This window comes from Marihabitans asiaticum (genome assembly GCF_007828725.1).
Lineage (GTDB): Bacteria > Actinomycetota > Actinomycetes > Actinomycetales > Dermatophilaceae > Marihabitans > Marihabitans asiaticum.
The window spans coordinates 113,278-169,077 of sequence record NZ_VIUW01000003.1 but is presented as its reverse complement, the minus strand read 5'-3'; the positions used below and the strand labels follow the sequence as shown (position 1 = coordinate 169,077).

Sequence of the window (55,800 nt, the reverse complement as noted above, 5' to 3'; positions counted from 1 at the left end):
GACCTTGCGCGTGCCGTAGAGCCGGCGGCACCGACCGACGACGTCGTGGCTGGTCCATCCCGCCGGCTTGTCGAGGACGACCAGCCCGTCACCGGCGAAGGGGCGGCGGCCCCCCTTCGCCGGGCGCTCGGGTCGTGCGGCCGCCTCGGTCACTCGGCGTCCGGACCGGCTGCCTCGTCCTTGGCGACCCGGTACGGGTCGGCCTCGCCGGCGTAGGTCGCCTGCGAGGACCGGGCCGCGAGCTGCTCGTCGCGCTCACGGGCGGCGCGCAGCACGTCGTCGAGGTGAGAGGCGTTCTCCGGCAGCGCGTCCGGGATGAGCTCGAGGGTCGGGGTCAGCCGGATGCCGAGCTGGCGCCCGACGAGAGAGCGCAGCTTGCCCCTGTTCTCCTCCAGGAGCCGGGTGCTCGTCGCGCGCTGGTCGTCGTCGCCGTAGACGGTGTAGAAGACCGAGGCGTGCTGCAGGTCGCCGGTGACCCGGACGTCGGTGATGGTGACGAAGCCGAGGTCGGGGTCCTTGACCACCTGCTCGAGGTTGGCTGCGATGACCTCCTTGATGCGGTCGGCGATCTTGCGGGCGCGGGCCGGGTCTGCCATGGGTTCCTCCAGGTCTGCTGTCTGCTGCCACGGTAGGCGATACGACAGGCGCCCCCGACCGCTGCGGTCGGGGGCGCCTGTGCGGGACGAATCAGGCGCCGACGTTGCTGTACATGTTGACGTCGATCACACCGGTCGCGACGAGGATCCAGTTGATGATGCCGGCGATGATGCCGACGACACCGAGGATCAGACCGATCTTGGGCAGCTGGTCCTTCTGTCCCTCCTCGGCGGCCTTCTTGCGGCCGAGGAACCCCAGGACCACCGCGACGATGCTGAAGATGAACCACCCGCAGCAGCACAGGCCGAGGACGCCGGAGACGATCGAGCCGATGCCGAAGAGCTGGGTCTGGTTCTGCCCGGACGGCTGCTGGCCGTAGCCCTGCTGCGGCGGGGGCGCCTGACCGTACTGGCCGGGCTGCTGTCCCGGGGGCGGGCCGTACTCGCCCGTGCCCTGCGACGAGGTCGGCGGGGCCTGGTCCGACCCGGTGCCGTAGGGCGAGGACTGCGGCGTGCCTTCGGAGGCCGGGCGCGGGGCGGGCTCACCGGAGCCGGAGCTCGGGTAGGAGGACGGGCCCGTCGGGTCGTAGGGGCTGCCGCCGCCGGGGGGAGGAGGAGGGGTGCTGCTCATGGCGATTTCCTTGTCTGCTCGGTGGTGCGAAGGGGGTTGGGTGGTCAGGCGTTGGCGCCGGCGACGACGGCGCCGATGATGATGATCGCCGCGAAGACGAGCCCGAGCACGATGAGCGCAGTGCCGATCATGCCGAGGATCCGTCCGATCTTGATGTTCTGCGCGTTGGCGTACCGGCCCGGGTTGGCCTCGACCTCCTTCATCGCGTTGTTGCCCATATACCAGGCGACCGGCGCGAGGATGCTGCAGACGACGAGTCCGAGGATCCCCAGCACGAGGATGGTCGTGCCCTGGGGGTGATCGATCGGTCCCTGTCCCCCGGCCATCGCGCTCGCGCCGCCGGGCGCGGACGGGTAGCTCCCATAGGGACCGGAGGTCGGGGCGCTGCTGTGCGGGTCGTAGCCGCCGTCGCTCGGCGGAGGTGGCGTGCTCATGTCTGACTTCCCCTGTCTTCTCTGTCGATCTCGGCTGTCGTGCGCGAGTGTAGGAGACGACCGCCATACCTGGCGGGAGGACCTGCCGATCGGCCCGATCACCGTCCCCTCCAGGATGGGGCCGCTGCGCTGCCACCGACGACGGGGCGATACCGTCTGGGGCATGAGGATCGGCACCGCCCCGGCGCTGCGCCTGCTGCGCAGCCTGGTGCTCGTGCTGACCTCCATCGGCGCGGGGCTGATCGCCCACGACCATGCGGGCGGTGCATCCCCGAGCGGAGCCACCCTCACCGGCGTCGCCGTGCTGCTGCTCATCCCGGTCCTGCGGCTCAGCCGCCAGGCCGTCTCACCGGCAGCAGCCATGGCCGTCCTCGTTCTCGGCCAGCTCGGCGTGCACCTCAGCGCGCTCACCGGGGGTCATCACCTCGACGCGGCCGGCGGCGCACACGCGCACTCGATGCCGGCGCCCCTCGCGGTCTCGCCGCACGACCTCGGCCTCAGCCCGCAGATGCTGCTCGGTCACGTCGCCGTCGCCGCCGCACTCGCGGCCCTGTGGTCGCGGGGCGAGCAGATCCTCTTCGCGCTCCTCGAGCGGCTCGGCCCGCCCGAGATCCCGGTCTGGACGGTCGCGAGCACGCCGCCGGCGACCTGGCACGTCCAGGTGGCGGCGACGCTCGAGCCGGCGCGGCTGGCGCAGGCCCGCGCCCCTCCCGCCTGAGTGAGCTGACCCCCTTCGCGCCGCCGGCATCCGCCGGCGGCGCCATGACCGCGTCTGCCCAGACGCACCCCACTCACTCACAGGAAGAACGACATGCGAGCTACCCGAATCACCCTGGCCACCCTCGGCGCCGTGAGCGCAGCCGCCCTCCTCGCCGGCTGCGGCGGGGAGGACGCCAGCACCACCGCCTCCGCCACCGACCCGACCACCTCCAGCAGCTCAGCCGAGCAGGCCACCTCTCCCCTGACCATCAGCGACGGCTGGGTCAAGGCCACCGACGAGGGCATGACCGGCGCCTTCGGCACGCTGCGGAACTCCGGCGAGCAGGACATCGTCATCACCGGCGGCAGCAGCGACATCGCCGGCATGGTCGAGGCCCACGTCATGACCACCGACGACAGTGGTCAGATGGTCATGACGGAGGCGAAGGACGGCCACACCGTCCCCGCCGGTGGTGAGCTGGTCCTCGAGCCCGGCGGCCCGCACCTCATGCTCATGCAGCTCGAGGAGCCCGTCGTGGCCGGGACGGACTACGTCATCACCGTGACGACGAAGGGCGGGGAGTCGGTCGACCTCACCGTCGCCGGGCGCGAGTTCAGCGGCGCCGAGGAGGACTACGACGGCGGGGAGGACGATCACTCCGACGACGAGCACGAGCACGAGCACTCCGAAGAGAGCTCCAGCTGATGACCGCCCCGATGCGCACGAGCCACTCGTGGCCGGCCGAGCCCGGTCCCGGGCGACGGGCCCTCCTGGGGTCGGGCGTCGGGGCAACCCTGGCCGGTGGGGCCGCGGTGGCGAACGCCGCGGCCCCCCGGGCGGCCTCCTCCGATGACGGGGAATCGCCGGCCGGCGCCGGCCGCGGGGACGACGGCGCCGAGGTGATGCCCTTCTTCGGCCCCCGCCAGGCCGGCGTCGCCACGCCGCCCCCGGCCCACACGAGGTGGGTCGCTCTGGACCTCGCGAAGGGGGCGAGCCTGGACGACCTGCGCCGGATCCTGCGGATCTGGACCGAGGACATGGGCCGACTCACCCAGGGACGGCCCATGCTCGCCGACCACGCGCCCGAGCTCTCCCAGGATCCCCGCTTCCTCACGGTCTCGGTTGCTCTCGGTCGGAGTGCCTTCGAGCGCGTCGGTCGCGACGACCTCGCCCCGGCGTGGCTGGGCGACCTGCCCCCCTTCGCCACCGACGCCCTGCAGGACCGGTGGAGCGGCGGCGACATCGTGCTGCAGATCGGCTCGCAGTCACCGACCACCTGCGCGCACGCCCACCGCAGTCTCGTCACCGGCGCCGGCGCGGCCGTCCGGCCACGCTGGGTGCAGGCGGGCTACCGCCGACCGAGCGAGCGCCCACGGTGGACCGCCGAGCGCAACGCGATGGGCCAGGTCGACGGCACGGTCCAACCCGTCCTCGACGGCCCCGACGACCACCTGATCTGGCGGGGCGCCGAGGATGGCATCTGGTCCGGCGCGAGCACCCTCGTCCTGCGCCGGATCGCGATGAACCTCGACACCTGGGAGAGCCTGGACCCCGCGGCGAAGGAGAACGCCATCGGTCGCCGGCTGAGCGACGGGGCACCGCTGACCGGCGGCGGGGAGCACACCCCTCCCGACCTCACCGCGACGACCGGGAGCGGCCTGCCGGTCATCGACCCGGGCTCGCACATGCGGCGGGCGATGCCACGCGCGGCGCACGAGCGCTTCCTGCGCCGCCCCTACTCCTACGAGGAGACCCACGACCTGAGCGGCGGGCCGCTTGAGGCCAAGGACACCCACCGGTCACCGCACGGGCTGCTCTTCGCGGCCTACTGCGCGGACGCGGAGCGCCAGTTCGTCCCGGTGCAGCGCCGGCTGGCCGAGCAGGACCTGCTCAACATCTGGACCCGGGCGGTCGGGTCCTGCGTCGCCGCGGTCCTGCCGGGCGTCGAGCCGGGCGAGCACCTCGGCGAGAGCGTGCTGGCCTGACCTGGTCTGACCCGGGCACACGGCGAAGGGGGTGAGCCGGCCACGATCGGCCGACTCACCCCCTTCGTCATGGGGCTCTCACGAGGTCACTCGCGAGGCTTCTCCCGCATCTCGTAGGTGGCGATGATGTCACCCTCCTGCAGGTCGTTGAAGCTGCCGAGGTTGATACCGCACTCGAAGCCCTCACGAACCTCGGTGACGTCGTCCTTGAAGCGGCGCAGGCCGGCGACCTCGATGCCCTCGGTGATGACGACACCGTCCCGGGTGATCCGGGCCTTGGCGCCACGCCTGATCTCGCCGCTGCGCACGATCGAGCCGGCGATGTTGCCGAACTTGCTGCTGCGGAAGATCTCGCGGATCTCCGCGGTGCCGAGCTCGACCTCCTCGTACTCCGGCTTGAGCATGCCCTTCAGCGCGCTCTCGATGTCCTCGATCGCCTGGTAGATGACCGAGTAGTAGCGGATCTCGACGCCCTCACGGTCGGCGACGTCGGCGTTCTGCCCCTCGGCTCGCACGTTGTAGCCGAGGATGATCGCGTCGGACGCGGCCGCGAGGTTGACGTTGTTCAGCGTGATCGCGCCGACACCGCGGTCGATGATCCGCAGGTCGACCTCGTCGCCGACGTCGATCTGCAGCAGCGCGTCCTCGAGCGCCTCGACCGAACCCGAGACGTCACCCTTGAGGATGAGGTTGAGGGTGTCGATCTTGCCGGCCGCGATGACCTTGTCGAGGTCCTCGAGGCTGATCCGCTTGCGGGCCTTGGCCAGGGAGGCCTGACGGTCGGCCGCCTCGCGCTTCTCGGCGATCTGCCGAGCGGTGCGGTCGTCCGGCGCGACGACGAAGGTGTCGCCGGCGCGCGGCACGCTGGACAGGCCCAGCACCTGGACGGGGCGGCCAGGGCTGGCCTCGTCGAGGTTGGTGCCGTGCTCGTCGAGCAGCGCGCGCACGCGGCCGTGAGCGCTGCCGGTGACGATCGCGTCGCCGACCCGCAGGGTGCCCGCCTGTACCAGCACGGTCGCGGTAGCACCGCGGCCCTTGTCCAGGTTGGCCTCGATCGCGACACCGCGGGCGTCCCGGTCGGGGTTGGCCCGCATGTCCAGCGCCGCGTCCGCGGTGAGCAGCACGGCCTCGAGCAGGTCGTCGATGTTCTGACCCTGCCGGGCGGAGACGTCGACGAACATCGTGTCGCCGCCGTACTCCTCGGCGATGAGGTTGTACTCGGTGAGCTGGCCGCGGATCTTCGCCGGGTCGGCGCCGTCGACGTCGATCTTGTTGACCGCGACGACGATCGGAACGTCCGCCGCCTGGGCGTGGTTGAGCGCCTCGATCGTCTGCGGCATGACGCCGTCGTCGGCGGCGACCACGAGGATCGCGATGTCGGTGACCTTGGCACCACGGGCACGCATGGCGGTGAACGCCTCGTGACCCGGGGTGTCGATGAAGGTCAGCGCCCGGTCGACACCCTCGTGCTCCTTGTGGATCTGGTACGCACCGATGTGCTGGGTGATCCCGCCGGCCTCGGCGGCCTGCACGTCGGCGTCCCGGATCGCGTCGAGGAGCCGGGTCTTGCCGTGGTCGACGTGACCCATGACGGTGATGACCGGCGGGCGTGCCTGCAGGTCCTCCTCGTCCTCGGCATCGACCCCGGTCTCGAGGTTGATGTCGAAGGAGTCGTAGAGAGCGCGCTCCTCCTCCTCGGGGCTGACGATCTGGATGTCGTAGCCGAGCTCGGCGCCGAGGAGCTGGAAGGTCTCCTCGTCCAGGCTCTGGGTCGCGGTCGCCATCTCCCCGAGGTTGAAGAGAACGGTGACCAGCGAGGCCGGGTTGGCGTCGATCTTGTCCGCGAAGTCGGTCAGGGACGCACCCTGGCGCACCCGCACGACCGTCGAGCCGTCGCCGCGGGGGACGATGACACCGCCGACCGACGGCGCCTGCATCTCCTCGAACTCGCGACGCTTCGCGCGCTTGGACTTGCGCTGCTTCTTCTTGCCGCCACCCCGGCCGAAGGCACCCTGGGTGCCGCCACGACCGCCGGGGCCGCCGCGGTAACCACCGGGACCGCCACCGGGTCCGCGGCCGCCGCCGGGTCCACGACCTGCGGGGCCACGGCCACCGGGACCGCCACGGGGGCGCTCACCGGGTCGGGCGACCGAGGAGCTGGCCGGCATCATCCCGGGCGTCGGGGCGCCGGGCCGAGGGGCACGAGCGGCCGGGCGCGGGCCACCGGCACCGGCGGCGCCGCCCGGACGGGGCGGACGCTGACCCGGACGGGGCATGCCCTGGCTCGAGGCGAAGGGGTTGTTGCCGGGGCGCGGACCACCGGACCCGGCCTGTCCATCGCGGCCTTCGCGGCCCTCGCGGCGGGTCCCCATGCCCTGGCTGGAGGCGAAGGGGTTGTTGCCCGGTCGGGGCCCAGACGGGCGGGCGCCAGGCCTCGGCGCGTCCGGCGTCGCCGGGGCGGGGCCGGGGGTGGGCCCGGGAGTCGGACCGGGCGTGGGGGTCGCGGGGCGTGCCTGCGGCTCGGCCGGGGCCTGGTCGGATGCCTCGGCGGCGGGGGCCTGCACGGACTCCCCGGACTCCGCGGACTCCGCGCGCTCGCCGGACTGCGAATCGGCCGGACCGGCCGGGCCGGGGGTCGGCGCGGGAGCAGCGCTCGGAGCCGACGGCGTCGGCCCAGGGGTCGGCGCGGCGGGGCCAGGCTTGGGAGCCGGCGCGGCCTGTCCCGACTCGTCTGCGGAGCCCGGGGTCTGCTCGTCGGAGGATGCCTTCGCCGGGCTCGCGGTCTTCTTCGCCGCCGACTTCTTGGCGGGCTTCTTGGCGCTGGTCTCCGGGGCGGGGGGGTTCTCCTGGACCCGCCGCACGACCGGCGCCTCGATGGTCGAGCTCGCCGACTTGACGAACTCCCCCATCTCCTTCAGGTGCGCGAGCAGCGTCTTGCTCGACACGTCGAGCTCTTTTGCGAGCTCGTGGACACGGACCTTAGCCACGTTTCTCCTTCTCTGGCCCGCGATTCGAGAAGGCGCGGACCGTCGTCAGTACAGGGGGATGCTCATCGCTGAGTACTCATCGGGTGCTCATCAGCGTCAAACCCGCTCTCGGTTCATCGGGACGGACAACGTCTGCGACATCTCCTCGACCCAGGACCGGACGTCGTCGAGACCGGCGCGCGCGGCGGTACGCAGCGCGCGGGGCAGGGCCCGTCGACGGACGGCGAGGTCGAGGCAACGGGTGCTGGGGTGCAGCCATGCTCCACGCCCGGGCAACCGCCGTCGAGGATCGGGGCGAAGGACGACAGCGCCGTCCTCTCTCGTCTCCGCGACAACTCGCAGCAGCGTCGACCGGCTATCCGTCTGCCGACACCCGACGCAGGTCCGCTGAGGATCTGCACCAGGGGTCCGCGGCCGGAGTCCAGTCCGGTCGACCCCCGACAGTCTAGCGTCTTCGGCGGTGCGGTCAGGCACTGCCTGCCTCGGGGCTGGACACGCTCTCGCTCGCAGGGTCGGCTACGGCACCGGCCCGGGGGTCGGTGTCGGGACGGATGTCGATCCGCCACCCGGTGAGCTTGGCCGCCAGGCGGGCGTTCTGACCCTCCTTGCCGATCGCCAGGCTCAGCTGGTAGTCGGGGACGATCGCCCGAGCGGCGCGCAGCGTGGGATCGACGACCTCGACCGTCTGAACCTTGGCCGGGGAGAGCGCCGCCGCGATGAACTGGTCGGGCTCGTCGGAGTGGTCGATGATGTCGATCTTCTCGCCCTGGAGGTGGTCCATCACGGCCCGCACCCGCTGGCCCATCGGGCCGATGCACGCGCCCTTGGGGTTGAGCCCGGCGACCTTGGAGCGCACCGCGATCTTCGTCCGGTGCCCCGCCTCACGGGCGAGGGAGGTGATCTCGACCGATCCGTCAGCGATCTCGGGCACCTCGAGCGCGAAGAGCTTGCGCACGAGGTTCGGGTGGGTACGCGAGAGGGTGATCTCGGGACCGCGCAGCCCGCGGCGGGCGCTGACGACGTAGACCCGAATCCGCTCGCCGTGCCGGTAGCTCTCCCCCGGCACCTGCTCGGAGACGGGCAGGATGCCCTCCACGGTCCCGAAGTCCACGGTGACGTGGCGCGGGTTGGGGCTCTGCTGGATCACCCCGGCGACGATCTCGCCCTCTCGGCCACGGAAGTCGCCGAGCACGGACTCGTCCTCGAGGTCACGCATCCGCTGAACGATGACCTGGCGTGCGGTCGCCGCCGCGACGCGGCCGAAGTTCGTCGGGGTGTGGTCGAACTCGGGACCGAGCTCCTTGCGCATCGGACGGGGGCGCTCGCGCGCGCCTTCACCGCCGCTGCTGTCCTCGTCGCCGCCGCTGACCTCGTCGCCGCCGCTGCCGCCGCTGCCGTCGCTCTCGGCGGCGTCGTCGCGCGTCTCGTCGACGGCGGCTCCGGCTGCGGTTCCGCTTGTAGCTGCGGCCGCCGCCGCCTCTGCCTCCAGGTCGGGGACGAGGTGCTCCTCGCGCGCCCAGACGACGACGTGCCCCTCCTTGCGGTCCAGCTCGACGCGGGCGTTCTTGTACGAGCCCTCGGTGCGGTGGTACGCGCCGAGGAGGGCGGCCTCGATGGCGTCGACGAGGACGGCGAAGGGGATCTCCCGCTCCCGCTCGACCGCCTTGAGCGCCTGGATGTCGATGTCCATGTCAGCGTCCTTCCTCGTCCGTGCGGTTGAACTCCACCTGGACCGTGCCGCGACGGACCTCGGCGAAGGGGATCTCGACCACGGTGGCGGGCTTCTTGCGCTCTGCACGGGTCTCGAGCTCGACCCGGTCGGCCGTGACGCGCACGACCCGCCCGGTGACCGGCGCGTCGCCGTCCAGGCGCTCGACCTCGACCATCCGGGAGACGTTGCGCCGGAAGTGCTCCGGTGTCGTGAGCGGGCGACCGATCCCCGGGGTGGTGACCTCGAGGGTGTAGGGCTGCTGTCCGAGCAGGTCGGTGCCGTCGAGCACCTCGCTGACGGCTCGGGTCGCCTCGGACACCTCGTCCAGGGACAGCGGCGGGACCGGGTCGGAGCCCTCGGCCCCGGGGAGGGGCCGGTCGACGGTGACCCGCACCACGCGGCGGCGTCCGGCCGGGGTCACCGTGACCTCCTCGACGGTGACCGAGCCGCCGAGGGCGTCGGCGACGTGCGTCTCGAGGTCGTGCTCCAGGCTCATCGAGGCGCCCTTCCTGTGTGCAGCTGTCAGGTGTCACTCACCGCTCGTCCGGTGGACACGCCACTCTAGCCGCAGACGCCGAGGTGGGACCATGGGCGGCGTGCACCCACCAGCCCCGACCCGTCGCGCGGCCCTCCTGACGGTCGGCGCCGCGCTTCTCACCGCAACCGGCTGCGGCGTGCGCCTCGAGGAGGACGCGCCGAACCTCCCCTTCGTCCCGACCCGACAGCCGGTCGACGGAGAGGCCGCCCTCCTCACCGTGCTCGCCGCGACCACCCACCAGCAGGACGCGGGAGCGGGTGAGCGAGCCGACCTGCTGGCGGAAGCGCTGGCCGAGCTGCGAGTGCCGGAGGCCTCGATCACGGCCGCTCGCAGGCGTCCCACCCCCACGGTCGGCGAGGACATCGCCGCCCACGAGGCGGCGCTGCGCACCTGCCCCTCACCCCTGCTCCCCCAGGTCGGCCGGCTGTGCGTCTCGCGGCTGCGCCACGGCCAGCGCGAGCTGTGGACCGCGGACGACGACGAACGGACCTGGGTCGCCGCTCCGGCCGCCGCCCAGGCGGCCTCTGCGACGCGCGCGGCCATCTGGGGCCTGACCGTGGCGGGGGCGAAGGGGGACGAGCGGCTGCGTGGGGAGGTCGAGCAGGACGTCGAGCTGCTCGACCGGCTGCGGACCCGCCAGGTGAGCGCGGGTGAGGACGGCGGCGAGGACGCCCCCCTCGGCTACCAGCTCGACGAGCAGGTCGGCACCGCCGGCGAGGCACGCGCGCTCTCCGGTGCGCTCCTCGCCCGACTGGCCCGCTCGTACCTGGGCCTCTTCGCGGAGCTCGCCGACGACCGCAGCGCCGCGCACGAGGTCGTGAGCTGGACGGTCGACGTCCTCGACCGTGGGGCGGACCGTGACCTGTCCGTACCCGAGCTCCACCTCGACCTGGGATGACGTGGTGGCGATGGGTGACCTCGTCCCGACCGACTTCGACCGTCAAATCCGCGCCCTGCCCGCCGAGGGTGGGCCGAGCGGCGCCGAGTGGGCCGACCGGCTGCCGCGCCTGCTGCGCGAGCTGCTCGGCGAGTGGGGTCTCGTCCCGAGCGGCCCGACCCGTCACGGCCGATACGCCGTCGTCGTCCCGGTCACCGGTGAGGACCTGCCGGCCCGCGGCGCGGCGCTCAAGATCGGCTGGCCGCACCACGAGTCGGCCACCGAGCACCTAGCCCTGAGGCACTGGGGTGGCGCCGGCGCGGTCACCCTCCTGCGGGCCGACCCGGCCCGAGGGGCGTTGCTCCTGGAGCGGCTCACCGACGAGGACCTCACGCAGGCCTGGGACGAGCAGGCGTGCGAGATCGTCGGCGGACTCTTCGGACAGCTGCACGTCACCCCCTTCGCCCAGGCCCCCCGACTCTCCTCCTGGGCGCGCCGACAGGCAGAGGTGATCGGCGACGCCGCTCTGCCACCCCGGATGGCGAGCCGGGCCGGCTCGCTCGTCCGCGACCTCATCAGCGATCCTTCGTGCGACGCGACGCTGCTGCACGGCGACCTGCACTACGAGAACGTCCTCTCCGACGGCACCGACTGGGTGGCGATCGACCCCAAGCCGATGGCCGGCCATCCCGCCTTCGAGATCGCGCCGATGCTGTGGAACCGGGCCGAGGAGATGGGCACCGGGTCCTCCTTCCGCTACCTCGTGCGGCGGCGGGCCGAGATCCTCTGCGAGGTCGGCGAGATCTCGTGGGAGGCGATGCGGGGCTGGACCGTCGTGCGCGAGGTGGTGAACGCGATGTGGGCGACTCGCGACGACGACGCCGCCCGCGTGAGCCTTGCCGTGACGATCATCAAGGCCCTCGACGACTGAGTGGTCAGTCCTCCTTCGCCCGTAACCAGGGGATGAGCCCGCCCGCTCGGACCATCTCCACCTGCCGGGTCGAGAGGCGGTGCCGCACCCGGTACTCCGTCCCCTGGGTGTCGTTCCGGACGGTCAGCTCGTGGCCGGCCGCCAGCGCCTCGCCCACGTCCTCGACGACGAGGACGTCACCGAGCTCGACGGCGTCGCGGTCGGCGGGATCGGTCAGCTCGAGGGCGAGGATCCCGAAGTTCGCGAGGTTCTGCCAGTGGATCCGCGCGAAGGAGACCGCCAGGACCAGGCGCATCCCGAGGTGGCGTGGCGCGATGGCGGCGTGCTCGCGCGAGGACCCCTGCCCGTAGTTCGCGCCGCCGACGATGGCGTGCCCGCCCTCGTCACGCCGGGCGGCGGCCCGCTGGGCGTACTCGGGATCGATGCCCGAGAAGGTGAACTCGGCGAGCTTGGGGATGTTGCTGCGGTACGGCAGCACCTTTGCCCCGGCGGGCAGGATGCCGTCGGTCGAGATGTTGTCACCGACGACCAGCTCGACGGCGAGCTCGAGACGGTCGGGCAGGGGGTCCAGCTCGGGCATCGTCGAGATGTTGTCGCCCTTGACCAGCTCGACCTGCTGCGCCTCCTCCTCGGGCAGCGGCGGCACGAGCATCTCGGTGTTGACGCTCGAGAGCGTCGGCAGGGACAGGACGGGGTGGCTCAGCCCGATCAGGTCGGGCAGGTCGCGCGGGTCGGTGATGACGCCGCGCAGGGCCGACGCGGCCGCGGTCTCCGGCGAGCAGAGGAAGACCTGGTCGTCGGCGGTCCCGGACCGTCCGGGGAAGTTGCGGGGCATGGTGCGCAGGCTGTTGCCGCCGCTCGAGGGGGCCTGGCCCATCCCGATGCAGCCCATGCAGCCGGACTGGTGCAGGCGCGCACCGGCGGCGACGAGGTCGAACGCACTGCCCATCTTCATCAGGTCCTGCAGGCCCTGCCGCGAGGTCGGGTTGACGTCGAACGAGACGTGGTCGGCCACCTGCCGTCCCTTGACGATCGCCGCCGCGACGGCGAAGTCGCGCAGACCGGGGTTGGCGGAGGAGCCGATGACGACCTGCTCGACGTCCTTGCCGGCGACCTCGCGGACGGGCACGACGTTGCCCGGAGAGCTCGGCAGGGCGATGAGCGGCTCGACGGCAGCGAGGTCGATCTCCTCGTGGACGTTGTACTCCGCGCCCTCGTCGGCCACCAGCTCGACGTAGTCGCTCTCGCGCCCCTCACCGGCGAGGAACTCGCGCACCCGCTCGTCGGAGGGGAAGACGGTCGTGGTCGCCCCCAGCTCGGCTCCCATGTTGGCGATGACGTGCCGGTCCATCGCCGTGAGGGTCTCCAGCCCGGGACCGTAGTACTCGATGATCCGGTTGGTGCCGCCGTTGACGCCGTGACGACGCAGCATCTCGAGGATGACGTCCTTGGCGCTCACCCAGTCGGACAGCTCGTTGGTCAGGCGCACGCCCCAGACCTCCGGCATCGAGATCATCAACGGCTCACCGGCGATCGCTCTGGCCACCTCGATGCCCCCGACGCCGATCGCGAGCATGCCGAGGGACCCGGCAGCAGGCGTGTGGCTGTCGGATCCGACCATGGTCTTGCCCGGGATGCCGAAGCGCTGCATGTGGGTGGGGTGCGACACGCCGTTGCCGGGCCCGGAGAACCACAGCCCGAACCGCTCGCACGCCGATCGGAGGAAGGCGTGGTCCTCGGCGTTGAGCTCGTCGGTCTGCAGCAGGTTGTGGTCGACGTACTGGACCGAGACCTCCGCCTGGGTCCGGTGCAGCCCGAGCGCCTCGAGCTCGAGCATGACCAGGGTGCCGGTGGCGTCCTGGGTCAGGGTCTGATCGATCCGCAGACCGATCTCCTCCCCTGGCGTCATCTCGCCCGAGACGAGGTGGTCGGCGAGGAGCTTCTGTGCGACGGTGCGAGCTGTCATGAGAGAGCCTCCTGCCTCTCACCGTAGTGATCCACCTGGGAGGATCGGGAGATGCCGACCACCCCCGTCCCGCCCGAGCGGCGCGAGATGCTCGCTGCACGCGTGCGTCGGTGGCAGCCCGACCTGCGAGCCGGACTGGTCACGCTCTACGGCGATGCCGCGGACTCCCTGACCGCCCGGCTCGTCACGCTGGCCGAGCGCGCCTACGCCGAGCGCAGCGACGAGCTGCACCGACTCGACCTGGAGCGGATGCTGCGACCGGACTGGTTGCAGGACCCGACGATGATCGGCTACGCCTGCTACGTCGACCGCTTCGCCGGCGATCTGCGAGGCGTCGCCGACCGGGTCGACCACCTGAGCAGCCTCGGGGTGCGGTACCTGCACCTCATGCCCTTCATGGCAACCCGCGACGGCGCCGACGACGGTGGCTATGCCATCTCCGACTACACCCGAGTCCGCGAGGACCTGGGCACCATGGACGACCTGGCGGCGCTCACCGCGACGTTTCGCGGGCAGGGCATCAGCCTGGTCGCCGACCTCGTGCTCAACCACGTCGCGAGGGAGCACGAGTGGGCGCGCCGGGCACGGTCCGGTGAGCAGCAGTACCGGCAGTACTTCCACGTCTTCCCCGACCGGACAATGCCGGACGCCTACGAGGAGACGTTGATCGAGGTCTTCCCTGACTTCGCTCCGGGGTCCTTCACCTGGGACGACGAGCTCGACGGCTGGGTGTGGACGACCTTCAACTCCTGGCAGTGGGACCTCAACTGGTCCAACCCCGAGGTGCTCCTCGAGCTGGCCGAGGTCGTCCTCGAGCTGGCCAACCATGGCGTCGAGGTCCTACGGCTCGACGCGATCGCCTTCATGTGGAAGCGCATGGGCACCACCTGCCAGGGTGAGCCCGAGGTGCACACCATCACCCAGGTGCTCCGGGCGCTGGCCCGTATCGTCTGCCCTGCCGTGGCCTTCAAGGCCGAGGCGATCGTCGCGCCGAGCCAGCTGCTCCCCTACCTCGGGCAGGGTGCGCACAGCGGGCGGGTGAGCGAGCTGGCCTACCACAACACGCTCATGGTCCAGGTCTGGTCGATGCTCGCAGCGCAGGACGTCCGCCTCGCCGCGCACACGCTCAGCTCGCTGCCGCCCAAGCCGGCCGCCGCGACCTGGATCACCTACCTGCGCTGCCACGACGACATCGGCTGGGCGATCGAGGACGACCTCGCCGGCGCGGTCGGCGTCACCGGCCCGGGGCACCGCCACTTCCTCGCGGACTGGTACACCGGCGCTTTCCCCGGATCGGCGGCGGAGGGGCTGACCTTCCAGGAGAACCTCGAGACCGGTGACCGGCGCACCTCGGGGACGGCGGCCTCGCTCATCGGGGTGGCCCGGGCCGAGCGCGAAGGGGGGAGCGCACCCGTCGCCGCGCTCCGGCTGGCGCACGCGGTGGTCCTCGGCTACGGCGGGATCCCGGTGATCTGGTCCGGTGACGAGATCGCCCAGCCCAACGACGAGCAGTGGGCGCAGGACCCCCGCCACGCCGCGGACAACCGCTGGGCGGGGCGGCCCGCACTCGATGATGCTCGGCTCGCCCGCGCGGCCGACCCGACCACCGTGCCGGGGCAGGTCATGGCGGACCTGAGTCACCTCGTCGCGACCCGAGCCGGCCTGCCGCACCTGCACGCCAGCGTCGAGACCCAGGTCCAGCCGGTTGACAACCCCGGCGTCCTCGTCCTCGCCAGAGAGCACCCCCTCGGCCGAATGGTCCAGGTCTACAACGTCACCGGGGGCTGGCGACCGTGGCCCGGCCACCGGGTGCGCGACCTCGGCGTGGCAGACGCGGTAGACGAGATCACCGGCGACCCGATCCCCTGGGGTGGGGACGACCAGGTGTGGCTGCCCCCCTTCGCCGCGCTGTGGCTGCTCGCCGCTCAGCCCCAGAGCCCGAGGAGCTGACCACCGATCCGGATGATGAAGGCGGCGACCACGACGACGAAGACGCCGCGGACGAAGCCGCTGCCGAATCGCACCGCGGTGCGCGCGCCGAGGTACCCGCCGACGAGGTTGGCGGCCCCGAGCACCAGACCCACTTGGTAGACCACGTGCCCGCCCGGGGCGAAGACGGCGAGCGCGCCGAGGTTGGTCGCCACGTTGGTGATCTTGGCCTTGGCGCTCGCCTCGAGGAAGGCGTAGCCCATGAGCCCGACGAGGGCGAAGACGAGGAATGACCCGGTGCCCGGCCCGAGCGCTCCGTCGTAGACGCCGATGGAGAAGCCGGTGAGCATCGCCACGCCGGTGTGCCGGCGGCCGTCGAACCGCAGCGCAGTGCTCGTGCCGAGCGACGGCTTGAGCAGCGTCCACGCGCCGACGGCGACGAGGAGGACGAGGATGATCGGGTTGAACGCCTCCTTGGGGATGTGCAGCGCGATGAGTGCGCCGAGCGCCGAGCCGACGAAGGCCACCGCGGCCATCGGCAGCGCGGTGCGCAGGTCGGGGCGCACCCGGCGGTAGTACGTGATCGAGCTCGTCGTCGTCCCGAAGATCGAGCCGAACTTGTTCGTCGCGAGAAGCTGCGCCGGGGTCGCGTTCGGCAGCCCGAGGAGCAGGGCCGGCAGCTGGATCAGTCCCCCGCCTCCGACGACCGCGTCGACCCAGCCGGCCGTGAGGCCGGCGAGCCCGACCCAGAGCAGGGTCTCGAGAGCGATGTCCACTCGGGCGCTCAGCCCAGCCAGCCGCGCACCACGGCCTCGATCTCGCGCAGCTCGTCGACGACGGCGTCGGGGGTGACGTCGAGGGCCACCTGCTGCTCACGAGGGATGTCGCTGTGCGGCACCCAGATCGCCCGCATCCCGACCTCCTGCGGGCCGAGCACGTCCTCGAAGAGGCGGTCGCCGACGTAGACGGCCCGGGTGGGGTGGACACCCAGCGCGGAGCACACCGCGCCGAACGCCTCCGCGTGCGGCTTGGTCACGGCGATCTCGCTGGAGTAGACATCGGCGTCGAGCAGGTCGAGCACCCCGTCGCGCTCGAAGACCCCCCGGTGGTACTCGCGGCTCCAGATGGTGTTCGAGAGCACCCCGACGCGCAGCCCCAGCGCCTTGAGCGCCTCCCACAGCGGGCGGACCTGCGGGTCGGTGAAGGTGTGCGGCTCCCAGAAGCGGCGGTACGCCGCCAGCGCTAGGTGGTGCCGGTCGTGCCGCGGGTCGACCCCGGCCTCGCGGAGGATGTCGTCGAGGTGTGCGCTGGAGCTCTCCCCCTTCGTGCGCTGCCAGGCATCGGCCTCGACGGCGGCGATCCGCTCGGCCAGCTCGTGCGCCCGGGCAAGGTCCTCCTCGGGGACGTCCGCGGAGTCGACCGGGATCCCGTGCACCTCGCGGGCGAAGACCCGCCACTGCTCACCGAGGTCGATCGTGTGCCAGGGGGTGAGCGTGCCGCCCCAGTCGAAGACGACCGCCTCGACCGGACCCGGCTCGGGTCGGTCCGCCGAGACGGTGCGGGCTCGGTCCTCCTCGCGGCTCATCCGCCCCGGACCTCGCGCGCGACCTCCTCGACTGCGGACTCCAGGGCCACCTCGCGGCTCGTGCCGCTGCGGCGGTCCTTGATCTCGACGACCCCGTCAGCCAGGCCCTTGCCGACGACGAGGATCGTCGGCACGCCGAGCAGCTCGGCGTCCTTGAACTTCACCCCGGGGCTGACCTTGCCGGCGCGGTCGTCGTAGAGGACCTCCACCCCCTTCGCCTCGAGGGAGGCGCAGAGCTCGGCCGCGGTGGTGAAGAGCTCCTCGCCCTTGCCGGCGGCGACGACGTGGACATCGAAGGGGGCGACCTCGCGCGGCCAGATCAGGCCCCGTTCGTCGAGGTTGTCCTCGGCGATGACGCCGACGGCGCGGGTGACCCCGACGCCGTAGGAGCCCATGTGCACCGTGACGAGCTTGCCGCCCGCATCCAGGACCTGCAGGCCGAGGGCCTCGGCGTACTTCGTGCCGAGCTGGAAGATGTGGCCCATCTCGATGCCGCGGGCCAGGGTGAGCCCGGTGCCGTTGGGGCCGAGGTCGCCCTCGCGGATCACCGCGGCCTGGATGGTGCCGTCGGCGGTGAAGTCGCGCCCGTGGACGAGGTCGATGACGTGCTTGCCGTGCTCGTCGGCACCGGTCACCCAGGCGCTGCCCTCCGCCACGCTGGGGTCGAGGAGGTAGCGGATGCCACTCGGCTTGTCCTCGCCGAGCACCCCGGGGCCGATGTACCCCTTCGCCAGGGCAGGGTAGGCCGCGAAGTCCTTCTCCTCGAAGGCGACGACCTCGGCCGGGGCGACCTTGACCTCGAGCCGCTTGGGGTCGACCTCGCGGTCGCCGGGCAGCCCGATCGCCAGCGGCTCGCGTCGGCCCTGCGGGTGCTCGGGATCACCCGCGTCGGCCGGGTGCTTGAGCATGACGAGCACGTTCTTCAGCGTGTCGGCCGCGGTCCAGTCGCGGCCGTCCTCGCGCGGGTGGTCGCGGTTGAGCGCGGCGACGAGGGTCTCGATGGTCGGGGTGTCGGGGGTGTCCTCGACGTGGGCCGGGCCTGCGGTGACCTCGACGGGCGGGGCCTGCGGGATGTCGACGGCCTCGACGTTGGCCGCGTAGCCCTGGTCGTCGCGCACGAAGGTGTCCTCGCCGCCGTCGTTGACCGCGAGGAACTCCTCGCTCGCCGAGCCTCCCATCGCCCCGGAGTCGGCCTGGACGATGACGTACTCGAAGCCGAGCCGGTCGAAGATCTTGATGTAGGCGTCGCGGTGGGCGTCGTAGGCCTTGCTCAGGCCGGCCTCGTCGACGTCGAAGGAGTAGCTGTCCTTCATGATGAACTCGCGACCGCGCAGCACCCCGGCGCGCGGCCGCGCCTCGTCGCGGTACTTCGTCTGGATCTGGTACAGGCTCAGCGGCAGGTCCTTGTACGAGGTGCAGACGTCCTTGACCGCGAGGGTGAACATCTCCTCGTGGGTGGGGCCGAGCAGCATGTCGGCGCCCTTGCGGTCCTGGAGGCGGAAGAGGTTGGGCCCGTACTCGGTCCACCGGTTGGTCGCCTCGTAGGGCTCCTTGGGCAGCAGCGCGGGGAAGCTCAGCTCCTGGCTGATCTGGTCCATCTCCTCGCGCACGATGCCCTCGATCTTGCGCAGCACTCGCATGCCCAGCGGCATCCAGGAGTAGATGCCCGGGGCGGCGCGGCGGATGTACCCGGCCCGCACGAGCAGCTTGTGCCCCGGCAGCTCGGCGTCCACCGGGTCCTCGCGGAGGGTGCGGAGGAAGAGGTTGGACATGCGCATGACCACGGCGGGGTGCTCCTTGGGTGTCAGGGGGCGAAGGGGGTGAGACGCCGCCCGCCACGATATCCGCCCCCGCCCGTTGCAGCTCCCCGGGGAACCTCAGACGAACGGCTCCTCCACCCCTTCGCAGCTCCCCGGGGAACCTCAGACGAACGGCTCCCCCACCCCTTCGCAGATCCCGGGGAACATCAGACGAACGGTCGACCGAGCCTCGTCGCGTCCGGTCAGCCAGACCGGACCCGCTCCACCAGGGTCGGAAGCACCCGGGCGGCGGTGTCTCGCACGTGGAGGTGGCACATGTCCGAGACGTCGGTCTCCTGCGGGTTGACCTCGACCACGGTCGCCCCTGCGGACAGCGCGACCGCAGGCAGGCCCGCTGCGGGGTAGACGATGCCGGAGGTGCCGACGACAAGGCACACGTCCCCCGGCCCGAGCGCCTCGAGCGCGGCGACAGCGTCGTCGAAGGCGGCCCGCGGCAGCTCTTCGCCGAACCAGACGACACCGGGGCGGATGTCCCCTTGGCACTCCGGACAGGTCGGCGGGTCGAGCCGCTCAACCGGCTCGGTCGGGACCTCGATCTCGCCGTCGTACGGTGCGCCGCAGTCCATGCAGCGGAAGTCGAGCAGCGACCCGTGCACGTGTGCGAGCACCGTCGACCCCGCCCGCTCGTGCAGGTCGTCGATGTTCTGGGTGACCACGGCGACCTCGCGCAGGTCCGCGAGCTCGGCGAGCGCACAGTGGCCCGGGTTGGGCTGGACGGACCGGACGAGACCGACCCGCCAGGCGTACCAGGCCCAGACGAAGGGGGGATCGGCTCGCCACGCCTCCGGCGTCGCGAGCTGGCTGGGGTCGAACTGCTCCCACAGCCCGCTCTGGGCGTCGCGGAAGGTCGGCACGCCGGACTCGGCACTCATCCCGGCACCGGTCAGCGCGACGACCCGGGACGCTCCGCGCAGGGCCTCGAGGACCTCCTCGCTGACCTCGACCGCTGGTCCCTCGGCCTGGCTCATCCGGCCACCTCCTCGTATCGAGCTCTCGTCCCGTAGGTGGTGAACCCGAGCCGCTCGTAGAGCACACGTGCAGGGTTCTGCGACCCGACGCACAACCAGGCCGAGGGCTGCCCCCTTCGCCTGATCGAGGCCAGGCTGCGCACGACGAGGTGGGCGCCCAGGCCACGGCCGCGCCACTCGGGCACGACCCCGACCTCCTCGATCCACCGACCGCTGACGGTGACGAAGCCGGCGACGTGACCCGCCTGGTCGACCGCGACCCGGGACTCCTCCGGCAAGAACCCCTCCTGCTCACGCATCTGCGCCCCCCAGGCCCGGTGGTGATCCTCCCGATAGCCCGGCTGGTCGGCGAAGGAGCGGTCGTACGCGTGCTCGAAGGCCGTCGAGGTGTCGTCGGTGAAGGGCAGGCTGACCACTCCGTGCGGCAGCCGGACGAAGGGGATGTGGCGCAGGTCGTGTCGCATCACCGTCTCGGCGAAGACCCGGTGCAGGCCAACGGCGGCGAAGAGCTCCTCGGTATCGGGTCCGACGGTCTCGGCGATGACTCGCAGCGGCCGGCCGGCAGCCTCGGTCCGCGCCCAGTCGACAAGAGCCCCGCCGATACCTTGGCGCCGCGCGCCCGGGTCGACCAGGCCGGCGACGCTGAGCTTCCCCGCCTCCCACCCGAGGGCGGCTGCGGCGACGACCTCGCCCGCGGCGTCGCGACCGACGATGCCGCGCTCGGTGAGCAGCAGCGAGCGGAGGCGCTCGGGGTCAGCCAGGTCGGGCAGTCCTCCGTCGGCCGCAAGGCAGGCGCCGGCCACCTGGGCTACTGCGGGCAGGTCGGCCTCGGTGAGCGGCGACCACTCGAGCTGGCTCACGGCTCACCGCCGACCGGCGGCCCTCAGCGCGGTGCGGATCATCGGCCACTGCAGGGGCAGCCGGGCGATCGTCCCGGCGAAGGCTGCGCGCGCCCCCGGTGTGGCCTTGCGTCGCGCCCGGGCGCCGTGGTCGAGGCTCATCTGGATGTTGGCGGGGAGGACCGCGACGAGCAGCGCGGCGCTGGCCAGGCCGGCCGCCGGGCGAGTCCGCGGGTGCAGCAGGCCGAGCCCGCAGCCGATCTCGGCCACGCCGGAGGCGTAGACCAGCTCGCGCTGGTACCCCTTCAACGGTCGCGGGACGATCGCCTCGAAGACCTCGGGGCGCACCATGTGCAGGGTTCCCGAGGTGAGGAAGAGACCGGCCAGGCCGAGGATGGGCTTGTCCAGCGGTGCGCTCATGGGCCCAATCTACGCAGCCGCCGGCAGCGGCTAGAAGAGGACCGTCGCGAAGGTGCCGATCTGCTCCATGCCCACCCGCCGGTACGTCGCGAGCGCGGCCGCGTTGAAGTCGTTGACGTAGAGGGTGACGAAGGGGGCGTGCTCGGCCATCGTCTGCTCGATCACCGACGCCATCATCGGCGCGGCGGCCCGCTGCCCGCGCAGCCGCGGGTGCAGCCAGACCCCCTGGATCTGGGCGCAGCCGAGGGCCACGGACCCGACGTCGGCCTTGAAGATCACCTCGCCGTGCTCGATGACGACGTAGGTGCGACGGCGGCGGAGCAGGGTCCGCAGGCTGTCGAGGTAGAAGGTCGGTGAGCCTTGGTAGGGCGGGTAGCCGATCTCCTCGGTGAACATGTCGGTCGCGGCGGGCAGTACGAGCTCGGCCTCGGCCTCGACCCCCGGACGGACCCGGTGGTCCAGGGGGACGCCGAGCGCCGACGGCGGGACGCGCGTGCCGAGCAGTGGCTGGGTGGCGCGCACCGCGCGCGGTGAGGGGTAGTCGGCCGAGGCCACTCCCCACAGGCCCATGACCTGGTCTTGCGGACCGAGGAAGGAGGCGCAGCGTCGGCGCACCTTGCGCACCCGGTCGGCCAGCGCGGCACGCGCCCGCTCGTCGGTCTCGACCGGCACGACGTTGGCGACGGTCCAGACCATCGAGCGCAGGCGGGCGTCCTCGAAGTAGCCGGTCACGGCGGTGCTGCCGAAACCCATCGCGCCGTCGAGGATCCGGCTCGCGACGTAGACGTTGGCCGCCGGGTCCTGGGCGCACAGCTCCAGGGCCGCGTCACGGTCCTCGACCGTGAGCATCCTGACCGGAGATCGGGTGCGCAGCACCCTGGCAGCCTAGGCCGCTAGCCGACGGTCACGGTGGGCTTAGCCACCCCTTCGCCGTCTCCCTCGCCGTCGACCGGCTCGCCCATCTCCTCGGCGATCCGCATCGCCTCCTCGATGAGGCTCTCGACGATCTGGGACTCGGGCACGGTCTTGATCACCTCGCCCTTGACGAAGATCTGCCCCTTGCCGTTGCCGGAGGCGACGCCGAGGTCGGCCTCGCGGGCCTCACCGGGGCCGTTGACGACGCACCCCATGACGGCGACGCGCAGGGGGACCTCCATCCCTTCGAGTCCGGCGGTCACCTCGTCGGCGAGCTTGTAGACGTCGACCTGAGCCCGGCCGCAGCTGGGGCAGGAGACGATCTCGAGCTTGCGGGGGCGCAGTCCCAGGGACTGGAGGATGTGGGTGCCGACCTTGACCTCTTCGACCGGCGGCGCCGAGAGCGAGACACGAATGGTGTCGCCGATGCCTCGGGAGAGGAGGGCGCCGAAGGCGGTGGCGGACTTGACCGTGCCCTGCAGCGCGGGTCCGGCCTCGGTGACCCCCAGGTGCAGCGGCCAGTCGCCGCGCTCGGCGAGCAGCTCGTAGGCGCGCACCATCGTCACCGGGTCGTTGTGCTTGACCGAGATCTTGAAGTCGCGGAAGCCGTGCTCCTCGAAGAGGCTGGCCTCCCACACGGCGGACTCGACCATGGCCTCGGGGGTGGCCTTGCCGTACTTCTCGAGCAGCCGCTTGTCCAGGGAGCCGGCGTTGACACCGATCCGGATCGAGACCCCGGCCGCCTCGGCCCGCCGCGAGATCTCGGCGATCTGGTCGTCGAACTTCCGGATGTTGCCGGGGTTGACCCGCACGGCGGCGCAGCCGGCGTCGATCGCGGCGTAGACGTACTTGGGCTGGAAGTGGATGTCGGCGATCACCGGGATCGGCGACTTCGCGGCGATCGCGGGCAGCGCGTCGGCGTCGTCCTGGCTCGGGCAGGCGACCCGGACGATGTCGCAGCCCGCGGCGGTCAGCTCGGCGATCTGCTGCAGGGTGGAGTTGATGTCAGTCGTCGGGGTGGTCGTCATCGACTGCACCGAGATCGGCGACTCGCTGCCGACGCCGACCGCGCCGACCTTGATCTGTCGCGTCTGCCGTCGCGGCGAGAGGACGGGGTCCGGGGCCTTCGGCATGCCGAGCGAGACAGTCATGCCCACCATTATCCATCCCAGCCTGACCAGCTGCTGAGCCGCGCTAGTCAGAGCAGGCGGATCGGCTTGACCACGTCGGCGTAGATGAGCAGGCCGGTCATGACGATGAAGGCCATCGCCACGGTGTAGGCGAGGGGCAGGGCCTTCGCGACGTCGACCGGTGCCGGCTCGGGCAGGCCCCGCACGCGCGCCCAGGTCTTCTTCAGGCCCTCCCAGGCGGCGCCCGCGACGTGCCCGCCATCCAGCGGCAGCAGGGGCAGCATGTTGAAGGCGAAGAGCATGAGGTTGAGCGAGGCGAGGAGGCTGACGATCATCATGAGCTTCTCGGTCGGGGTGCCGAACTCCTCCGAGCTCGCCACCTCGCCGGCGACCCGGCCGACCCCGACGACCGACATCGGCCCCTCCGGGTCGCGCTCCTGCCCCCCGAAGGCGGCCTGGTACACCCCGACCATCTTCTGCGGGATCTCCAGCACCACCCCGAAGGTCCGGGCCAGCATGTCGCCGAAGAGCCCGGGGACCGCCGTGACCGGCTGGGTGACCCGCTCGGCGGTCGGCGAGGCGCCGAGGAAGCCGACCTCTTCGGTGACGTACTCGCCGGTCGCGGTGCGCTCGTAGCCGCCGACGTCGTCGAGCACGGGCTGCTGGAGGCGGATCGGGGTCGCCGTGAGGGTCTCCGACCGCCCGGCACGCTCGACGACCATGGTCATCTCACGCCCGGCGCTGTCGCGGATCGCCGCCCGGATCTCTTCCCACGAGCTCATCGGCGTGCCGTTGATCGCGGTGATGGTGTCCCCAGGCCGTAGGCCGGCCTCGTTGGCCGGTGCGGCCGGCATGTCAGGGGTGCACTCCTGCGCGGCGGTCTGCCCGACCCGGGTCGTGTCGACGCACTCGCTGACTCCGGAGATCGTCGACGTGGCCTGCATCGTGCCGTAGAGGGTGAAGATCCCGGTGAAGAGGACGAAGGCGATGAGCAGGTTCATCAGCGGCCCGCCCATCATCACCGTGATCTTCTTCGGCACGGACAGCCGGTAGAAGAGGCGGTGCTCGTCCCCCGGCCGCAGCTCCTCGAAGGACTGGGCGCGGGCCTCGTCGGCGAGCTGGCTGAAGCGACCCGTGCTCGACGTCCGCACCTGGCCGGGCTCGTCACCCGCCTTGGGCGGGAACATCCCGATCATCCGGATGTATCCGCCGAGCGGGATCGCCTTGACGCCGTACTCGGTCTCGCCCCGCCGCCGCGACCACACCGTGGGGCCGAAGCCGACCATGTACTGCGGCACGCGCACTCCGAAGCGCTTCGCGGGCACGAGATGACCGATCTCGTGCAGGGCGATGGACAGCGCGATGCCCACGAAGACGATGATCACCCCTGCGACGTACAGCATGGCGCCCATCGTCTCACCCCGAGACGATCTTCGCCGCCGTCTCTCGCGCCCACGCGTCGGCGGCCATGACCCCGTCGACCGAGTGCGCGTCGAAGCGGGCGTCGTCATGCCGCTCGACCACGGCAGCCACGGTGTCGACGATGCCGACGAAGGAGAGCGCGCCGTCGTGGAAGGCGTCGACCGCGACCTCGTTGGCCGCGTTGTAGACCGCCGGGTGGGTCCCGCCGGCCGCACCGACCTGGCGCGCCAGCCGGACCGCGGGGAATGCCTCGTCGTCGATCGGCGCGAAGTCCCAACTCTGCACCTGGGTCCAGTCGCACGGCTCGTCGACGTCCTCGAGCCGCTCCGGCCAGGACAGCCCGAGGGCGATCGGCACGAGCATCCGCGGCGGGCCCATCTGCGCGATCGTCGAGCCGTCGTGGAACTCGACCATCGAGTGGATCTGCTGCTGCGGGTGCACCACGGTGTCGATCCGCTCGAAGGGGATGTCGAAGAGCAGGTGCGCCTCGATCACCTCGAGCCCTTTGTTGACCAGGGTGGCGGAGTTCGTCGTGATGACCCGGCCCATGGCGAAGTTGGGGTGAGCCAGGGCCTCGCTCGGCGTCACCTCGGCCAGCTGGTCACGGGAACGACCACGGAAGGGGCCGCCGCTGGCGGTGACGACGAGTCGGCGCACCTCCCCGGACCGCCCGCCGCGCAGGCACTGGGCGATGGCGGAGTGCTCGGAGTCGACCGGCACGATCTGGTCCGGGCCGGCTAGGTCGTGCACGAGCGGGCCGCCGATGATGAGCGACTCCTTGTTCGCCAGCGCGAGGGTGGCGCCCGCGCGCAGCGCGGCCAGTGTGGGGCGCAGCCCGATCGCCCCGGTGATCCCGTTGAGGACGACGTCGACGTCGCGCCCGGCGACCTCGGTCGCCGCCTCCGGCCCGACGATCACCTCGGGCTCGTACCCGGTCGCCCCGGTCGCCCCCGTCGCCTCGAGCGCCGACCGGACCGCCGCGCGCAGCTCGTCAGCCGACCCGCTGGCCGCTGCGACGACACCGGGGCGGAACCGCGCGGCCTGCTCCGCGAGCAGCGCGATGTTGCCGCCGCCGGCAAGCGCGCTGACCTCGAACCGGTCGGGGTGGGCGGCGATCACCTCGAGCCCCTGCGTGCCGATGGAGCCGGTCGACCCGAGCAGGGTGACGCGGCGGCGGCTCACGGCTCGCCCCCTTCGCCGCTCTCGTCGCGCGAGGCCCGGATCGCCTCCCGGCGGGCGAGACGGTGGCGCCGGCGGATCTGCGCCTCGCGGAAGCGCCGCTGGTCCTCCTCGCTCTCCAGCTCCAGCTCGGGGACCGGGCGCGGCGAGCCGTCCTCGTCGACCGCGACGAAGACGAGGTAGGCGGTCGCGACGTGCGTGCGCTCGCTCACCTCGTCCCACCGGTCGACCTCGGCCCGGACCCCGACCTCGACCGAGCTGTGCCCGGCCCAGTTGACCCGCGCGTCGACGTGGAGGATGTCGCCCACGCGCACCGGGACGAGGAAGGTCATCTCGTCCATCGCCGCGGTGACCGCCGGCCCCTTCGCGAAGCGGTTGGCGACCGACCCGGCAGCGTCGTCGACCGCCTTCATGATGTTGCCGCCGTGGATGGTCCCGAGGAGGTTGGCCTCCGTCGCGTTCATCACCTGGCTCAGGGTCACCTGGGTCTGGCTCGGAGTCGTCACCGAGCCATCATGACGCACCGGCTCGCGCGTGCCCCGCCGGCACCGAGACCGCGACGGTGAGGCCTTCGCTCTCCAGCTCGACGTCCCCGAGGACGCCCATGAGACCACGATCCTGCTCGCCGCCAGGGGTCGGCCGCCACAGCAGCGTCCACGCTCCGACATGCCGCGAGGCGACGTCGAGCAGGCAGTCGTAGAGGGCGTCGAGGTTGTGCCCGAAGTGCTCCGGCAGGTCGAAGGTCTCGACGAAAGCGTCGTAGGTGCTGTCCCGGTCGAATCCGCCGTCGACGACGTGCAGGTGGACCCGGCCGTACATCGCCTCGAGCAGCAGCTGGTCCACCCCGTCGGGCTCGAGCCGGATCATCGCTCCTCCTGGACCGCCGCGAAGCTGGAGTAGTGGTCGTCGGTGTAGTAGACCTCGCCGGCCTCCCCCACGACGAGGCGTCTCGCGCCCCGGTCATCCTCGCCCGGGGTCGGCACCGTGTACTCGGCGTAGTAGCCGCGAGGCTGGTGGGGCAGCAGACGCTCGCGGTTGAAGAACGTCGCGCCGTCCCGGTCGTACGGGAAGGGGCCGCCGGTACGGATCAGGGCGAGGGTCTCCCGCCCCTCGGGCGGGAGCTCGGACTCGGTGATCGTCCTGCGGCCGGTGGCGGCTCCCCCTTCGCCCGAGGTGGTCGAGGACGACGAAGGGGGGACCCCGCCCCCTTCGCTCGGCCGGCCGGCGTCACTGGTGCCACTGGTGCCACTGGTGCCGCTCCAGACGATCCAGGCCGCGAGGACGATCAGGGCCAGCCCGGCGATCAGCTGCAGCCGGGTCCTCCAGGTGCGACTCATGGGGTCAGTCTGACCCGTGATGGCCAGTGACACACTGCATGGATGAGCTCGACGACACCGGACGCCCTCGACCTCTTCGCCGGCGAGCAGGTCATCACCTGCCGCGACGACGCGACCGGACTGCGGGCCGTCATCGCTATCGACGACACCACGCTCGGGCCCGGCTTCGGCGGGGTGCGGTGGCGCCCCTACCCGAGCCAGGCCGCGGCTGTCGCCGAGGCGCAGCGGCTGGCTGCCGCGATGACGCTCAAGCACGCGCTGGCGGACCTGCCGTACGGCGGGGCGAAGTCGGTGGTCATCGCCGACGGGCCGCTGCCCCTGGACGGCTCGCCCGAGCGGGTCCGGCTGATGGAGGCCTACAGCAGGTTCATCGCTCGCACCGGGGGAACGTACATCCCCGGGGTCGACATGGGCACGACGATGAGCGACATGCAGACGATCCGTGACGCCGGCGCCCGGGCGTTCTGCGACGAGGTCGATCCCGGGCCGTACACCGCGGCCGGTGCGTATGCCGCGATGCGCGCCGGGGTGCGCCACCGGCTCGGCAGCGGCATGGACGGGGTCCGGGTGCTCGTCCAGGGTGCCGGGCACGTCGGGGCGGCGCTCGCTGCGCTGGCCGCCGCCGATGGTGCACAAGTGACGGTCTCCGACATCGACCCCCCGCGCGCGGCGGCTGTCGCCGAGTCGGTCGGGGGGACGACCGTCGCCCCTGATGAGGTCATCGCCGCCGACTGCGACGTCCTCGCGCCGTGCGCGGTCGCCCGGGTGATCACCAGCGACAACGTCGCCGACCTCAAGGCCTCGGTCGTCGCCGGCGCCGCGAACGACACCCTCGACACCCCCGAGGTCGCCCAGCAGCTGGCGGCCGCCGGCGTGACCTTCGTCCCGGACTTCATGGCCAACGCAGGCGGCGTCATCCAGGTGCACGCCGGTCAGGTCGGGTGGAGCGAGGAGGAGCTGCGAGACCGGCTCGAGCGCATCGGCGACCGGGTCGAGCAGGTGCTCGTCGGCGCAGACGAGCGGGACGTGACGCCGGTCCGGGCGGCGCTGGACCTGGCCGCCGCGCACATCGAGAGCCACCGGCGATGAGCGCGGACCTGACGGCCACGACCCTGCGCTACTACGCCATGGTCGACGCCGGAGACGTCGACGGCGTCATCGACTGGTTCGCCCCGGAGGCGACGTACTGGCGGCCCGGGTACCCGCCGATGGTCGGGCGCGAGGCGCTGCGGGAGTTCTACGGCGGCGAGCGGGTCATCGAGTACGGCGCCCATACCGTCGAGGACCTACTCGTCGACGGCGACCGGGTCGCGGTGCGGGGGCGCTTCGAGGGCGAGCTCAAGGACGGCTCGACGGCACGGCTCGGCTTCGCCGACTTCCTGCGCTACGACGGCGATGGCCGGGTGGTCGAGCGGCGGTCCTACTTCGATACGCCCGCGGTCTGAGGCTCCGTCGAGCCCCCACGACGGCCGGCTCCCGCTGGGCCTTCGGACGCACCCCAGATTCGACCGAGGAGAGAGCTGTCTCCGGTGACTTCTAGCCCGCGGTCGCGCGCCTCAGCCAGGGTGTGCCGGCCGTTGATCAGGGCGACAAGGGTGTCCGGCGGACCGGTCATCTGAGCATCAGGGGTGACGCTCGCGTCCGCGATCGACACGCTGAGGTCGCCGGCACAGACGAGAACGTCGAGGCCGTCCTCTGCCGTGCCCACCCGCAGGCACTTCCGTGGTCCGTTCGGATCGTGGTCGCGCAGGTAGGCCATGACCGGCATGTGCAGCCAGTGGTGGCGGAAGTGCTCACCCTCGTCGTACCGACGGGCCAGCGGGGCGCCGAACGAGGCCAGCGACGTCAGGACCGAGCGCAGCTCTCGACCGCGGTCGGTGAGCGAGTAGAGCACCGTCGAGGCAGGAGCGGGTGGCGGCGCTGACACGCGCACGAGCACCTCACCTCTCTCGAGGTCCTGCAGCCGGGTCGTCAGCAGATTGGTCGCGATGCCCGGCAGCCCGCCACGCAGATCGGTGAATCGGCTCGGGCCCCGGTACCAGAGCTCTCGAACGATGAGGAGGGACCATCGGTCACCGACGACATCGAGCGCCTTGGCGATGGCGCAGTACTGCCCGTAGGAGCGCATGCCAGCAAGCATAGGTCGCAACCACTTGTCATTCGCGTCTCCGTACTTTATTTTTTCAAGTTCACGCAGTTCGTGTGTCCTCTTCCATCAAGGAGCCACCGATGAGCACCCCCAGCCCCCTCCCCTCGCTGAAGCACGCGACGCACGTCACCGCCCAGATCGTCTCGGTGATCACCCCTGCGCAGCAGCGCCGGTCGACGCCGTGCGCGCCGTGGGACGTCGAAGCACTTTCGCAGCACCTTTGCGACTCGTTCGAGAGGTACACCGCCGCATTCGGCGCCCCGACCTCCGGGGCCGAGTCCTTCGAGACCCTGGCCGGCCGATTGCTGGACACCTTGGACGCCGAGGGCGCACTCGCTGGCACGGTCGACGTACCTGTCGGCACGGTCCCGTCGGTCGTTGCCGTCCAGCTCGCCGCGGTGGAGGCGGCGGTCCACGGCTGGGACCTTGCTCAGGCGATCGGCCAGCCGGGCCCGTTCGTGGACGAGCTCATCGCCCCGTTGGTGCCATTCTCACGACAGGCGCTCGCGATGGTCCCGGCCGAGCGCTCCCCCTTCGCGCCCCCTCAGTCGGCGCCGCAGGACGCACCCGCGATCGACCAGCTCGCAGCGCTGCTGGGCCGGAGGGTCACGAAGCGGTAGCTCGCCCCGGACTGCGAGGTGCGCGGGCCGGCGACTGAGCACCGCCTTCTTGGGTCAGAGGGCGAGGCCGATGTACTTCGTCTCGAGGTACTCCTCGATCCCCTCGAAGCCGCCCTCGCGGCCGTAGCCGGAGTGCTTGACCCCGCCGAAGGGGGCGGCCGGGTTGGAGACGACGCCCTGGTTGACGCCGACCATGCCGTACTCGAGGGCCTCCGCGACGCGGATCGTGCGGGCGTTGTCGCGGGTGTAGACGTAGCCGACGAGCCCGAACTCGGTGTCGTTGGCCAAGGTGACCGCCTCGTCCTCGGTGGCGAAGGTCGTGATCGGCGCGACCGGGCCGAAGATCTCCTCGCGCATGAGGCGCGCGTTCTTCGGCACGTCGACGAGGACGGTCGGCGGGTAGAAGTGGCCCTTGCCGGACGGCACCTCACCGCCGAGGAGGCAGCGGGCGCCCTTGCCGACCGCGTCCTCGACGAGCTCAGACACCCCGTCGCGCGCCTTCTCGGTGATGAGCGGGCCGACGTCGACCCCCTTCGCCGTGCCCTTGCCGACGGTCAGCGCCTTCATCCTCTTGGCGAACTTCTCGGCGAACTCCTCCGCCACGCTCTCGTGGACGATGAAGCGGTTCGCCGCCGTGCACGCCTCGCCGATGTTGCGCATCTTGGCCAGCATCGCGCCCTCGACCGCGGCGTCGATGTCGGCGTCGTCGAAGACGAGGAAGGGCGCGTTGCCGCCGAGCTCCATCGAGAGGCGGAGCAGCTGCTCCGAGGACTGCTCGACGAGCTTCTTGCCCACGCCGGTCGAGCCGGTGAAGGTCAGCTTGCGCAGCCGCGGGTCGCGGATGATCGGCTCGGAGACATCACTGGAGTGGCTCGTCGTCACGACGTTGAGCACGCCCGCAGGCAGTCCGACCTCCTCGAAGACCTTGGCCAGCGCCAGCATCGTCAGCGGGGTCTCGCTCGCCGGCTTGACCACGATCGTGCACCCCGCAGCGAGCGCCGGGCCGATCTTGCGGGTGCCCATCGCGAGCGGGAAGTTCCACGGCGTGATCGCGAAGACCGGACCGACCGGCTGCTTCGTCGTCATCACCCGGGTACCGCCGGCAGGAGCGACGGCGTAGCGGCCGTGGATCCGAACGGCTTCCTCGGCGAACCAACGGAAGAACTCGTTGCCGTACGCGACCTCGCCGCGGGACTCGGCAAGCGGCTTGCCCATCTCGAGGGTCATGAGCATCGCGAACGTCTCGGTGAGCTCGGCCACCCGCTCGTACGCCGCGCGCAAGATCTCGCTGCGCTCCCGCGGGGGCGTCGCGGCCCAGTCAGCCTGCGCGGCGACCGCGGCGTCGAGCGCGGCAGCCCCGTCGGCGGTCGTGCCGTCCGCGACCTCGGTCAGGGTGCGACCGGTGGCGGGGTCATGCACCTCGAACGCCTGGCCGCTGGCGCCGTCGCGCCACTCCCCACCGATGTAGAACTGGGTCGGGGCGTACTCGAGGGCGGACTTCTGCGTGACTGCTGGCATGTCCCGATGCTATGCCCGAGCGCATTGTCATGATGGGCCGGTGGCATCCGAATTCTGGCGGGACCGGCTGGTCGAGATCCTCGGTCGCCGCGACACCGAGAGCGCGGTGCGCGACGAGCTGGAGCAGGTACGGGCCTACGAGGCGATGCTCCAGGGGTTCCTGCCCGGCGTGCAGACCGCCGGGCCTGACCAGATCGAGCTGAGCCACCCCGTCCTCGGTGTCGACGGCTGCCGCGCCGGGTGGGTCGGTGCGCTCCTCAGCCCGGCCGCGCCGAGGCCGAGGGTGCTCGTCGCCGCTCAGCTCGACTCCCTCGTGGAGATGGCGCGGGAGGCACTCACCCCTGCCGTGGTCGGCATCGACATACCGATCGGTCTGCCGGACAGCACCACCCGGCTCGCCGACCAGCAGGCGCGCACCGCCCTGCCGGGCCGAAGCAGCTGCGTCTTCGCCGCACCGTCCCGGGCGGCGATCGGGAGGGAGACCTACGACGAGGCCAATGCGGCCCATCGCTCGGCCACCGGGCACGGGTTGTCCCGCCAGGCCTGGGCGCTCGCGCCGAAGATCCGGGAGGCCGAGAGCCTCGTGCACGCCCACCCCGGTCTGCGGGTGGTCGAGGTCCACCCCGAGGTCGCGTTCGCGCAGATGACGGGCGCACCGATCCGCGCGCGTAAGAAGGAGGACGAAGGGGTGTCCGCTCGCCTCGACGCCCTGGCATCGGTCGGCCTGGCCGCACCGTCGGTCCTGTCCGGGTCGGGCTACGGTCCGGACGACGTCCTCGACGCCTGCGCTGCCGCGTGGACGGCGCTGCGGGTCGCGCAGGGGTCGGCGCACTCGCTCCCCGATCCGCCGGAGGTCTTCTCCGACGGTCTGCCCGCCGCGATCTGGGTGTGACGGCGCGGGGCTTGCGCGCTCAGGCGCTGCCGGGATCGAGCAGGGAGGCGAGGTCCTCGGCGGTGACCCCGGCGGTCAGCGGGTCGTCGTCGACAACCCGGGCGACGAGGTCACGCTTGCGGTCCTGCAGGGCGACCACCTTGTCCTCGATGGTGTCGGCGGCGACCATCCGGTAGACCATGACCGGCTTGTCCTGACCGATGCGGTGCGCGCGGTCGATGGCCTGGGTCTCGGCGGCGGGGTTCCACCACGGGTCGAGCACGAAGACGTAGTCGGCCTCGGTGAGCGTCAGGCCGGTCCCGCCGGCCTTGAGGCTGATGAGGAAGACCGGGTCGTCACCGGTCCGGAAGTCCTCGACCACCCGCTGGCGAGCGGTGGTCGACCCGTCGAGGTAGGAGTACCCGATCTGCTCACGCTCCAGCCGGGCTCGGACGAGCCCGAGGAAGCTGGTGAACTGGCTGAAGACCAGTGCCCGGTGCCCCTCCCCCGCGAGCTCGCGGAGGTGGTCGACGAGCACGTCGATCTTGGCCGAGTCCCTCCCGGGCTGGCCACCTGCTGCTCCGGCCCCCTCGGTGTCGGAGATCAGCCGCGGGTCCAGCGCGAGCTGGCGGAGCCGGGTAAGCGAGGCGAGGATCGCCACCCGGTTGGCCTCGGGATCGCGCAGCAGTCCGAGCATGCGCTGGCGCTCGCGCTGCAGCTGCCGGTCGTAGGTCCGTCGGTGCGCGGGGTCGAGCACCACCTCGAGCAGCTGGACGGTCTTCGGCGGCAGGTCGATCGCCACCTCGTCCTTGGTGCGGCGCAGCATCAGGGGCCGCACCCGGCGGTGCAGCACGGCGAGACGCTCACCGTCGCCGCGCTCGATCGGGCGGCGCCACTGGGTGGAGAAGCGGTCGGGGCGTGGGTAGAGACCTGGGGCGACGAGGGAGAGCAGGGCCCACAGGTCCATCAGCGAGTTCTCCACCGGCGTGCCGGTCACCGCGAGGGTGACCTCCCGCGGCAGCGCCCGCACCGCTCGGTAGGTCTTGGACTGGTGGTTCTTCACCGTGTGCGCCTCGTCGAGGACGAGCGCCCGCCAGCGGTGCTCTGCGAAGGCCTCGGCGTCGATCCGGGCGACGGCGTAGGTCGTGACGACGACGTCCGCCCGGTCGAGGACGTCGGCGATCGGCTCGGCAGACTTCGCCGTGGTGCGTGGTCGGGCGACAACCCGCAGGCGGGGCGCGAAGCGGGCCGCCTCGGCCACCCAGGTGCCGACGACCGAGGTGGGCGCCACGACGAGCACCGGACCGTCGAGGTCGCCGCGCTCCTGCGCCCGGGAGAGGGTGGCGAGGACCTGGATGGTCTTGCCCAAACCCATGTCGTCGGCCAGGATCCCGCCGAGCCCGGCGTCCCAGAGGGCACTCAGCCACTGGTAGCCGTCGAGCTGGTAGGGGCGAAGGGTGGCGCTCAGCTGGTCGGGCAGCGGCGGCGCCGGGTCGATCTGCACGCTGCGCAGGCGCTCGACCTGCCGCGCCCACCCCTTAGCCTGCCGCTCGACGACGCCGAGCTCGACCAGCTCGTCGAAGTACCCCACGTGGTAACGGCTGACCCGCAGCGCGCCGCTCTCGGGGTCCCTGAGGTCCTGCGCCTCCTCGAGCAGGTCGCGCAGCTGCGCCAGCTCGGGCCGGTCGAGGCGGAACCATGTGCCGCTCGGCAGGAGCATCACCCCTTCGCCACGACTCAACGCGTCGAGGAGGTTGACCAGCGGCACCTGCTCGCCGTCGATGCTCACCTCGACGCTCAGGTCGAACCAGTCGGTCCCCTCCGTCTCGTCGATGCTCACGTGCACGACCGCGTCGTCCTCGGCCTCGCGGTAGAGCGGGAGGGTCCCGAGCCGCTCGACGCGCACACCTGGGTCGTCCTCGAGGAGTGGGAGGACGATCTCGCCGACGGTGACCGCGTCCGCCCCGTCGAAGGTGGACCGGGTGGGCAGGCGCACCGACTGACCCGACTGGTGGCCCGGCAGCTCGGTCAACGCCTCGACCTCGGCCAGCCGCTCGCGCTGCTCGGGGCGCAGCACGACCGGGACCGGGACGACGGCGGCCACCTGCTCGTCCCCACCCCGACGCGCCGGCGGGCTCACCTGCTCGAAGCCCCACTCGACCTCGAGCCGGGTGTGCTCGGGAGAGTGCACCCGGGCGACGAGGCGGGTCCAGGGCAGGGCGCTGAGATCGACCGCGCCGTCGGGGCTCTCCAGCCGGGTGTGCCGGCGCAGCACCGGCAGGTAGGTGGCGAGGAGGTCGGCGACGTCGTCGGCCTCGACCCGGATCGGACCGACCCCGACGAGCGCCAGCAGGTCAGCAGGCGTCTGACCCAGCGGGCGGACCAGCCGAGACCCGTCGGCGTGCAGCACGGCCATGCTGACCGGGTCGCCGGCGAGCGTCACGACAGCTCCCGCCTCGTCGCGTCCGTCGACCCGCACCTCAAGCTCAACACCCCCTTCGTCAGCGCCGGTCAGGGAGGCGACGAGCGCGACCGGGTCCGGGTCGACTCGCACGCTCTCCTGCCCCGGTACCTCGACGAAGCTCACCCCGGCGTCCATCGCTCGGCGGACCCAGTCCCACCCCTTCGCTCCGAGGTCACCGAGGTCGACCGCGTCGGCCGATCCGTAGGAGCGGTAGTGGTACCGGCCGCGGCCGTCCAGGGCGAGCAGCTCCTCGGCGAGCGCCGCGTGCTCCTCTCGCACCATCGGCTGGCGGGCACGCCCGGCGTAGGCGTTGTAGCCCTTGCCCTCGATGACGGCACTCCAGCTGAGGTTGCGCACGGCCCGACCGGTCTTGCCGATCCGGCTGCCACGCAGCCGCACCATCGTGACCGGCGCACGGCCCCAGCCATACCGGACCTCGTCGATCTCGACGAGGACGACGAGGTCGGGAGCCGGCGCCGCCCGCTGCCTCTCGGCCCGCTCCTCGGCGCGGTCGTCCTGCGCCGCGACAGAGTCCAGCAGCTCGCGCCACGGCGGCAGGGCGGGCTGCTCGGGAGCGTTTTCAGAGCGCAGGCGCAGCAGGACGGCAGCGATGTGCTTGCAGTGGCGGGCGACCGGGCAGCTGCACCGGGTGGAGAGCTCGAGGTCGGTGACGTCGCCGGAGACGGTGACGAGGACCTGGTAGGGGCGGGGGCGCGTGCCCTGGACCTCGGCAAGGACGACCGAGCCGCCGTCACCGACGGTGATACCGCCGACCGCGACCTCGGCGTAGACCCGGGCCCGCTCCAGCGTCCCCTCGTCGAAGAGGTGGGCCAGGACGACATCGCTCAGGCCGGCCGCCCACCCCACCGCATCGCGCTTGCTCTCCTGCACCTGGTCGACCGTAGCCGGGTCCGGTGACACCGCTGCGCGGTCATCCACAGGCCCGACCAACCGGCGGCTGTCAAGGCGCCCGCCGATCCCTGGCAGCACGCAGATCATCCGTCGAACGAGCCTGCTTGCAGGACGATCTACGGCGCTGGCACCCTAGGCGACGTACGTCTTCTCTCATCGAAAGGTGCCGCCCGTGCGCGACTTCGCGACCGTCCTCGTCGACCAGGCCCACAGCAGCGCATGGTCCATCGACCGCGAGCGCGCGGCCGCGATGAACCCCGCCAACCCGGCCGATGCCTCGCTCGCCCAGGCCGTCCAGGCCCTTGCCGAGCGTGGCCTCGAGGTGCGCGCGCACGCCGTCGGCGAGCTCGACGAGCGTGCCCTCGCCGACGCCGACGTCCTCGTCATCGCCCACCCGGCGGCCGCCAGCAGCGAGCGGGTCAGCGGCGACCTGCCGCCTGTCTACTCCCCCGCCGAGATCACGGCGATCACCGGGCACGTCGAGCGCGGTGGTGGCCTGGTCGTCCTCGGCGAGTGCGACCACGACGCCCACGGCAACAACCTCGACGAGGTCCTCGCCCCCTTCGGCCTGGCGATGTCCTCGACCCTGGTGCACGAGTCGGCCGACTCCGGCCGCCGCCACCAGGGCAACGCGACCTGGGTCCTGCCCGAGCTCGCGACCGGTCACGCCGGGGGGCAGGGGGTGCTGGCCGGTGTCGGCGAGCTGTGCTTCTACCGGGCCGGCGCGATCGAGACGACCCAGGCGAAGGGGGCCCGCGTCCTCGCCCGGTCGGGCGCGACCGCTCACCCGTCCGGCGCCGCCCTCGCGGTGACGGTCGCCCATGGCGACGGCCGGGTCGTCGTCCTCGCCGACTCCGACCTCGTCGGTGACGACTCCATCGCAGACCTGGACCACCGTCGCTTCTGGACCAACCTCGTCACCTGGGCGGCCGTCCCGTCGGCCGGCCGCACCGAGGAGGCCGCGGCCGACGGCGAAGGGGGGTCCGCCCCTTCGCCTGACGGCCTCACCCCCACCGTCGAGACCCCCGAGTGGGCGGCCCTCAAGGCGGCCGTCGAGGAGCTGCGCCAGCTCCAGACCAAGGACGGGAGCATCGACCGCGAGGCCCACGGCGGCGACCTCGACGCCGTCCTCGCCCGCGCCGGCGAGCTCGTCGGGACCATCCGTACGCAGGTCGCCGCGCTCGCCCCGCGCTACCCCTACGACGCCGACTACCTCACCGCGCTCGACGCCGATCTCGCCCGCTGGGTCGACGAGGGATTCGGGGTACCGGACTTCCTCGACAGCCTCGTGCTCTTCCGGCCCGAGACCCACCGGCAGGACGGCACCGAGCACCTCGTCGTCTTCCCGATGTACACGCAGAACGGCAACCTCGACCGCGTGTTCGAGGCCGTGCTGCTCGACGTCATCTGGCCGGAGTGGCTCGCCGAGGTCGAGGCCGCCTACCCCAACGGCGCCTTCCTGCCGGTGACCTTCACCGACTTCACCCCCGGCTACGACACGAACTCGGCCGTCCTCTTCCCCGAGACCGTCGCCGTGCGCGAGGTGCCGCGCTTCACCTGGGGGGCGATCTTCTGCGACCGCGAGGCTGCTCGCTTCCGCGCGGTGACCGCCGCGGCGGCCGAGACCCTCGGGCTGCAGATGCCGCCGGAGGGCGAGCAGCTCGTCGCCAGCCAGAGCCTCGCGCAGTCGACCTTCGCGATGTGGGACCTCATCCACGACCGCACGCACAGCCACGGTGACCTGCCCTTCGATCCCTTCATGATCAAGCAGCGGATGCCGTTCTGGATGTACGCGCTCGAGGAGCTGCGCTGCGACCTCAACACCTTCCGTGTCGCGGTGCAGCTGGACGCCGAGGGACACCCCTACGCGCGGCCGGTGCAGCTGGCGATCCTCTTCGACCGGCTCTTCCGCTTCCCGATCACCGGCGACCGGGTGCGCAACTACGACGGCCTCGGCGGTCAGCTGCTCTTCGCCTGGCTGCACCAGCAAGGCGTGCTGCGCTGGACCGACAACACGCTGTCCTTCGACTGGGCGCGCGTGCCCGAGGCGGTCGTCGCGCTCTCCGACGCCGTCGAGGAGCTCTACCGCTCCGGGATCGACCGCAGCCGGGTCGGCCACTGGCGCGCGGCCTACGAGTTCGTCTCGACGTACGTGGCGCCGCACCCGGGGTCGACCTGGGCGAAGGGGTTGACCGACCCCTCGGTGCTGCCGCTGGACGGCCCTCCGAAGGGGATGACCGACCTCGTCCTGCCCGACGAGTTCCCGCTCAACGTCTTCTACGAGGCGCTGAGCAAGAAGCTCGCCGGGACGATCGAGGAGACGAAGGGGATCACCGGGTCGGCTCGCCGCGAGCCGCAACCCGCCTGAGTTCCCCCTTCGACTGGCTGTCAACGCCCTCGGTGCATCCCACTCTGGGATGCACCGACGTAGAGTACCGGTATGACAACCCAGATCGCCGTCCGCCTGCCCGATGCAGTCGTCGAGTATCTCGACAGGTCTGTGGCCGAAGGGGTGGGGCCGAGCCGCGCCGCCCTCGTCACCTCGGCCCTCGAGCGCGACATGAGACGGGCGGCTGCCCTCCGAGATGCCGCGATACTCCGCGAGAGGGGCACGGCGGACGACCTTGACGGCCTCGTCGCGTGGAGTTCTGCCGATCCCCAGGACGTGGACTGAGGTGCGCGAGATCCGGCTGGCGCGCCTGGACAAGACCCGACCTGTGCTCGTCCTTACCCGCGAGGAGGCTCGAGCGGCGATGACGAAGGTGACCGTCGCACCCATCACGACGACGGCGAAGGGGCTGTCCAGCGAGCTCCCCGTCGGCCCGGCGAACGGCCTGGACAGGGCCGGCGCCGTGAGCATGGACAACGTCACCACCGTCGCCGTCTCGTCCCTCGGGCGCGTCGTCGGCCACCTGCTCCCTCATCAAGAGGCCGACCTCGCCCGAGCGATCGTCCTCGCCTACGACCTCGACGTGCCCCTGCTAGGGAGCCGCTGAACAGCCTGGAAGGATGACCGGGTGACCGAGAGCCTCCCTTCGCCCCTGCACGACCGCGAGACCCGCGGCTTCGCCAGCGACAACTACGCCGGGATCCACCCCGAGGTGCTCGCCGCGATCGCCGCGGCGAACGGCGGCCACCAGGTCGCCTACGGCGAGGACGTCTACACCGCCCGGCTGCAGGAGGTGCTGCGCGAGCAGCTCGGCGAGCACATCGAGGTCTTCCCGGTCTTCAACGGCACCGGCGCCAACGTCACCGCGCTGCAGGCGGCGACCGACCGGTGGGAGTCGGTGATCTGCACCGCGAGCGCGCACATCCACGTCGACGAGTGCGCGGCCCCGGAGAAGGTCGCCGGCATCAAGCTGCACGCCGTCGACACCCCCGCCGGCAAGCTCACCCCCGAGCTGGTCGACACCGTCCCGCTGCGCGCCGGCGACGAGCACTGGCCCCAGGTCAAGGTCGTCTCGATCACCAACTCGACCGAGATGGGCACGCTCTACACCCCGGCGGAGATCCGGGCGTTGGCCGACCAGGCGCACGCGCGCGGCTGGCTGCTGCACCTCGACGGCGCGCGGATCGCCAACGCCGCTGCAGCTCTCGGGGTCGGCCTGCGCGAGCTGGTCGCCGATACCGGGGTGGACCTGCTCTCCCTCGGTGGGACCAAGGCGGGGGCGATGCTCGCCGAGGCGGTCGTCGTGCTCTCCCCGGAGAAGGTCCGCGGCATGCCGTACCTCCGCAAGCAGTCGATGCAGCTTGCGAGCAAGATGCGCTTCGTCTCGGCCCAGCTGCTCGCGCTCTTCGAGGACGACCTGTGGCTGCGTACCGGTGGTCACGCCAATGCGATGGCTCAGCGGATGTACGACGCGGTCCGCGACATCAAGGGGGTCGAGCTGCCCCACGAGCCGCAGGCCAACGCCCTCTTCCCGATCCTGCCTCGCGAGGTCAGCCTGGCCCTGATGGAGCGCTTCCGCTTCTACTTCTGGGACGAGACCACCGGCCAGGTCCGGTGGATGTGCGCCTGGGACACGATCGAAGGGGACGTCGACGCCTTCGTCGCCGCGCTGCGCGAGGAGCTGGACCGGGCGAAGGGCTAAGCCGCTCCCCCTTCGTCCGATCCCGTCCGCCCGTCGCCCACCCCGCCCAGCCCGCCCTGCCCGCTCACGAATCCGCAGATCCCTAGGCGTTTGACAAGACGCCTAGGAACTTTCCCGGGCGGCTGACAGAAACCTAGGGAGATTCGGATCTGGCGGGGGCGGTCCGGGCGTCAGCGCTCGTCCATACCCCAGGGGGAGCCGTAGCCCTCGGGTTTGTCGGCGGCGAGCAGGTCGAGGAAGGGGCGGGCCGGGAAGGCCTCGGGGCCGAGAACACCCGAGCCGGACCACTCCCCCTTCGCCAGCAGCTCCAGGGCCACCACCGGGTTGATCGCCGTCTGCCACACCACGCACTGGGCGTCGTAGTCGCGGATCGTGTCGGCGTTGTCGACGACGTGGTAGAGGTAAACCGCCCGCGGCTGCCCGTCCGTGCCCGTGCCGGTGACGTAGAGCCCGGCGCAGGTCTTGCCCTCCATCCGCGGCCCGATCGTCGCCGGGTCGGGCAGCACGGCGGCCACGACGTCGCGCGGCGCGACCTGGGCGCCCTTGACCGTTACCGGCTCGGTGGAGTCCAGGCCGAGGGCGTGCAGCTGGCGCAGCATCGCGATCATCTCCTCGCCCAGCCCGTACTTGAAGGTCACCCGCTGCGCGTCGACCCAGCGCGGCATGAGCAGCACCTCCTCGTGCTCGACGTGCACGCACTCCACCGGGCCGATCCCCTCGGGGAAGTCGAAGACCTCCGGCTCGGCGAAGGGGGCCAGGGTGTGGAAGCCGGCTTCGACGTCACCGCCAGCAGCAGCGGCACGCTCCTTCGACCACACCACCGGCGGGTTGAGGCACTCCTCGATGATCGTCCACATCGAGAACCCGGGCGCGAAGACCTCGTTGCCGTCCTCGTCGCGGACCACGAGGTTGGCCCCGTCGCGGGTCCCGAGCTCGTCGATCTCGCTGAACAGCTCGTCGGCGGCGTACCGCGCGAAGACGTCCGAGAGCCCCGGCTCGACCCCGATCCCGACCAGCGCCAGCCGACCCGCGGACTCCCACTGGTCCCCCTTCGCCAGCTGCTCGTCGCCGAGCTTGACCCCGCACTCCTCGTATGGCCGCTCCGGATGCGGACGCGACAGCGACATCGCCATGTCGAGGTAGTCGGCGCCGGCCGCGAGCGCGCCGTCGAAGATCGGCATGACGAAGCGCGGGTCGACCGCGTTGAAGACGTGGGTCGCCTCGTGCTCGCGGGCCAGCGCAGTGACCGCGTCGGCGTCCGAGGCGTCGACCTGGGCCGCGACGAAGCGCGCCTCCCCCTCCCTTCGCCCGGCTGCCGCGTCGACGGTGCGCTGCGCCCGCTCGAGGTCGTAGTCCGCGACCACCCAGGCCTCGAAGAAGTCACGCTCGACGGCGATCTTCGCGGCCGCGTCGCCGACGCCCCCGGCGCCGATCATGAGGACTCGCATCTGCTTGCTCCTGACGGGATCGAAGGGAGGTCAGCGGCCTCTGCGGGAGAGGACCACCTGGGAGAGGACGACCAGGCCGACAGCGATGACGAACATCGAGAAGCCGATGACGTTGGCCTGGGCGGGGATGCCGCGCAGGTAGCTGACGTAGACGAACTTGGGGAAGGTCGTCTCGTTGCCGGAGACGAAGTTGGTGATGATGAAGTCGTCGAAGCTCAGCGCGAAGGCGAGCATCGCCGCCGAGACGACACCGGGCATCACCAGCGGCAGCGTGATCCGCATGAAGGTGCTGCGCGGGTCGGCGTAGAGGTCCATCGCCGCCTCGTCCAGGCGCGGGTCCAGGCTCTGCAGGCGCGCCCGCACGGTGACCACGACGAAGGACAGGCAGAACATGATGTGCGCGATGACGATCGTCCAGAAGCCCAGCTGCAGCCCGACCCGGCTGAATCCCTGGACGAAGATCGTCAGCAGCGAGGCGCCGAGCACGATCTCGGGAGTGGCCATCGGCACGAAGACGAGGACGTTGCTCGCGCCGCGGCCCCTGAACTTCTGGCGGACCAGGGCGAAGGCGAGCAGCGTGCCGAGCACCGTCGAGACCAGCGTCGCGAGCAGCCCCACCTGCAGCGAGGTGACGAGCGAGTCGCACACCCCGGGAGCGCCGCACGGGTCCTTCCAGTGCTTCAGGGTCGGGCCGGAGGCGTCGTTCCAGATGATGTTGGACTTGCGGTAGTCGTTGAAGGAGAAGACGAAGGTGTAGGCCACCGGGAGGAAGAGGTAGCCCAGCACGAGCAGCGCGGCGATCATCGCGAAGCGGTCGCCGATCCAGCGGGTCACGGTGCGCACCTAGACCAGCTCCTCGCTGCCGAAGCGGCGCACGTAGAGCGTCACGAGGACGAGGATGACCGCCATGAGCGTGAAGCTCAGCGAGGCCGCGACCGGGAACCCGCCGGGCACCTTGAAGAACTGGCTCTCGATGACGTTGCCCACCATCTTCGTACTTCGGTCCGACCCGAGCAGGCTCGCGTTGACGAAGTCACCCGAGGCGGGGATGAAGGTCAGCAGCGTGCCAGCGAGCACCCCGGGCAGCGACATCGGCAGCGTGACGGTGCGGAAGGTGGTGAAGCCGTTGCCGTAGAGGTCTCCCCCGGCCTCGATGACCTTCGGGTCGGCCCGCTCCAACGAGGCGTAGATCGGCAGCACCATGAAGGGCAGGAAGTTGTACGTCAGGCCCGCCACGACCGCGATCCACGTCTCGGTGATCCGGTCCCCGGGCAGCAGGTGCAGGGTGCGCAGCGCGCTCGCGACGAAGCCGTCGTCGGCGAGGATCTGACGCCAAGCGATGGTGCGCAGGATGAAGGAGGTGAAGAACGGCGCGATGACGCAGATGAGCATGACGTTTCGCCACCGGCCCGCCTTGAACGCCATCGCGTACGCCAACGGGTAGGCCAGGGCGAACGCGAAGAAGGTCGCCAGCCCCCCGTAGAGCAGCGAGCGCACGAAGTGCGGCCAGAACTCCGCGAGCGCGGTGACGTAGTTGCCGACGTTGACGTCGCGGTAGTAGTACCCCGGGAAGCCCGGGTACTTGCTCTGCAGCGAGACGGTGAAGAGCTGGACGATCGGGACGACGAAGAAGACGATCAGCCACAGCACGCCGGGCAGCAGGAGGAGGAAGGCGGTGGTGTTGAAGCGCCGCTTGCTCCGCGGCGGGTCTGGCTCGCGCTGCGGCGTCAGCTCCTCGGCGGGCTCGGCGACGACGCTCACGACGCGACCGCGCTCTCGAGCTCGGCCGCGTCACCGGCCGGGTCGGGGTCGTCGGCGCTGCGCGGCACGGCGAAGGAGTGCGCCGGATCCCACTCCAGCCACACCGTGTCGCCGGGCCGAATCGGGTTGGGGTCAACGTCCATGTTCTGCTCGTAGACCGTCCACGAGCGCCCGCTGGGCACGGTGACGATGTACTCCGTCGCGACCCCGGTGAAGGAGACGTCGACGACCGTGACCCGCACGTCGTCACGGTGGCCGCCGCTCTGGTCGGTGACGATCCGCACCTTCTCCGGCCGGATTCCGAACCAGACCTCGTCCGCCCCCTCGGGAGCCCGAGCAGCCGGTACGGTCGCGGTGGTCCCGGCGAACTCGACGACCACCTGGTCGCCCTCACGCCCCACGACCGTGGCCTTGCCCATGTTCGACTTGCCGAGGAAGCCGGCGACGAAGCGGGTCTTCGGCAGGTCGTAGAGCGCCTCCGGCGGACCGATCTGCTCGATCTGCCCCTGGTTCATCACCGCGACCGTGTCGGCCATCGTCATGGCCTCCTCCTGGTCGTGGGTGACGTGGACGAAGGTCAGACCCACGTCGTCCTGGATCCGCTTGAGCTCGACCTGCATCTCCCGCCGGAGCTTGAGGTCCAGGGCGCCGAGCGGCTCGTCGAGGAGCAGCACCTCGGGGTTGTTGACGATCGCGCGTGCCAGGGCGACCCGCTGCTGCTGACCACCGGAGAGCTGGGCCGGCTTGCGCCCGGCCAGGTGACCCATCTGCACCAGCTCCAGCGCCGAGTCGGCCTGCGCCGCAGCGTCGCTCACCCCCCTTCGCTTGGGGCCGAAGGCGACGTTGTCGCGGATGCTCAGGTGCGGGAAGAGCGCATAGCTCTGGAAGACGGTGTTGACCGGGCGCTCGTAGGGTCGCGACCCGGTGAGGTCGGTCTGCCCGATCATCACCCGGCCCTCGGTGGGCTGCTCGAGCCCGGCGATCATCCGCAGGGTCGTCGTCTTGCCGCACCCGGACGGTCCGAGGAGGGCGAAGAAGGAGCCTCTCGGGATGGTCAGGTCGATCCCGTCGACGGCGGTGAAGTCCCCGAAGGTCTTGCGCACGCCGTCGAGGACGAGATCCCCCTTCGCCCCGCGGAACGCGCCCTTGCTGCTGCTGAAGAGGCCCATCAGTTGCCCACCACCCTCTGCCAGGTCTCGCTGAACTCCGCGTCCTGCTCGGGCTCGAGCGCCGCGAAGAACTGGATGTTGTTGTCGCTGAGGTAGTCCTCGGTCGGGAAGATGAAGGGCGACTCGGCCAGGTCGGGGTCGATCTTCTCCATCGCCTTCTGCGCCCCCTCGACCGGGCAGATGTAGTTGACCCAGGCAGCCACCTCGGCCGCGACCTTCGGGTCGTAGTAGTAGTCGATGAGGGTCTCGGCGTTGTCCTTGTGGGTCGAGGTCATCGGCACCATGAGGTTGTCGCTCCACATCGTCCCGCCGGACTCGGGGATGACGAACTCCCAGCTGTCGTCCTCGGTCTCGGCCCGCAGCACGAAGAGGTCACCGCTCCAGACGATCCCGGCGATGGCGTTGCCGCTCTTGAGGTCCTCGAGGTAGCTGTTGCCCTTGACCCGGCGGATGTAGCCGTCGGAGATCCGCCGGTCGACCTCGTCCACCGCGCCCTGGAACTGCTCGGTGGTGATGTCTCCGTTGATGTCGACACCCTGCTCGAGCATGATCACCCCGAGGGTGTCGCGGAACTCCGAGAGCACGGTGATCCGCCCCCTGAGGTCCTCGGCCCATAGGTCCTCGAGCGTCTTCAGCTCCCGCCCGACCTTCTTCTTGTTGTAGCCGATCCCGGCGAAGCCGGACTGCCAGGTCACCGAGAACTGCCGGCCCGGGTCGAAGGGCACGGCCTTCAGCGAGGGCAGCATGTTCTGCGCGACGTTGCCCATCTGCACCATGTCCAGCGGCTGGGCGAGCTGCTGCTGGATGATCCGGTTCGCCATCCAGTCGGTGAAGGTGACGATGTCGCGCCCGATGTCCTGCCCGGCGCGCAGCTGCGGGGCGACCTTGTTGAAGTAGGAGTCGTTGTCGTCGACGTCCTCGCTGTACGTCGCCTTGATCCCCGTCTTCTCCTCGAAGGCGTCTAGCGTCGGGTAGCTCTTGGAGTCCTCGTCGTAGTCGAGGTAGGCGGTCCAGTTGGCCCACCGGACGATCTTCTCCTGCTCGGAGACGTCCTCGGGCAGGTCGAGCTGCGCCACCCCACCGGCCGGCGGCTCGGGCGGGGCGCAACCGGCGAGCGCGGCGAAGGCACCCAGGCCCCCTCCGGCGAGGAGGCTGCGGCGGGAGAAGCTGCCGCGCTGCGGCGCTCGGGCGGCGCGGATCAGCGCCGCGGTGGCGGGGTCCAGGGGTGGGCGGGAGCGCATCGTCGCGGCTCGCTCTCGTGCGTCGTTGCAGGGCGGTGGTGGGCTCGGGTGGTGCGGCCCCGGGCGAGGGCGAAGGGGTGATCGCCTCGCCCGGGGGTCGTGCTGGGGCCGTCGGGACCGACCGGTCGGTCAGCTCTCGATGTTGGCCATGACGTGCTTGATCCGGGTGTAGTCCTCCATGCCGTACATGGAGAGGTCCTTGCCGTGGCCGGAGTGCTTGAAGCCGCCGTGCGGCATCTCGGCCACGAGCGGGATGTGGCAGTTGATCCAGACGCAGCCGAAGTCGAGGGCCTTGCTGACCCGCATCGCGCGGCCGAAGTCCTTGGTCCACACGCTGGAGGCCAGGCCGTACTTGACGTCGTTGCCCCAGCGGATGGCCTCGGCCTCGTCGGAGAACTGCTGGACGGTGATGACCGGCCCGAAGATCTCCTCCTGCACCGGCTCGTCGTCCTGGCGCAGCCCGGAGATGACCGTCGGCTGGACGAAGAAGCCCTCGCCCATCTCCTCGGCGCGGCCACCGCCGGCGGCGACGCTCGCGTGCTCGGGGAGGCGCTCGAGGTGGCCGAGGACCTTCTCCAGCTGGTTCTTGTTGTTCACCGGCCCGAGGAGGGCGTCGGCGTTGTCCTGCATCCCGAGGACCGCGTCGTTCTTGGCGAACTCGGCCAGCGCGGCGACGAAGTCGTCGTGGATGCCGGGGGCGCAGAGCACGCGGGTCGCGGCGGTGCAGTCCTGTCCGGCGTTGAAGTAGCCGGCCTCGCCGATGCCCTGGACGGCGGCCTCGATGTCGGCGTCGTCGAAGACGATGACCGGGGCCTTGCCGCCGAGCTCGAGGTGGGTGCGCTTGAGGTCCAGCGCCGCGGACTTGGCGACCTCGACACCGGCACGGACCGAGCCGGTGATGGCGACCAGCTCGGGCACCGAGTGCTCGACGACCATCCGGCCGGTGTCCCGGTCGCCGGTGACGACGTTGAAGGTGCCCTTGGGCAGGAACTCGGCGGCGATCTCGGCCATGAGCAGGGTGCTCATCGGGGTGGTGTCGCTCGGCTTGAGGACGATCGAGTTGCCCGCCGCGAGCGCGGGCGCGATCTTCCACATCGCCATCATCATCGGGTAGTTCCACGGCGTGACCTGACCGACGACGCCGATCGGCTCGCGGCGGATCCACGAGGTGAAGCCCTTCATGTACTCCCCGGCGGCGCGTCCCTCGAGGATCCGCGCGGCGCCGGCGAAGAAGCGCAGCTGGTCGACCATCACCGGCACCTCCTCGCTCTCGACGAGGGCCCGGGGCTTGCCGCAGTTCCGCGCCTCGAGGTCGATCAGCTCCTCGGAGCGGGACTCGAGCGCGTCGGCGAACTTCAGCAGCGCAGCCTGCCGCTCGCCGGGGATCATCTGGCCCCACTCCGCGAAGCCCTCCTGAGCCGAGGAGTAGGCGGCGTCGACGTCGGCCTGGGTGCTTACCGGGCTATGGGCCACCACCTGGGCGGTGGCCGGGTCGACGACGTCCTGGGACGCATCGCCTTGGGAGTCGACGTACTCGCCGCCGATGAAGTTCTGCAGCGTGCGGGGGTCAGTCACTTCGGGGTTCCTTCCTCGTGGGTCGGGTGTGAGCCAGACAATACGCCCGGATCTACCCGTTCCGACAGGCCTACCGCGAAGAAATGTCGGAAACGGTCGCCGATCGGTCGATCTGCGACGGATACCGTCGCCGAGCGCTTGCCTAGCGGGACGTTCCGGAGCACCATGGCTCCATGACCGACGTATCGAGCAGCCGGAGCGGCGCGCGCCTGGACGAGGTGAGCAAGCGGCTCATCGAGCTGCTCCAGGTCGACGGGCGCCAGTCCTACGCGGCGTTGGCCAAGGACGTCGGCCTCTCCGAGGCCGCGGTGCGTCAGCGCGTGCAGCGGCTGCTCGACTCCGGGGTGATGCAGATCGTCGCGGTGACCGACCCGCTCCAGGTCGGCTTCACCCGCCAGGCGATGATCGGCCTGACCGTCGAGGGCGACATCGCGCCGGTCTCCGAGGTGGTCACCGCGATGCCCGAGGTCATCTACGCGGTGACCACCGCCGGCCGCTTCGACCTGCTCGTCGAGATCCTCTGCGAGGACGACGACCACCTGCTCGACCTCGTCACCTCACGCATCCGGTCCCTGGCCGGCGTGCGGACCACCGAGACCTTCGTCTACCTCCGCCTGGACAAGCAGCACTTCGGGTGGGGCACCCGCTGAGCGCCCCGACCCGCCGCACCGACCGACCGCCAGATCACGAGAGAGAAGAGCACTCATGAGCACCACCCCAGCCGGTACCGACCGCCAGGCCGCCGCGCGCGACCACCTCTGGCAGCACTTCGCCCGGCACTCCCTCTACGAGGACGGCGGCCAGGTCCCGATGATCGTGCGGGGCGAGGGCCACCACGTCTACGACGAGCAGGGCAAGGAGTACATCGACGGCCTGGCCGGTCTCTTCGTCAACCAGGTCGGGCACGGTCGCACCGAGATCGCCGAGGCGATGGCCAAGCAGGCCGGGCAGCTCGCCTACTTCCCACTCTGGTCCTACGCCCACCCGATGGCGGTCGACCTCGCCGAGCGGGTGGCCAGCCTCGCCCCCGGGGAGCTGAACCGGGTCTTCTTCACCAGCGGCGGCGGCGAGTCCGTCGAGTCGGCGTGGAAGCTGGCCAAGCAGTACTTCAAGCTGACCGGCAAGCCCGGCAAGCACAAGGTCATCTCCCGCGCCATCGCCTACCACGGCACGCCGCAGGGCGCGCTCTCGATCACCGGGCTACCCCCGCTGAAGGAGATGTTCGAGCCCCTCGTCCCGGGCGCGCACAAGGTCCCCAACACCAACTTCTACCGGGCTCCCGCCCCCTTCGACACCGACGAGAAGGCGTTCGGCCGCTGGGCGGCCGACCAGATCGAGGCCGCGATCGAGATGGAGGGCCCGGACACCGTCGCCGCCGTCTTCCTCGAGCCGGTGCAGAACGCCGGCGGCTGCTTCCCGCCACCGCCGGGTTACTTCGACCGGGTGCGCGAGATCTGCGACGAGCACGACGTGCTCCTCGTGAGCGACGAGGTGATCTGCGCCTTCGGCCGGGTCGGCGACATGTTCGGCTCGCAGGCGATGGGGTACCAGCCCGACATCATCACCTGCGCGAAGGGGTTGACCTCCGGCTACGCCCCGATGGGCGCGATGATCGCCAGCGACGCCCTCTTCGAGCCGTTCAAGAGCGGGACCGCGTCCTTCGCGCACGGCTATACCTTCGGTGGTCACCCGGTGGCCGCGGCGGCCGCGATGGCCAACCTTGACATCTTCGAGCGCGAAGGGATCATCCCCCACGTGCAGGAGAACGCCCCGCGCTTCCGAGCCGCGCTGGAGCGCCTCCTCGACCTGCCGATCGTCGGGGACGTGCGCGGCGAGGGCTACTTCTACGGGATCGAGCTGGTCAAGGACAAGGAGACCAAGGAGACCTTCACCGACGAGGAGTCCGAGCGACTGCTGCGCGGCTTCCTCTCCAAGGCGCTCTACGACGCGGGTCTGTACTGCCGCGCCGACGACCGGGGCGACCCGGTCATCCAGCTCAGCCCTCCGCTGACCATCGGCCCGGCCGAGTTCGACGACATCGAGCAGCGGCTGCGCGCGGTCCTGACCAAGGGCGCGGAGCTGGTCTGACGTGACCGACCCGCTGTGGTGGGACGGCGCGGCTGACCAGGTCGCGCCCGCCCCGGAGCCGCTGCCGAGCCACGTCGACGTCGCGATCGTCGGCGGCGGGTTCACCGGCCTGTGGACCGCCTACTACCTGCTGCGCGAGCGGCCCGAGCTGTCGGTGCTCGTCCTCGAGGCCGAGCACATCGGCTTCGGCGCGAGCGGGCGCAACGGCGGCTGGGTGTCCGCGCTCTTCCCGGTCGGTGCCGAGCGGCTCGCCGCCCGGCACGGCCGCTCGGCCGCCCTGGCGATGCTCCAGGCGTTGCGGGACACCGTCGACGAGGTCGGCTCGGTGCTCAGCGGCGAAGGGGTGGATGCCGGCTTCGTCAAGGGCGGCAGCCTGATCCTGGCGCGGGGAGACGCCCAGGCCGAGCGGGCCCGGGCCGCGGTGGAGGCCGATGCGACCTGGGGCGGCGGCGCCCGCTGGCTCTCCCGTGCGGAGACTCTCGAGCGCTTCGCGGTCGCCGATGCGCCGGGCCGTGCGGTGCGGGGCGCGACGCTGGACCCGCACTGCGCGCGGGTGCACCCGCGCCGGCTCGTCGACGGGCTCGCCGGTCTCGTCCGGGCCCGCGGCGGGATGATCGCCGAGCGCTCCGCGGTGACCGGCCTGCGGCGGACGACCCGCGACCGGCACCTCGTCACCGTCGGTGGGCGCGGCTCGCTCACCGCCGGCACGATGATCCGTGCTACCGAGGGCTACACCGCAAGCCTGCCCAGGGTGCACCGCCGGCTCGCTCCCGTCTACTCGCTCATGGTGGCGACCGAGCCGCTGAGCACCGCGCAGTGGGAGCAGATCGGACTGCGCGAGCGGGAGGTCTTCGCCGACCACGGGCACGTCGTCATCTACGGGCAGCGCACGGTCGATGACCGGATCGCCTTCGGCGGACGAGGTGCCCCGTACCACTTCGGGTCGCGGATCTCGCCGGCCTTCGACCACGACGAGGCGGTCTTCTCCTCCCTTCGCCGCACGCTCACCGACCTGCTCCCTGACGCGGAGTTGAACTTCACCCACGCCTGGGGCGGCCCGTTGGGGATCCCCCGCGACTGGCACCCGTCGGTCGGCTTCGAGGCCGACGCGCGGGTCGGTTGGGCCGGGGGCTACGTCGGCGACGGGGTGGCGGCGACCAACCTCGCCGGGCGGACGCTCGCCGACCTCGTGCTCGGGCGGCGCACCGGGCTGACCGGGCTGCCCTGGGTGCAGCACCGCTCCCCGTCCTGGGAGATCGAGCCGCTGCGCTGGCTGGGGGTCAACGCCGGGCTGCAGCTGGCGGGCCTGGCCGACCGCGAGGAGCGGGCGACGGGCCGGCCCGCCCGGTCCGCGGCTCTGCTCGACCGTCTCACCGGCCACTGAGCCGGTGGCTCACCCCCTTCGCGCCGTCAGTCCGGCCGGTCGGGCAACACCATGACGTGACGGGAGGTCGCGACCTGGGCGAGGCGGTCGTCGAACGTCGCAAGCGCCGAGCCCGACTTCAGCGCGGTGGCGAGGGCGCAGCAGTCGGGGAGCTTCAACGCGGTCTCGGCCCGCAACGTCGCGAGAGCGAGCGGGTCGCTCTCGCCCGCAGCGGAGGCAGTGATTCCCATCGCCCCCAGATCCTCGAGCATCTCCTGCCCGCGACCCGCACGCACCCCACCGACGAGGACCTCGGCCAGGTTGAGCGGATGCATGAGAAGCACCTCTGTGGTGCTGTCACGGAGGAAGCGGGTGGCGCGATGGTGGTTCGCATCATGCGCCGACAGGTGAGCGATGACCAGGCTGGCATCCAGGGTGATCACTCGGCCCAGTCCTTGCGCAGGTCCTGCAGGTAGTCCTCGTCGAAGAGGTCGACGTACTTGGCGCTCGTCAGCTCCACAGCTCTCGCGCGCCGAGCCGCGCCGTCATTCATCTCCTCGCCGAGGACCTTGCTGCCTTCGTGAACCAGGTGGACCAGCAGCTGACCGCGAGACTCCCCCGGCCAACGCTGGGCAGCGAGGTCAAGGGCACGGGCGACAGCAGGGGTCTCCGTGATCTGGTGACGCGGACGAGTCGTGGGCATGCGCGAGTGTACCACCTGACCCGGTGGTGTCACACCTGGGCGTCTGCCTCCCGGCGGATCGCCCAGCACCGCTGTGCCAGGCTCGGGTCATGACGCGCCAGCACCGACCCGAGGTGGTCAGCGACGAGACCCGCACCCACCCGGCAGCGCGGGAGGTCGCCACGCCCACCGACCTGCGCGAGGTGCTCGCCACCCGCGCCCCGCTGCGCGGGGTGCGGATCCAGGACCTCGACCTGCACCCCTTCGAGGGGCTGCTCCTCGCCCGCACCGAGCTCGACGGGCTCGTCATCCTCGGGGGGCGGCTCAGCGACCGCCTCGCCACCCACCTTCGCCTGCACGGCGCCCTGGTCTTCCCCACCGACCCGGGCGTCCCGATCAACCCCTACCGGGCCACCCTCTACCAGGCCGGCGACCTCTACGAGGACCTGACTGCCCGTGGGTACGCGGCCACCCCCGACGCCCGGGCGTACGAGTGGAGCCAGGACAAGCGCACCCACCGCGACACCTTCGCTACCCTGCTGCGCGCCATCCACGACGACTCGATGACGGACGCGCTGACCGAACAGCTGGCCGGACGCCAGGCGGTCGGCGTCATGGGCGGGCACGCTCTGCAGCGCGGGACCCCGGAGTACGCCGACGCCGCCACGCTCGGCCACGCCCTCGCCGACGCCGGCCTCGTCGTCATCACCGGCGGCGGGCCCGGAGCGATGGAGGCCGCCAACCTCGGGGCGTTCGCGGGATCCAGCGACCGGCTCGCGCAGGCGCTGGACCGGCTCGCCACCGTCCCGTCCTTCCGCCCCTCGATCGACGACTGGGCGCAGGTGGCGATGCAGACCCGGACCGACCTGCGCGAGGAAAAGCTGCGCGACGGGACGACGGGGATCCGCAGCGTCGGCATCCCCACGTGGTTCTACGGGCACGAGCCGCCCAACGTCTTCTGCGGCGGGATCGCGAAGTACTTCAGCAACGCCGTCCGCGAGGACGCCCTGCTCAGCCGCAGCACCGCCGGGCTGGTCGTCCTCCCGGGCGCTGCAGGCACGGTCCAGGAGATCTTCCAGGCCGTCACCCCGCTGTACTACGCCGGCGTGGGGGTGCCCGTGCCGCCGTTGATCCTCGTCGACAGCGAGCACTGGACCCGGACGATCCCCGTCGTGCCGGCCCTGGAGGCTCTCGGCGCGCAGCGTGAGCTCGGCTCGAGCACCCACCTCGTCGATGACGTGGCGGAGGCGGCGGAGCTGATCCTCGCCCGCTGAGCCGCGGCGACCCGCTCAGGCGGTGGCGGCGGCGAGCTGGCCGCAGGCGCCGTCGATGTCGCTGCCCCGGGTGTCGCGCACCGTCGTCGGGATGCCGCCGGCCCGGAGCCGCTCGACGAACTGCTGCTCCACGCCCGGCCGGGACGCGGTCCACTTCGAGCCCGGGGTCGGGTTGAGCGGGATCGGGTTCATGTGCACCCAGCCGCGGCCGCGGGCATTGAGCTTCTCGGCGAGCAGGTCGGCACGCCAGGCCTGGTCGTTGATGTCCTTGATCATCGCGTACTCGATGCTCACCCGGCGGCCGGTAGCGAGGAAGTAACGGTGGGCGGCGTCGATCGCCTCGTCGACCTTGTACCGGGTGTTGATCGGGACCAGCTCGTCACGCAGCTCGTCGTCCGGTGCGTGCAGGGAGAGGGCAAGGGTCACCGGGATGCCCTCGGCGGCCAGACGGTCGATGCCCGGCACCAGACCGACGCTGCTCATCGTCAGCGAGCGAGCGCTCATCCCCAGTCCGTGCGGCGCCGGATCGACCATCGTGCGGATCGCCGAGATCGCGGCCTTGTAGTTGGCCAGCGCCTCGCCCATGCCCATGAAGACGACGTTGGTCACCCGGTCGGCCCCGCGGCCCGGGGCCGGTGACTCTCCCCCTTCGTCCCCCTCACCCTCGGCGCCCAGCTCGGCACCGGGACTTGCGAGCACCGTGTCCGCGCCCTGGAGCACCCGGTTGGCGGCGACCACCTGGTCGACGATCTCCGCGGCCGACATGTTGCGGGTCAGACCCTCCTGGCCGGTGGCGCAGAACGGGCAGTTCATCCCGCACCCGGCCTGGCTGGAGATGCAGATCGTCGCCCGCCGCGGGTAGCGCATGAGCACGGACTCGACGAGCGCCCCGTCGTGCAGCCGGTAGACCGACTTGATCGTCGCTCCCTGGTCGGCGCTGATCGAGCGGACCGGGGTGAGCAGCTGCGGCATGAGCTCACCGACGAGCTCGTCGCGACCGGTCTTGGGCAGGTCGGTCATCTGCGCCGCGTCGTCGGTGTGGTGGACGAAGTAGTGGGTCGAGAGCTGCTTGGCCCGGAAGGCCGGCAGGCCTCGGCTCGTGACCGCCTCCGCGCGCTCCGCGACGGTCAGGTCGGCCCAGTGCCGCGGCGGCTTGCCGCGGCGGGGCGCGGTCATCGTCAGCTGCCCCGGTCGGGGGCGCCTCGTGCTCGGGTCCGGCAGGTCGGTCATCGGCCCATCACACCGGAGCGATGAAGCGCAGGGCAAACCACACGACGGGGGCCACCAGGGCGAGGGAGTCCAGCCGGTCCATCAGCCCGCCGTGCCCGGGCAGGAGGTTGGACATGTCCTTGACCCCGAGGTCGCGCTTGATGCTGGACTCGACGAGGTCGCCGATCGTGGCCACCGGCGCGACCACCATGCCGAGCAAGGCGCCCTGCCACCACAGCGCGCCGTCGAAGATCAGCGGGACAGCGATGCCGGCCACGAGAGCGCAGGTGAGGACCGATCCCGCCAGGCCCTCCCAGGACTTCTTCGGCGACAGCGACGGGGCCATCGGGTGCTTGCCGAGCGTGGCGCCGACGGCGTAGCCCCCGATGTCAGAGAAGACGGTGACGAGGATGAAGACGAAGATCCGCCACTGCCCTTGCGGCTCGGCCACCATCATCGCGGCGAAACCGGCGAGGAAGCAGGGGTAGACGAGGGTGAAGCCGCCGGCCGCGATGTCTCGCACCGCTCCGACGAGGCCGTCGGCCACCCGCCACACGAGCACCGCGACCAGGCTCAGACAGGTTGCGAGCACCAGCGCCTCGGGGCCGCGCAGGTACGCGGCGACGACCATGCTCACCGCGCCGATCGCCACGGGAACGAGCGGGACCGCGAAGCTGTGCTCGGCCAACGCCTGGCGCATCTCCCAGACCGCGATGACCATGGCCAGGCAGACGATGCCGACGAAGATCTCCGGCATGAGGAAGAGCCCGAGCGCCACGGCCGCGGCGAGGGAGACCCCGACCCCGATCGCGGCCTTGAGGTCGCGACCGGCACGGCTCGACGGAGCCTCCGGAGCCAGGTGCCGGTGAGCCCGGTCCGGCGCCTCGGGGCCCGACGATGCGGTCGTCTCAGCGGTGTCACTCATGTCGACGCAGGCGCGAGCGCTCACACCTCGGAGAGCTCGGCCTCCTTGTGCTTGAGCAGGGTGTCGACGGTCTCGGTGTGCTTCTTGGTCAGGGTGTCGAGCTCCTTCTCGGCCCGTGTCCCCTCGTCCTCACCGACCTCGCCGTCCTTGACCAGCTTGTCGATCTGGTCCTTCGCGTGGCGGCGCACGTGGCGGATGGAGACCTTGGCCTCCTCGCCCTGGCTGTGCGCGAGCTTGATGTACTCCTTGCGCCGCTCCTCGGTCAGCTCGGGCATGACGATCCGGATGACGTTGCCGTCGTTGCTCGGGTTGGCACCGAGGTCGGAGTCACGCAGGGCGCTCTCGATCGCCCCCATCGCCCCCTTGTCGAAGGGGGCGACGAGCATGACCCGCGCCTCGGGGGTCTGGAAGGAGGCGAGCTGCTGCAACGGGGTCGGCGCGCCGTAGTAGTCGACCATCACCTTGCTGAAGAGCCCGGGGTTGACCCGGCCGGTGCGGATCCCGGCGAAGTTCTCCTTGGCCACCTCGACGGCCTTGTCCATCTTCTCCTCGGCCTCGAAGAGCGCGTCCTCGATCATGATGCTCGACTCCTTGTCCTCGCGGCCGTCTCGGCCGGTTCTCGTCTCTCGCCGGGCAGCGGTCCGCTGCGGCGGGCGCGGCTGCGCCCACAGTCTCCCAGATCAGGGATGGACCAGCGTCCCGATCGCCTCACCGCGCAGACCGCGGGTGATGTTGCCCTCACCCTCCATCCCGAAGACCACCATCGGCAGGTCGTTGTCCTTGCACAGGCTGAAGGCGGCAGCGTCGACGACCTTGAGGTCGTGGCGCAGCGCGTCGTCGTAGGTGACCGAGTCCAGCTTGCGGGCATCGGGGTTGGTCCGGGGGTCGGAGTCGTACACCCCGTCGACCCCGCTCTTGGACATGAGCACCGCGTCGGCGCCGATCTCGAGGGCGCGCTGGGCGCTCACTGTGTCGGTGGAGAAGAACGGCATGCCTGCCCCGGCGCCGAAGATCACGACGCGCCCCTTCTCGAGGTGCCGGATCGCGCGGCGCGGGATGTACGGCTCGGCGACCTGGCCCATCGTGATCGCGGTCTGCACCCGGGTGTCGACCCCCGCCTTCTCGAGGAAGTCCTGCAGCGCAAGGCAGTTCATCACCGTGCCGAGCATGCCCATGTAGTCGGCGCGGGTGCGGTCCATCCCCTGCTCCTGCAGCTGGGCCCCACGGAAGAAGTTGCCCCCACCGATGACGATCGCGACCTCGACCCCGTCCCGCACCGCGTCGGCGATCTGGCTGGCGATCCCCCGCACCACCTCCGGGGCGACCCCGATCTTGCCGCCGCCGAAGACCTCGCCGGAGAGCTTGAGCAGGACCCGCTGATACCGACGAGCCGGGGGTGTCTCCACCACGGAAGGTCACTCCTTCGCATCAGGAACGGCCATCGGTCGACGGCCCTGGTGATCCTCCCACAGCGGGTCCACCCGTGCCTGCGCAGCCGGTTCGGCGCGCCACCGCCCGGCAGGCACAATGCGGCGGTGAG

At 71.4% G+C, this 55,800-nt stretch carries 56 protein-coding genes (2 of these 56 cut by a window edge); 19 read left to right on the top strand and 37 right to left on the bottom strand.

The genetic code is table 11. The features are described 5' to 3' along the window. The 4 genes from truB to FB557_RS08960 all read right to left on the bottom strand — a co-directional run. Positions 1-153 carry the start of a tRNA pseudouridine(55) synthase TruB gene (truB, locus tag FB557_RS08975; RefSeq protein WP_144857281.1) on the bottom strand. Its footprint begins 807 nt before the window's first position, so the window shows 153 of its 960 coding nt (coding positions 1-153); the start codon lies at positions 151-153; its stop codon lies beyond the left edge, outside the window. After that, the gene (gene rbfA, locus FB557_RS08970) at positions 150-596 is read right to left on the bottom strand and encodes a 30S ribosome-binding factor RbfA (RefSeq protein ID WP_144857280.1); all 447 of its coding nucleotides are present in this window, start codon (positions 594-596) and stop codon (positions 150-152) included. Before rbfA ends, truB begins: the two co-directional genes overlap by 4 nt. Positions 597-687: 91 nt before the next feature. Continuing rightward, positions 688-1,227 carry a DUF4190 domain-containing protein gene (locus FB557_RS08965; RefSeq protein ID WP_144857279.1) on the bottom strand — a complete coding sequence of 180 codons (540 nt, stop codon included), beginning with the start codon at positions 1,225-1,227 and terminating at the stop codon, positions 688-690. 44 nt (positions 1,228-1,271) lie between these two features. Continuing rightward, positions 1,272-1,661 carry a DUF4190 domain-containing protein gene (locus FB557_RS08960; protein ID WP_144857278.1) on the bottom strand — a complete coding sequence of 130 codons (390 nt, stop codon included), beginning with the start codon at positions 1,659-1,661 and terminating at the stop codon, positions 1,272-1,274. A gap of 163 nt (positions 1,662-1,824) precedes the next feature. Between FB557_RS08960 and FB557_RS08955 the strand changes: the two genes are divergently transcribed. The 3 genes from FB557_RS08955 to FB557_RS08945 all read left to right on the top strand — a co-directional run bounded on the left by FB557_RS08955 (position 1,825) and on the right by FB557_RS08945 (position 4,346). After that, on the top strand, positions 1,825-2,379 hold the full coding sequence (locus tag FB557_RS08955; RefSeq protein WP_144857277.1) for a hypothetical protein: 555 nt from the start codon (positions 1,825-1,827) through the stop codon (positions 2,377-2,379). A gap of 93 nt (positions 2,380-2,472) precedes the next feature. Next, complete coding sequence (locus FB557_RS08950; protein ID WP_144857276.1) at positions 2,473-3,066, top strand: copper chaperone PCu(A)C; 594 nt, start codon at positions 2,473-2,475, stop codon at positions 3,064-3,066. Continuing rightward, positions 3,066-4,346, top strand: coding sequence for a Dyp-type peroxidase (locus tag FB557_RS08945; RefSeq protein ID WP_211356531.1), 1,281 nt, complete (start codon positions 3,066-3,068; stop codon positions 4,344-4,346). Before FB557_RS08950 ends, FB557_RS08945 begins: the two co-directional genes overlap by 1 nt. An 86-nt stretch (positions 4,347-4,432) precedes the next feature. Here the strand turns inward: FB557_RS08945 and infB are convergent, their stop codons facing one another. From infB to FB557_RS08925, 4 genes are all read right to left on the bottom strand, one after another. Beyond that, complete coding sequence (gene infB / locus FB557_RS08940; protein ID WP_144857275.1) at positions 4,433-7,333, bottom strand: translation initiation factor IF-2; 2,901 nt, start codon at positions 7,331-7,333, stop codon at positions 4,433-4,435. Positions 7,334-7,429: 96 nt separating this feature from the next. Next, entirely contained in the window at positions 7,430-7,807 is a 378-nt protein-coding gene (locus FB557_RS08935) for a YlxR family protein (RefSeq protein ID WP_211356530.1), read from the bottom strand. Then, entirely contained in the window at positions 7,800-9,023 is a 1,224-nt protein-coding gene (gene nusA, locus FB557_RS08930; protein WP_144857274.1) for a transcription termination factor NusA, read from the bottom strand. The genes FB557_RS08935 and nusA overlap by 8 nt, the downstream gene beginning before the upstream one ends. A 1-nt stretch (position 9,024) precedes the next feature. Further along, positions 9,025-9,540: a ribosome maturation factor RimP gene (locus tag FB557_RS08925; RefSeq protein ID WP_144857273.1), complete on the bottom strand. Its 516-nt coding sequence runs from the start codon at positions 9,538-9,540 to the stop codon at positions 9,025-9,027. Positions 9,541-9,631: 91 nt separating this feature from the next. Between FB557_RS08925 and FB557_RS08920 the strand changes: the two genes are divergently transcribed. Beyond that, positions 9,632-10,480, top strand: coding sequence for a hypothetical protein (locus FB557_RS08920; protein ID WP_144857272.1), 849 nt, complete (start codon positions 9,632-9,634; stop codon positions 10,478-10,480). A 10-nt stretch (positions 10,481-10,490) separates the two neighbouring features. Then, positions 10,491-11,390: an aminoglycoside phosphotransferase family protein gene (locus tag FB557_RS08915; RefSeq protein WP_144857271.1), complete on the top strand. Its 900-nt coding sequence runs from the start codon at positions 10,491-10,493 to the stop codon at positions 11,388-11,390. A gap of 4 nt (positions 11,391-11,394) precedes the next feature. Here the strand turns inward: FB557_RS08915 and FB557_RS08910 are convergent, their stop codons facing one another. Beyond that, on the bottom strand, positions 11,395-13,356 hold the full coding sequence (locus FB557_RS08910) for an aconitate hydratase (protein ID WP_144857270.1): 1,962 nt from the start codon (positions 13,354-13,356) through the stop codon (positions 11,395-11,397). A 51-nt stretch (positions 13,357-13,407) separates the two neighbouring features. Between FB557_RS08910 and FB557_RS08905 the strand changes: the two genes are divergently transcribed. Further along, complete coding sequence (locus FB557_RS08905; protein WP_144857269.1) at positions 13,408-15,306, top strand: amylosucrase; 1,899 nt, start codon at positions 13,408-13,410, stop codon at positions 15,304-15,306. On the opposite strand, the gene FB557_RS08900 is transcribed toward FB557_RS08905, so the two are convergent. The 13 genes from FB557_RS08900 to FB557_RS08840 all read right to left on the bottom strand — a co-directional run bounded on the left by FB557_RS08900 (position 15,282) and on the right by FB557_RS08840 (position 26,900). Continuing rightward, positions 15,282-16,061 (bottom strand): sulfite exporter TauE/SafE family protein, encoded by a 780-nt coding sequence (locus tag FB557_RS08900; protein WP_144857268.1) that lies wholly within the window; start codon positions 16,059-16,061, stop codon positions 15,282-15,284. The genes FB557_RS08905 and FB557_RS08900 overlap by 25 nt on opposite strands. An 8-nt stretch (positions 16,062-16,069) precedes the next feature. Then, a complete protein-coding gene (locus tag FB557_RS08895; protein ID WP_144857267.1) occupies positions 16,070-16,870 on the bottom strand; it encodes an HAD family hydrolase in 801 nt (266 codons plus the stop codon). Next, positions 16,867-18,648, bottom strand: coding sequence for a proline--tRNA ligase (locus FB557_RS08890; RefSeq protein ID WP_144857647.1), 1,782 nt, complete (start codon positions 18,646-18,648; stop codon positions 16,867-16,869). Before FB557_RS08890 ends, FB557_RS08895 begins: the two co-directional genes overlap by 4 nt. Before the next feature lie 224 nt (positions 18,649-18,872). Continuing rightward, complete coding sequence (locus tag FB557_RS08885; RefSeq protein WP_144857266.1) at positions 18,873-19,658, bottom strand: SIR2 family NAD-dependent protein deacylase; 786 nt, start codon at positions 19,656-19,658, stop codon at positions 18,873-18,875. After that, positions 19,655-20,518: a GNAT family N-acetyltransferase gene (locus FB557_RS08880; protein ID WP_144857265.1), complete on the bottom strand. Its 864-nt coding sequence runs from the start codon at positions 20,516-20,518 to the stop codon at positions 19,655-19,657. Before FB557_RS08880 ends, FB557_RS08885 begins: the two co-directional genes overlap by 4 nt. 3 nt (positions 20,519-20,521) lie before the next feature. Beyond that, positions 20,522-20,917 (bottom strand): DoxX family protein, encoded by a 396-nt coding sequence (locus FB557_RS08875; RefSeq protein ID WP_144857264.1) that lies wholly within the window; start codon positions 20,915-20,917, stop codon positions 20,522-20,524. Between the two features lie 30 nt (positions 20,918-20,947). Then, on the bottom strand, positions 20,948-21,793 hold the full coding sequence (locus FB557_RS08870; protein WP_246074624.1) for a GNAT family N-acetyltransferase: 846 nt from the start codon (positions 21,791-21,793) through the stop codon (positions 20,948-20,950). Positions 21,794-21,810: 17 nt separating this feature from the next. Then, entirely contained in the window at positions 21,811-22,983 is a 1,173-nt protein-coding gene (ispG, locus tag FB557_RS08865; RefSeq protein WP_144857263.1) for a flavodoxin-dependent (E)-4-hydroxy-3-methylbut-2-enyl-diphosphate synthase, read from the bottom strand. 47 nt (positions 22,984-23,030) lie between these two features. Further along, positions 23,031-24,374 (bottom strand): M50 family metallopeptidase, encoded by a 1,344-nt coding sequence (locus FB557_RS08860; RefSeq protein WP_246074622.1) that lies wholly within the window; start codon positions 24,372-24,374, stop codon positions 23,031-23,033. Positions 24,375-24,378: 4 nt separating this feature from the next. Continuing rightward, entirely contained in the window at positions 24,379-25,566 is a 1,188-nt protein-coding gene (dxr, locus tag FB557_RS08855) for a 1-deoxy-D-xylulose-5-phosphate reductoisomerase (RefSeq protein WP_144857262.1), read from the bottom strand. After that, positions 25,563-26,069, bottom strand: a complete 507-nt coding sequence (locus tag FB557_RS08850; RefSeq protein WP_211356529.1) for an acyl-CoA thioesterase — start codon at positions 26,067-26,069, stop codon at positions 25,563-25,565. Before FB557_RS08850 ends, dxr begins: the two co-directional genes overlap by 4 nt. A 7-nt stretch (positions 26,070-26,076) precedes the next feature. Then, positions 26,077-26,430 (bottom strand): barstar family protein, encoded by a 354-nt coding sequence (locus FB557_RS08845; RefSeq protein WP_144857261.1) that lies wholly within the window; start codon positions 26,428-26,430, stop codon positions 26,077-26,079. Then, positions 26,427-26,900 (bottom strand): guanyl-specific ribonuclease, encoded by a 474-nt coding sequence (locus FB557_RS08840; protein ID WP_144857260.1) that lies wholly within the window; start codon positions 26,898-26,900, stop codon positions 26,427-26,429. The genes FB557_RS08845 and FB557_RS08840 overlap by 4 nt, the downstream gene beginning before the upstream one ends. Before the next feature lie 42 nt (positions 26,901-26,942). Here FB557_RS08840 and FB557_RS08835 point away from each other — a divergent pair, with 42 nt between their 5' ends. Further along, positions 26,943-27,989 (top strand): Glu/Leu/Phe/Val dehydrogenase dimerization domain-containing protein, encoded by a 1,047-nt coding sequence (locus FB557_RS08835; protein WP_144857259.1) that lies wholly within the window; start codon positions 26,943-26,945, stop codon positions 27,987-27,989. Then, entirely contained in the window at positions 27,986-28,345 is a 360-nt protein-coding gene (locus FB557_RS08830) for a nuclear transport factor 2 family protein (protein WP_144857258.1), read from the top strand. Before FB557_RS08835 ends, FB557_RS08830 begins: the two co-directional genes overlap by 4 nt. On the opposite strand, the gene FB557_RS08825 is transcribed toward FB557_RS08830, so the two are convergent. Further along, positions 28,321-29,028 (bottom strand): winged helix-turn-helix transcriptional regulator, encoded by a 708-nt coding sequence (locus FB557_RS08825; RefSeq protein ID WP_144857257.1) that lies wholly within the window; start codon positions 29,026-29,028, stop codon positions 28,321-28,323. The two genes, FB557_RS08830 and FB557_RS08825, sit on opposite strands and share 25 nt — an antisense overlap. A gap of 101 nt (positions 29,029-29,129) precedes the next feature. On the opposite strand from FB557_RS08825, the gene FB557_RS08820 reads away from it, so the two are divergent. Further along, a complete protein-coding gene (locus tag FB557_RS08820) occupies positions 29,130-29,669 on the top strand; it encodes a TIGR03086 family metal-binding protein (protein ID WP_144857256.1) in 540 nt (179 codons plus the stop codon). A gap of 54 nt (positions 29,670-29,723) precedes the next feature. Here FB557_RS08820 and FB557_RS08815 read toward each other — a convergent pair whose 3' ends face one another. Then, complete coding sequence (locus tag FB557_RS08815; protein WP_144857255.1) at positions 29,724-31,187, bottom strand: NAD-dependent succinate-semialdehyde dehydrogenase; 1,464 nt, start codon at positions 31,185-31,187, stop codon at positions 29,724-29,726. A gap of 40 nt (positions 31,188-31,227) precedes the next feature. Here FB557_RS08815 and FB557_RS08810 point away from each other — a divergent pair, with 40 nt between their 5' ends. After that, on the top strand, positions 31,228-32,079 hold the full coding sequence (locus FB557_RS08810) for a DUF429 domain-containing protein (RefSeq protein WP_144857254.1): 852 nt from the start codon (positions 31,228-31,230) through the stop codon (positions 32,077-32,079). Between the two features lie 19 nt (positions 32,080-32,098). Here FB557_RS08810 and FB557_RS08805 read toward each other — a convergent pair whose 3' ends face one another. After that, a complete protein-coding gene (locus FB557_RS08805) occupies positions 32,099-35,413 on the bottom strand; it encodes a DEAD/DEAH box helicase (protein ID WP_170236251.1) in 3,315 nt (1,104 codons plus the stop codon). Between the two features lie 193 nt (positions 35,414-35,606). Here FB557_RS08805 and FB557_RS14815 point away from each other — a divergent pair, with 193 nt between their 5' ends. From FB557_RS14815 to FB557_RS08785, 4 genes are all read left to right on the top strand, one after another. Next, a complete protein-coding gene (locus FB557_RS14815) occupies positions 35,607-37,802 on the top strand; it encodes a DUF6421 family protein (protein WP_144857252.1) in 2,196 nt (731 codons plus the stop codon). A 72-nt stretch (positions 37,803-37,874) separates the two neighbouring features. After that, positions 37,875-38,108 (top strand): ribbon-helix-helix domain-containing protein, encoded by a 234-nt coding sequence (locus FB557_RS08795; protein ID WP_144857251.1) that lies wholly within the window; start codon positions 37,875-37,877, stop codon positions 38,106-38,108. Position 38,109: 1 nt separating this feature from the next. Further along, positions 38,110-38,430 carry a type II toxin-antitoxin system PemK/MazF family toxin gene (locus FB557_RS08790; protein ID WP_144857250.1) on the top strand — a complete coding sequence of 107 codons (321 nt, stop codon included), beginning with the start codon at positions 38,110-38,112 and terminating at the stop codon, positions 38,428-38,430. 21 nt (positions 38,431-38,451) lie between these two features. Further along, positions 38,452-39,525, top strand: coding sequence for a threonine aldolase family protein (locus FB557_RS08785; RefSeq protein ID WP_144857249.1), 1,074 nt, complete (start codon positions 38,452-38,454; stop codon positions 39,523-39,525). A 170-nt stretch (positions 39,526-39,695) separates the two neighbouring features. On the opposite strand, the gene FB557_RS08780 is transcribed toward FB557_RS08785, so the two are convergent. The 6 genes from FB557_RS08780 to FB557_RS08755 form a co-directional block, all read right to left on the bottom strand. Beyond that, a complete protein-coding gene (locus FB557_RS08780) occupies positions 39,696-40,973 on the bottom strand; it encodes a saccharopine dehydrogenase family protein (protein ID WP_144857248.1) in 1,278 nt (425 codons plus the stop codon). A gap of 30 nt (positions 40,974-41,003) precedes the next feature. Continuing rightward, the gene (locus tag FB557_RS08775; protein ID WP_246074620.1) at positions 41,004-41,816 is read right to left on the bottom strand and encodes an ABC transporter permease; all 813 of its coding nucleotides are present in this window, start codon (positions 41,814-41,816) and stop codon (positions 41,004-41,006) included. Then, positions 41,817-42,734 carry an ABC transporter permease gene (locus FB557_RS08770; RefSeq protein WP_144857247.1) on the bottom strand — a complete coding sequence of 306 codons (918 nt, stop codon included), beginning with the start codon at positions 42,732-42,734 and terminating at the stop codon, positions 41,817-41,819. It abuts the gene before it with no gap. Further along, entirely contained in the window at positions 42,731-43,903 is a 1,173-nt protein-coding gene (locus FB557_RS08765) for an ABC transporter ATP-binding protein (RefSeq protein WP_144857246.1), read from the bottom strand. Before FB557_RS08765 ends, FB557_RS08770 begins: the two co-directional genes overlap by 4 nt. After that, the gene (locus tag FB557_RS08760; protein ID WP_144857245.1) at positions 43,903-45,144 is read right to left on the bottom strand and encodes an ABC transporter substrate-binding protein; all 1,242 of its coding nucleotides are present in this window, start codon (positions 45,142-45,144) and stop codon (positions 43,903-43,905) included. Before FB557_RS08760 ends, FB557_RS08765 begins: the two co-directional genes overlap by 1 nt. Positions 45,145-45,273: 129 nt before the next feature. Beyond that, the gene (locus FB557_RS08755) at positions 45,274-46,719 is read right to left on the bottom strand and encodes a gamma-aminobutyraldehyde dehydrogenase (RefSeq protein WP_144857244.1); all 1,446 of its coding nucleotides are present in this window, start codon (positions 46,717-46,719) and stop codon (positions 45,274-45,276) included. A 173-nt stretch (positions 46,720-46,892) separates the two neighbouring features. Here FB557_RS08755 and FB557_RS08750 point away from each other — a divergent pair, with 173 nt between their 5' ends. Genes FB557_RS08750 through FB557_RS08740 form a run of 3 tightly spaced genes read left to right on the top strand, consistent with a single transcriptional unit; the run spans position 46,893 to position 50,191 of the window. After that, entirely contained in the window at positions 46,893-47,369 is a 477-nt protein-coding gene (locus FB557_RS08750; RefSeq protein WP_144857243.1) for an Lrp/AsnC family transcriptional regulator, read from the top strand. A gap of 55 nt (positions 47,370-47,424) precedes the next feature. Beyond that, complete coding sequence (locus FB557_RS08745; RefSeq protein WP_144857242.1) at positions 47,425-48,807, top strand: aspartate aminotransferase family protein; 1,383 nt, start codon at positions 47,425-47,427, stop codon at positions 48,805-48,807. A 1-nt stretch (position 48,808) separates the two neighbouring features. After that, complete coding sequence (locus FB557_RS08740) at positions 48,809-50,191, top strand: NAD(P)/FAD-dependent oxidoreductase (protein ID WP_144857241.1); 1,383 nt, start codon at positions 48,809-48,811, stop codon at positions 50,189-50,191. Positions 50,192-50,217: 26 nt separating this feature from the next. On the opposite strand, the gene FB557_RS08735 is transcribed toward FB557_RS08740, so the two are convergent. Together FB557_RS08735 and FB557_RS08730 are read right to left on the bottom strand one after the other, a co-directional pair. Beyond that, positions 50,218-50,613: a type II toxin-antitoxin system VapC family toxin gene (locus FB557_RS08735; protein ID WP_170236250.1), complete on the bottom strand. Its 396-nt coding sequence runs from the start codon at positions 50,611-50,613 to the stop codon at positions 50,218-50,220. Then, entirely contained in the window at positions 50,610-50,873 is a 264-nt protein-coding gene (locus FB557_RS08730) for a hypothetical protein (protein ID WP_144857239.1), read from the bottom strand. The genes FB557_RS08735 and FB557_RS08730 overlap by 4 nt, the downstream gene beginning before the upstream one ends. Before the next feature lie 89 nt (positions 50,874-50,962). Here FB557_RS08730 and FB557_RS08725 point away from each other — a divergent pair, with 89 nt between their 5' ends. After that, entirely contained in the window at positions 50,963-52,126 is a 1,164-nt protein-coding gene (locus FB557_RS08725; RefSeq protein ID WP_144857238.1) for an LOG family protein, read from the top strand. A gap of 15 nt (positions 52,127-52,141) precedes the next feature. Here the strand turns inward: FB557_RS08725 and rlmN are convergent, their stop codons facing one another. The 4 genes from rlmN to pyrH all read right to left on the bottom strand — a co-directional run bounded on the left by rlmN (position 52,142) and on the right by pyrH (position 55,669). Next, complete coding sequence (rlmN, locus tag FB557_RS08720) at positions 52,142-53,356, bottom strand: 23S rRNA (adenine(2503)-C(2))-methyltransferase RlmN (RefSeq protein WP_144857237.1); 1,215 nt, start codon at positions 53,354-53,356, stop codon at positions 52,142-52,144. A 7-nt stretch (positions 53,357-53,363) separates the two neighbouring features. After that, positions 53,364-54,260, bottom strand: coding sequence for a phosphatidate cytidylyltransferase (locus FB557_RS08715; RefSeq protein WP_144857236.1), 897 nt, complete (start codon positions 54,258-54,260; stop codon positions 53,364-53,366). Between the two features lie 20 nt (positions 54,261-54,280). Next, a complete protein-coding gene (frr, locus tag FB557_RS08710) occupies positions 54,281-54,838 on the bottom strand; it encodes a ribosome recycling factor (protein ID WP_144857235.1) in 558 nt (185 codons plus the stop codon). 102 nt (positions 54,839-54,940) lie between these two features. Next, positions 54,941-55,669, bottom strand: a complete 729-nt coding sequence (gene pyrH, locus FB557_RS08705; RefSeq protein WP_144857234.1) for a UMP kinase — start codon at positions 55,667-55,669, stop codon at positions 54,941-54,943. A 126-nt stretch (positions 55,670-55,795) separates the two neighbouring features. Between pyrH and FB557_RS08700 the strand changes: the two genes are divergently transcribed. Continuing rightward, a protein-coding gene (locus FB557_RS08700) for an antibiotic biosynthesis monooxygenase (protein WP_144857233.1) crosses the window boundary here: on the top strand, positions 55,796-55,800 show its 5' end (the start). It continues 583 nt past the right edge of the window; the window shows 5 of its 588 coding nt (coding positions 1-5); it begins with the start codon at positions 55,796-55,798; its stop codon lies off the right edge, out of view.

Excerpts from the sequence above, each read along its gene's own strand:
- rbfA (WP_144857280.1), bottom strand. The coding sequence starts at position 596 with ATGGCAGACCCGGCCCGCGCCCGCAAGATCGCCGACCGCATCAAGGAG.
- FB557_RS08965 (WP_144857279.1), bottom strand. The coding sequence starts at position 1,227 with ATGAGCAGCACCCCTCCTCCTCCCCCCGGCGGCGGCAGCCCCTACGAC.
- FB557_RS08960 (WP_144857278.1), bottom strand. The coding sequence starts at position 1,661 with ATGAGCACGCCACCTCCGCCGAGCGACGGCGGCTACGACCCGCACAGC.
- FB557_RS08955 (WP_144857277.1), top strand. The coding sequence starts at position 1,825 with ATGAGGATCGGCACCGCCCCGGCGCTGCGCCTGCTGCGCAGCCTGGTG.
- FB557_RS08950 (WP_144857276.1), top strand. The coding sequence starts at position 2,473 with ATGCGAGCTACCCGAATCACCCTGGCCACCCTCGGCGCCGTGAGCGCA.
- FB557_RS08945 (WP_211356531.1), top strand. The coding sequence starts at position 3,066 with ATGACCGCCCCGATGCGCACGAGCCACTCGTGGCCGGCCGAGCCCGGT.
- nusA (WP_144857274.1), bottom strand. The coding sequence starts at position 9,023 with ATGGACATCGACATCCAGGCGCTCAAGGCGGTCGAGCGGGAGCGGGAG.
- FB557_RS08925 (WP_144857273.1), bottom strand. The coding sequence starts at position 9,540 with ATGAGCCTGGAGCACGACCTCGAGACGCACGTCGCCGACGCCCTCGGC.
- FB557_RS08920 (WP_144857272.1), top strand. The coding sequence starts at position 9,632 with ATGGGCGGCGTGCACCCACCAGCCCCGACCCGTCGCGCGGCCCTCCTG.
- FB557_RS08915 (WP_144857271.1), top strand. The coding sequence starts at position 10,491 with ATGGGTGACCTCGTCCCGACCGACTTCGACCGTCAAATCCGCGCCCTG.
- FB557_RS08910 (WP_144857270.1), bottom strand. The coding sequence starts at position 13,356 with ATGACAGCTCGCACCGTCGCACAGAAGCTCCTCGCCGACCACCTCGTC.
- FB557_RS08905 (WP_144857269.1), top strand. The coding sequence starts at position 13,408 with ATGCCGACCACCCCCGTCCCGCCCGAGCGGCGCGAGATGCTCGCTGCA.
- FB557_RS08895 (WP_144857267.1), bottom strand. The coding sequence starts at position 16,870 with ATGAGCCGCGAGGAGGACCGAGCCCGCACCGTCTCGGCGGACCGACCC.
- FB557_RS08890 (WP_144857647.1), bottom strand. The coding sequence starts at position 18,648 with ATGCGCATGTCCAACCTCTTCCTCCGCACCCTCCGCGAGGACCCGGTG.
- FB557_RS08885 (WP_144857266.1), bottom strand. The coding sequence starts at position 19,658 with ATGAGCCAGGCCGAGGGACCAGCGGTCGAGGTCAGCGAGGAGGTCCTC.
- FB557_RS08875 (WP_144857264.1), bottom strand. The coding sequence starts at position 20,917 with ATGAGCGCACCGCTGGACAAGCCCATCCTCGGCCTGGCCGGTCTCTTC.
- ispG (WP_144857263.1), bottom strand. The coding sequence starts at position 22,983 with ATGACTGTCTCGCTCGGCATGCCGAAGGCCCCGGACCCCGTCCTCTCG.
- FB557_RS08860 (WP_246074622.1), bottom strand. The coding sequence starts at position 24,374 with ATGGGCGCCATGCTGTACGTCGCAGGGGTGATCATCGTCTTCGTGGGC.
- FB557_RS08845 (WP_144857261.1), bottom strand. The coding sequence starts at position 26,430 with ATGATCCGGCTCGAGCCCGACGGGGTGGACCAGCTGCTGCTCGAGGCG.
- FB557_RS08840 (WP_144857260.1), bottom strand. The coding sequence starts at position 26,900 with ATGAGTCGCACCTGGAGGACCCGGCTGCAGCTGATCGCCGGGCTGGCC.
- FB557_RS08835 (WP_144857259.1), top strand. The coding sequence starts at position 26,943 with ATGAGCTCGACGACACCGGACGCCCTCGACCTCTTCGCCGGCGAGCAG.
- FB557_RS08830 (WP_144857258.1), top strand. The coding sequence starts at position 27,986 with ATGAGCGCGGACCTGACGGCCACGACCCTGCGCTACTACGCCATGGTC.
- FB557_RS08825 (WP_144857257.1), bottom strand. The coding sequence starts at position 29,028 with ATGCGCTCCTACGGGCAGTACTGCGCCATCGCCAAGGCGCTCGATGTC.
- FB557_RS08820 (WP_144857256.1), top strand. The coding sequence starts at position 29,130 with ATGAGCACCCCCAGCCCCCTCCCCTCGCTGAAGCACGCGACGCACGTC.
- FB557_RS08815 (WP_144857255.1), bottom strand. The coding sequence starts at position 31,187 with ATGCCAGCAGTCACGCAGAAGTCCGCCCTCGAGTACGCCCCGACCCAG.
- FB557_RS08795 (WP_144857251.1), top strand. The coding sequence starts at position 37,875 with ATGACAACCCAGATCGCCGTCCGCCTGCCCGATGCAGTCGTCGAGTAT.
- FB557_RS08780 (WP_144857248.1), bottom strand. The coding sequence starts at position 40,973 with ATGCGAGTCCTCATGATCGGCGCCGGGGGCGTCGGCGACGCGGCCGCG.
- FB557_RS08765 (WP_144857246.1), bottom strand. The coding sequence starts at position 43,903 with ATGGGCCTCTTCAGCAGCAGCAAGGGCGCGTTCCGCGGGGCGAAGGGG.
- FB557_RS08760 (WP_144857245.1), bottom strand. The coding sequence starts at position 45,144 with ATGCGCTCCCGCCCACCCCTGGACCCCGCCACCGCGGCGCTGATCCGC.
- FB557_RS08750 (WP_144857243.1), top strand. The coding sequence starts at position 46,893 with ATGACCGACGTATCGAGCAGCCGGAGCGGCGCGCGCCTGGACGAGGTG.
- FB557_RS08745 (WP_144857242.1), top strand. The coding sequence starts at position 47,425 with ATGAGCACCACCCCAGCCGGTACCGACCGCCAGGCCGCCGCGCGCGAC.
- FB557_RS08730 (WP_144857239.1), bottom strand. The coding sequence starts at position 50,873 with ATGCCCACGACTCGTCCGCGTCACCAGATCACGGAGACCCCTGCTGTC.
- FB557_RS08725 (WP_144857238.1), top strand. The coding sequence starts at position 50,963 with ATGACGCGCCAGCACCGACCCGAGGTGGTCAGCGACGAGACCCGCACC.
- rlmN (WP_144857237.1), bottom strand. The coding sequence starts at position 53,356 with ATGACCGACCTGCCGGACCCGAGCACGAGGCGCCCCCGACCGGGGCAG.
- FB557_RS08715 (WP_144857236.1), bottom strand. The coding sequence starts at position 54,260 with ATGAGTGACACCGCTGAGACGACCGCATCGTCGGGCCCCGAGGCGCCG.
- frr (WP_144857235.1), bottom strand. The coding sequence starts at position 54,838 with ATGATCGAGGACGCGCTCTTCGAGGCCGAGGAGAAGATGGACAAGGCC.